The sequence below is a fragment of the Bradyrhizobium sp. Kon10 genome (assembly GCF_055807395.1).
The window spans coordinates 54701-112371 of record NZ_JBVVOZ010000004.1; the positions used below are offsets into that span (position 1 = coordinate 54701).

At 58.2% G+C, this 57671-nt stretch carries 61 protein-coding genes (2 of these 61 running past the window's edge); 52 read left to right on the top strand and 9 right to left on the bottom strand.

The genetic code is table 11. The annotated features are described in order from the left end of the window. Positions 1 to 378, top strand: the 3' portion of a protein-coding gene (locus AC0L2O_RS07755; protein ID WP_473369302.1) for a DNA polymerase III subunit chi. It extends 75 nt beyond the left edge of the window; only the last 378 of its 453 coding nucleotides appear in the window; the start codon falls outside the window, past its left edge; its stop codon occupies positions 376 to 378. A 165-nt stretch (positions 379 to 543) separates the two neighbouring features. Further along, positions 544 to 1038: a hypothetical protein gene (locus AC0L2O_RS07760; protein ID WP_409192900.1), complete on the top strand. Its 495-nt coding sequence runs from the start codon at positions 544 to 546 to the stop codon at positions 1036 to 1038. Positions 1039 to 1189: 151 nt separating this feature from the next. Here the strand turns inward: AC0L2O_RS07760 and AC0L2O_RS07765 are convergent, their stop codons facing one another. The 4 genes from AC0L2O_RS07765 to AC0L2O_RS07780 all read right to left on the bottom strand — a co-directional run bounded on the left by AC0L2O_RS07765 (position 1190) and on the right by AC0L2O_RS07780 (position 4068). Then, complete coding sequence (locus AC0L2O_RS07765) at positions 1190 to 3052, bottom strand: ABC-F family ATP-binding cassette domain-containing protein (RefSeq protein ID WP_473369303.1); 1863 nt, start codon at positions 3050 to 3052, stop codon at positions 1190 to 1192. Positions 3053 to 3102: 50 nt separating this feature from the next. Continuing rightward, positions 3103 to 3285, bottom strand: coding sequence for a hypothetical protein (locus tag AC0L2O_RS07770; RefSeq protein ID WP_369724241.1), 183 nt, complete (start codon positions 3283 to 3285; stop codon positions 3103 to 3105). A 211-nt stretch (positions 3286 to 3496) separates the two neighbouring features. After that, positions 3497 to 3748, bottom strand: coding sequence for a sulfur globule protein precursor (locus AC0L2O_RS07775; protein ID WP_473369304.1), 252 nt, complete (start codon positions 3746 to 3748; stop codon positions 3497 to 3499). Positions 3749 to 3888: 140 nt separating this feature from the next. Further along, a complete protein-coding gene (locus AC0L2O_RS07780; RefSeq protein ID WP_473369305.1) occupies positions 3889 to 4068 on the bottom strand; it encodes a hypothetical protein in 180 nt (59 codons plus the stop codon). Between AC0L2O_RS07780 and ndk the strand changes: the two genes are divergently transcribed. Next, positions 4061 to 4483: a nucleoside-diphosphate kinase gene (gene ndk, locus AC0L2O_RS07785; protein ID WP_018456271.1), complete on the top strand. Its 423-nt coding sequence runs from the start codon at positions 4061 to 4063 to the stop codon at positions 4481 to 4483. The two genes, AC0L2O_RS07780 and ndk, sit on opposite strands and share 8 nt — an antisense overlap. 44 nt (positions 4484 to 4527) lie before the next feature. Then, entirely contained in the window at positions 4528 to 5388 is an 861-nt protein-coding gene (locus AC0L2O_RS07790; RefSeq protein ID WP_369724238.1) for a TerC family protein, read from the top strand. On the opposite strand, the gene ppx is transcribed toward AC0L2O_RS07790, so the two are convergent. The 4 genes from ppx to AC0L2O_RS07810 all read right to left on the bottom strand — a co-directional run bounded on the left by ppx (position 5389) and on the right by AC0L2O_RS07810 (position 10552). Beyond that, positions 5389 to 6891, bottom strand: coding sequence for an exopolyphosphatase (ppx, locus tag AC0L2O_RS07795; protein WP_369724236.1), 1503 nt, complete (start codon positions 6889 to 6891; stop codon positions 5389 to 5391). It abuts the gene before it with no gap. A gap of 15 nt (positions 6892 to 6906) precedes the next feature. Further along, positions 6907 to 9096, bottom strand: coding sequence for an RNA degradosome polyphosphate kinase (locus tag AC0L2O_RS07800; protein ID WP_369726776.1), 2190 nt, complete (start codon positions 9094 to 9096; stop codon positions 6907 to 6909). 144 nt (positions 9097 to 9240) lie between these two features. Continuing rightward, positions 9241 to 9918 carry a P-loop NTPase family protein gene (locus AC0L2O_RS07805; protein WP_473369306.1) on the bottom strand — a complete coding sequence of 226 codons (678 nt, stop codon included), beginning with the start codon at positions 9916 to 9918 and terminating at the stop codon, positions 9241 to 9243. A gap of 91 nt (positions 9919 to 10009) precedes the next feature. Continuing rightward, a complete protein-coding gene (locus AC0L2O_RS07810) occupies positions 10010 to 10552 on the bottom strand; it encodes a CDP-alcohol phosphatidyltransferase family protein (protein ID WP_369724234.1) in 543 nt (180 codons plus the stop codon). Positions 10553 to 10925: 373 nt separating this feature from the next. On the opposite strand from AC0L2O_RS07810, the gene AC0L2O_RS07815 reads away from it, so the two are divergent. From AC0L2O_RS07815 to purN, 47 genes are all read left to right on the top strand, one after another. Then, positions 10926 to 11438: a hypothetical protein gene (locus tag AC0L2O_RS07815; RefSeq protein WP_473369307.1), complete on the top strand. Its 513-nt coding sequence runs from the start codon at positions 10926 to 10928 to the stop codon at positions 11436 to 11438. Positions 11439 to 11584: 146 nt separating this feature from the next. After that, complete coding sequence (locus AC0L2O_RS07820; RefSeq protein ID WP_473369308.1) at positions 11585 to 12067, top strand: hypothetical protein; 483 nt, start codon at positions 11585 to 11587, stop codon at positions 12065 to 12067. A 172-nt stretch (positions 12068 to 12239) separates the two neighbouring features. After that, a complete protein-coding gene (locus AC0L2O_RS07825) occupies positions 12240 to 13076 on the top strand; it encodes a hypothetical protein (protein WP_473369309.1) in 837 nt (278 codons plus the stop codon). Next, positions 13057 to 13437 carry a hypothetical protein gene (locus AC0L2O_RS07830; protein ID WP_473369310.1) on the top strand — a complete coding sequence of 127 codons (381 nt, stop codon included), beginning with the start codon at positions 13057 to 13059 and terminating at the stop codon, positions 13435 to 13437. Before AC0L2O_RS07825 ends, AC0L2O_RS07830 begins: the two co-directional genes overlap by 20 nt. 12 nt (positions 13438 to 13449) lie before the next feature. Next, the gene (locus tag AC0L2O_RS07835) at positions 13450 to 13590 is read left to right on the top strand and encodes a hypothetical protein (RefSeq protein ID WP_473369311.1); all 141 of its coding nucleotides are present in this window, start codon (positions 13450 to 13452) and stop codon (positions 13588 to 13590) included. 74 nt (positions 13591 to 13664) lie between these two features. Beyond that, on the top strand, positions 13665 to 14483 hold the full coding sequence (locus AC0L2O_RS07840) for a toprim domain-containing protein (RefSeq protein ID WP_473369312.1): 819 nt from the start codon (positions 13665 to 13667) through the stop codon (positions 14481 to 14483). A gap of 50 nt (positions 14484 to 14533) precedes the next feature. Beyond that, positions 14534 to 15727, top strand: a complete 1194-nt coding sequence (locus AC0L2O_RS07845; RefSeq protein ID WP_473369313.1) for an AAA family ATPase — start codon at positions 14534 to 14536, stop codon at positions 15725 to 15727. Then, complete coding sequence (locus AC0L2O_RS07850) at positions 15727 to 16836, top strand: hypothetical protein (protein WP_473369314.1); 1110 nt, start codon at positions 15727 to 15729, stop codon at positions 16834 to 16836. The genes AC0L2O_RS07845 and AC0L2O_RS07850 overlap by 1 nt, the downstream gene beginning before the upstream one ends. Continuing rightward, complete coding sequence (locus AC0L2O_RS07855; RefSeq protein WP_473369315.1) at positions 16833 to 17168, top strand: DUF4406 domain-containing protein; 336 nt, start codon at positions 16833 to 16835, stop codon at positions 17166 to 17168. The genes AC0L2O_RS07850 and AC0L2O_RS07855 overlap by 4 nt, the downstream gene beginning before the upstream one ends. Beyond that, positions 17165 to 17797 carry a dATP/dGTP diphosphohydrolase domain-containing protein gene (locus tag AC0L2O_RS07860; protein ID WP_473369316.1) on the top strand — a complete coding sequence of 211 codons (633 nt, stop codon included), beginning with the start codon at positions 17165 to 17167 and terminating at the stop codon, positions 17795 to 17797. Before AC0L2O_RS07855 ends, AC0L2O_RS07860 begins: the two co-directional genes overlap by 4 nt. After that, positions 17787 to 18095, top strand: a complete 309-nt coding sequence (locus tag AC0L2O_RS07865) for a hypothetical protein (RefSeq protein ID WP_473369317.1) — start codon at positions 17787 to 17789, stop codon at positions 18093 to 18095. The genes AC0L2O_RS07860 and AC0L2O_RS07865 overlap by 11 nt, the downstream gene beginning before the upstream one ends. A gap of 132 nt (positions 18096 to 18227) precedes the next feature. Then, positions 18228 to 18506 (top strand): hypothetical protein, encoded by a 279-nt coding sequence (locus tag AC0L2O_RS07870; RefSeq protein ID WP_473369318.1) that lies wholly within the window; start codon positions 18228 to 18230, stop codon positions 18504 to 18506. Continuing rightward, complete coding sequence (locus AC0L2O_RS07875) at positions 18506 to 19093, top strand: hypothetical protein (RefSeq protein WP_473369319.1); 588 nt, start codon at positions 18506 to 18508, stop codon at positions 19091 to 19093. The genes AC0L2O_RS07870 and AC0L2O_RS07875 overlap by 1 nt, the downstream gene beginning before the upstream one ends. After that, the gene (locus tag AC0L2O_RS07880) at positions 19083 to 19334 is read left to right on the top strand and encodes a hypothetical protein (protein WP_473369320.1); all 252 of its coding nucleotides are present in this window, start codon (positions 19083 to 19085) and stop codon (positions 19332 to 19334) included. Before AC0L2O_RS07875 ends, AC0L2O_RS07880 begins: the two co-directional genes overlap by 11 nt. Before the next feature lie 152 nt (positions 19335 to 19486). Beyond that, positions 19487 to 21793, top strand: a complete 2307-nt coding sequence (locus AC0L2O_RS07885) for a DNA polymerase (RefSeq protein ID WP_473369321.1) — start codon at positions 19487 to 19489, stop codon at positions 21791 to 21793. An 11-nt stretch (positions 21794 to 21804) separates the two neighbouring features. Further along, the gene (locus tag AC0L2O_RS07890) at positions 21805 to 22014 is read left to right on the top strand and encodes a hypothetical protein (RefSeq protein ID WP_473369322.1); all 210 of its coding nucleotides are present in this window, start codon (positions 21805 to 21807) and stop codon (positions 22012 to 22014) included. 36 nt (positions 22015 to 22050) lie between these two features. Continuing rightward, the gene (locus tag AC0L2O_RS07895; protein ID WP_473369323.1) at positions 22051 to 22989 is read left to right on the top strand and encodes a hypothetical protein; all 939 of its coding nucleotides are present in this window, start codon (positions 22051 to 22053) and stop codon (positions 22987 to 22989) included. Then, the gene (locus AC0L2O_RS07900) at positions 22990 to 24063 is read left to right on the top strand and encodes a hypothetical protein (RefSeq protein ID WP_473369324.1); all 1074 of its coding nucleotides are present in this window, start codon (positions 22990 to 22992) and stop codon (positions 24061 to 24063) included. Positions 24064 to 24255: 192 nt separating this feature from the next. Then, positions 24256 to 24654 (top strand): endonuclease domain-containing protein, encoded by a 399-nt coding sequence (locus AC0L2O_RS07905; protein ID WP_473369325.1) that lies wholly within the window; start codon positions 24256 to 24258, stop codon positions 24652 to 24654. A 7-nt stretch (positions 24655 to 24661) separates the two neighbouring features. Continuing rightward, a complete protein-coding gene (locus tag AC0L2O_RS07910) occupies positions 24662 to 27106 on the top strand; it encodes a DNA-directed RNA polymerase (RefSeq protein ID WP_473369326.1) in 2445 nt (814 codons plus the stop codon). 432 nt (positions 27107 to 27538) lie between these two features. Further along, on the top strand, positions 27539 to 27982 hold the full coding sequence (locus AC0L2O_RS07915) for a GNAT family N-acetyltransferase (protein WP_473369327.1): 444 nt from the start codon (positions 27539 to 27541) through the stop codon (positions 27980 to 27982). Between the two features lie 19 nt (positions 27983 to 28001). Further along, a complete protein-coding gene (locus tag AC0L2O_RS07920) occupies positions 28002 to 28250 on the top strand; it encodes a hypothetical protein (RefSeq protein ID WP_473369328.1) in 249 nt (82 codons plus the stop codon). Continuing rightward, complete coding sequence (locus AC0L2O_RS07925) at positions 28250 to 29848, top strand: portal protein (protein WP_473369329.1); 1599 nt, start codon at positions 28250 to 28252, stop codon at positions 29846 to 29848. Before AC0L2O_RS07920 ends, AC0L2O_RS07925 begins: the two co-directional genes overlap by 1 nt. After that, positions 29845 to 30747 carry a hypothetical protein gene (locus AC0L2O_RS07930; RefSeq protein ID WP_473369330.1) on the top strand — a complete coding sequence of 301 codons (903 nt, stop codon included), beginning with the start codon at positions 29845 to 29847 and terminating at the stop codon, positions 30745 to 30747. The genes AC0L2O_RS07925 and AC0L2O_RS07930 overlap by 4 nt, the downstream gene beginning before the upstream one ends. 77 nt (positions 30748 to 30824) lie before the next feature. Beyond that, positions 30825 to 31799, top strand: coding sequence for a hypothetical protein (locus tag AC0L2O_RS07935; protein WP_473369331.1), 975 nt, complete (start codon positions 30825 to 30827; stop codon positions 31797 to 31799). Between the two features lie 65 nt (positions 31800 to 31864). Next, positions 31865 to 32494 (top strand): hypothetical protein, encoded by a 630-nt coding sequence (locus AC0L2O_RS07940; protein WP_473369332.1) that lies wholly within the window; start codon positions 31865 to 31867, stop codon positions 32492 to 32494. Then, entirely contained in the window at positions 32491 to 34923 is a 2433-nt protein-coding gene (locus tag AC0L2O_RS07945) for a phage nozzle protein (RefSeq protein WP_473369333.1), read from the top strand. Before AC0L2O_RS07940 ends, AC0L2O_RS07945 begins: the two co-directional genes overlap by 4 nt. Next, positions 34923 to 35435 carry a virion core protein, T7 gp14 family gene (locus tag AC0L2O_RS07950; RefSeq protein WP_473369334.1) on the top strand — a complete coding sequence of 171 codons (513 nt, stop codon included), beginning with the start codon at positions 34923 to 34925 and terminating at the stop codon, positions 35433 to 35435. The genes AC0L2O_RS07945 and AC0L2O_RS07950 overlap by 1 nt, the downstream gene beginning before the upstream one ends. Before the next feature lie 8 nt (positions 35436 to 35443). Next, positions 35444 to 38956 carry a cell wall hydrolase gene (locus AC0L2O_RS07955; RefSeq protein WP_473369335.1) on the top strand — a complete coding sequence of 1171 codons (3513 nt, stop codon included), beginning with the start codon at positions 35444 to 35446 and terminating at the stop codon, positions 38954 to 38956. 51 nt (positions 38957 to 39007) lie between these two features. Beyond that, positions 39008 to 42583, top strand: a complete 3576-nt coding sequence (locus AC0L2O_RS07960; protein ID WP_473369336.1) for a hypothetical protein — start codon at positions 39008 to 39010, stop codon at positions 42581 to 42583. Positions 42584 to 42640: 57 nt separating this feature from the next. Further along, positions 42641 to 44635: a phage tail fiber domain-containing protein gene (locus tag AC0L2O_RS07965; protein ID WP_473369337.1), complete on the top strand. Its 1995-nt coding sequence runs from the start codon at positions 42641 to 42643 to the stop codon at positions 44633 to 44635. Between the two features lie 28 nt (positions 44636 to 44663). Next, positions 44664 to 44843, top strand: a complete 180-nt coding sequence (locus tag AC0L2O_RS07970) for a hypothetical protein (RefSeq protein ID WP_473369338.1) — start codon at positions 44664 to 44666, stop codon at positions 44841 to 44843. Further along, positions 44836 to 45159, top strand: coding sequence for a hypothetical protein (locus tag AC0L2O_RS07975; protein ID WP_473369339.1), 324 nt, complete (start codon positions 44836 to 44838; stop codon positions 45157 to 45159). The genes AC0L2O_RS07970 and AC0L2O_RS07975 overlap by 8 nt, the downstream gene beginning before the upstream one ends. Positions 45160 to 45219: 60 nt before the next feature. Continuing rightward, complete coding sequence (terL, locus tag AC0L2O_RS07980) at positions 45220 to 47034, top strand: phage terminase large subunit (protein WP_473369340.1); 1815 nt, start codon at positions 45220 to 45222, stop codon at positions 47032 to 47034. Between the two features lie 17 nt (positions 47035 to 47051). Further along, the gene (locus AC0L2O_RS07985) at positions 47052 to 47399 is read left to right on the top strand and encodes a hypothetical protein (RefSeq protein ID WP_473369341.1); all 348 of its coding nucleotides are present in this window, start codon (positions 47052 to 47054) and stop codon (positions 47397 to 47399) included. 168 nt (positions 47400 to 47567) lie between these two features. Further along, positions 47568 to 47945, top strand: coding sequence for a hypothetical protein (locus tag AC0L2O_RS07990; protein ID WP_473369342.1), 378 nt, complete (start codon positions 47568 to 47570; stop codon positions 47943 to 47945). A 1975-nt stretch (positions 47946 to 49920) separates the two neighbouring features. After that, positions 49921 to 50127 carry a hypothetical protein gene (locus AC0L2O_RS07995; RefSeq protein WP_473369343.1) on the top strand — a complete coding sequence of 69 codons (207 nt, stop codon included), beginning with the start codon at positions 49921 to 49923 and terminating at the stop codon, positions 50125 to 50127. 215 nt (positions 50128 to 50342) lie between these two features. After that, entirely contained in the window at positions 50343 to 50870 is a 528-nt protein-coding gene (locus AC0L2O_RS08000; protein ID WP_473369344.1) for a hypothetical protein, read from the top strand. A gap of 139 nt (positions 50871 to 51009) precedes the next feature. Then, positions 51010 to 51393 carry a ribosomal protein L7/L12 gene (locus AC0L2O_RS08005; protein WP_473369345.1) on the top strand — a complete coding sequence of 128 codons (384 nt, stop codon included), beginning with the start codon at positions 51010 to 51012 and terminating at the stop codon, positions 51391 to 51393. A 238-nt stretch (positions 51394 to 51631) separates the two neighbouring features. Next, entirely contained in the window at positions 51632 to 51919 is a 288-nt protein-coding gene (locus tag AC0L2O_RS08010; RefSeq protein WP_473369346.1) for a hypothetical protein, read from the top strand. Continuing rightward, positions 51916 to 52425, top strand: coding sequence for an antirestriction protein ArdA (locus AC0L2O_RS08015; protein ID WP_473369347.1), 510 nt, complete (start codon positions 51916 to 51918; stop codon positions 52423 to 52425). The genes AC0L2O_RS08010 and AC0L2O_RS08015 overlap by 4 nt, the downstream gene beginning before the upstream one ends. Positions 52426 to 52437: 12 nt before the next feature. Continuing rightward, a complete protein-coding gene (locus AC0L2O_RS08020; protein ID WP_473369348.1) occupies positions 52438 to 52665 on the top strand; it encodes a hypothetical protein in 228 nt (75 codons plus the stop codon). 30 nt (positions 52666 to 52695) lie between these two features. After that, on the top strand, positions 52696 to 53058 hold the full coding sequence (locus AC0L2O_RS08025) for a hypothetical protein (protein ID WP_473369349.1): 363 nt from the start codon (positions 52696 to 52698) through the stop codon (positions 53056 to 53058). Positions 53059 to 53422: 364 nt separating this feature from the next. Next, positions 53423 to 54409: a tyrosine-type recombinase/integrase gene (locus AC0L2O_RS08030; RefSeq protein WP_473369350.1), complete on the top strand. Its 987-nt coding sequence runs from the start codon at positions 53423 to 53425 to the stop codon at positions 54407 to 54409. 2 nt (positions 54410 to 54411) lie between these two features. Next, the gene (locus tag AC0L2O_RS08035) at positions 54412 to 54666 is read left to right on the top strand and encodes a hypothetical protein (RefSeq protein ID WP_473369351.1); all 255 of its coding nucleotides are present in this window, start codon (positions 54412 to 54414) and stop codon (positions 54664 to 54666) included. Positions 54667 to 54791: 125 nt separating this feature from the next. After that, on the top strand, positions 54792 to 55865 hold the full coding sequence (gene purM, locus AC0L2O_RS08040; RefSeq protein WP_473369352.1) for a phosphoribosylformylglycinamidine cyclo-ligase: 1074 nt from the start codon (positions 54792 to 54794) through the stop codon (positions 55863 to 55865). Next, positions 55865 to 56521, top strand: a complete 657-nt coding sequence (gene purN / locus AC0L2O_RS08045) for a phosphoribosylglycinamide formyltransferase (protein ID WP_409192898.1) — start codon at positions 55865 to 55867, stop codon at positions 56519 to 56521. Before purM ends, purN begins: the two co-directional genes overlap by 1 nt. Positions 56522 to 56620: 99 nt before the next feature. Here purN and AC0L2O_RS08050 read toward each other — a convergent pair whose 3' ends face one another. After that, positions 56621 to 56827, bottom strand: a complete 207-nt coding sequence (locus AC0L2O_RS08050; RefSeq protein WP_007591938.1) for a cold-shock protein — start codon at positions 56825 to 56827, stop codon at positions 56621 to 56623. A gap of 377 nt (positions 56828 to 57204) precedes the next feature. On the opposite strand from AC0L2O_RS08050, the gene AC0L2O_RS08055 reads away from it, so the two are divergent. Continuing rightward, on the top strand, positions 57205 to 57671 hold the start of the coding sequence (locus tag AC0L2O_RS08055; RefSeq protein WP_473369353.1) for an autotransporter outer membrane beta-barrel domain-containing protein. Its footprint extends 715 nt past the window's final position; the window shows 467 of its 1182 coding nt (coding positions 1-467); the start codon lies at positions 57205 to 57207; its stop codon lies off the right edge, out of view.

Sequence of the window (57671 nt, forward strand, 5' to 3'; positions counted from 1 at the left end):
CTGGAGCGGGGCTGGCGGGTCGTGGTGCAATCGACCTCGCCGGAACGCGCCGATGCGCTGGACGCGCATCTGTGGACTTATCGCGACGATTCGTTCCTGCCGCACGCGACGTGGCGCGTGAACGACGCCGCCGACCAGCCGATCGTGCTGGCGATCGACGAAAACAATCCGAACGGCGCCAATGTTCGCTTCCTGATCGACAACGCCGGACTGCCTCAGGATTGCCAGGGGTATGAGCGCATGGTGCTGCTGTTCGACGGCGACGATCCGGACGCGCTCGCCTTCGCCCGCAGCACCTGGACGGATTGCAAGACGCGCGGATTTGAGGTCACCTATTGGCAGGCCGACGAGCGGGGGCGGTGGCAGCGGCGGAATTAGCGCTCGCTGCAATTAATGATAATTTGTACTTTCGGCCGGACACTGGTTTCGGCCACCTTCGTGCCGCAAAGTGATGTTGGGACAATCGCTTAGGACTGGTCCTTCAGGCGGGGAATTTAGCTTATCGTGCGACACCACAAGCTTCCAAAGTCGCTTATCGTTGCGTTGGCCGCTGTCGCGCCGCTGATCGCGGGCTGCTCCGGCGGGACCGATCTGCTGTCGAAGGACGCCGAATGGTTCAACAAGCCGAGCCGCCTGTTCATCAGGAACATCTCGATCGAGTCGCCGCCGCTGACCCCCGACAAGCCGGTCGGGGCTGAGGATCTCGTCAGCGCCGACGGCGCCTGTCCCGGTATGGCGCCGCCCCCGGGGCCCGCGGATGCCAATGCGTCGACGACAGCGCCGGCAGCCATGGGCGGCACGGTCGCGCTCGGCCACACCGAATGCGACGTGGTCCGCGGCATCGGTGCGCCCTCAAGCATCAACCTCTCCAACGACGCCGCCGGCCGGCGCGTTGCGGTGGTCACCTGGAACACGGGTCCGCGGGCGGGCATCTACACGTTCACGGCAGGGCGTCTGTCCTCGATCGAAGGCACGCCGGAGGCGCCGGTTGTTCCGAAGCCGGCCAAGCCGAAAGCGAAGAAGAAAGCGGCGACGTAGAGCCGCGCGTCAAGCCGGCTTTCGGTTCGGGTGACGACACCTGGAATCTCCTCCGAGATACGTTTTTCCGCGGCAAATTCCGAGGCCGAGTTTAAGACCAAGCGCGGGAATCGCACGGGCAATTTGGTTCCACCCGCTTGCCCGCTGGAGCCTATCCCGCCGCCTCGTCAAACTGTGTGCTCGCCTCGAGCCATCGCTCTTCGGCGCGCGCCAGCGCATCCGCCGCATTCGCGCGCGCCTTTGAGAGTTGCGCGGCCTGCTTGGGATCGCGCGTAAAAATATCGGGCAGTGCTAGCGCGGTGTCGATCTTGGCGATGATCTCGCTGACGCGGGCGATCTCGGATTCGGCGTCCGCGATGCGCTTCTTCAGCGGGCCGCGATTGTCCGACCTCGGACGCTGCGGCTTGTCGGCCGTGGCGCTGCGCTCGCGCGGGGCGGGCTCGCCGTTGCGCGAGGACAGCACCAGGCGGCGGTACTCGTCGAGGTCGCCGTCGTAATTGGTCACGGTACGGTCGGCGACGATCCAGAGCTGATCGGCGCAGGCCTCGATCAGATAGCGATCATGCGATACCATGATGATCGCGCCCGGAAACTCGTTGATCGCCTCGGCAAGTGCTGCGCGGCTGTCGATGTCGAGATGGTTGGTCGGCTCGTCCAGGATGATCATGTTGGGGCCGAAGAAGGTCGCAAGCCCGAGCAGCAGCCGTGCCTTCTCGCCACCGGACAGTTTCGCAACCTTGGTGTCAGCCGCCTTGCCGGAAAAGCCGATCGCGCCTGCGCGGGCCCGTACCTTGGCTTCGGGCGCATCGCCCATCAGCTTGCGGACGTGATCATAGGTCGAGGCGTCCTCGTTCAGCTCGTCGAGCTGATGCTGCGCGAAATAGGCGATCGACAGCTTGTCCGCGCGCGTCACCTTGCCCGAGAACGGCGCAAGCCGGCCGGCAAGCAGCTTCACCAAGGTCGACTTGCCGTTGCCGTTGGCGCCGAGAAGCGCGATCCGGTCGTCATTGTCGATCCGCAGCGTCACGCGGTTGAGCACCGGCGTCGCCGGATCGTAGCCGACCGAAACGTTGTCCACGGCGATGATCGGCGGCGACAGCAGCTTCTCGGGCGCCGGGAAGCTGATCTCGCGCACGTCCTCGGTCACCAGCGCATTGATCGGCTTCAGCCGCTCCAGCATCTTGACACGAGATTGCGCCTGGCGCGCCTTCGACGCCTTGGCCTTGAAGCGGTCGACGAAGGCCTGCAGGCGCGCGCGCTCGGCTTGCTGGCGCTTGACCTGCTTGGCGTCGAGCAGCTCGCGCGCGGCGCGCTGCTCTTCGAAGGAGGAGTAGGTGCCGCGATAGAGCGTGAGCTTGCCGCGCTCGAGATGCAGGATCTGGTCGACGGAGCTGTCGAGCAGGTCGCGGTCGTGGCTGATCACGATCACCGTGCGCGGATAGTGCGCGAGGTGATCCTCCAGCCACAGCGTGCCTTCGAGGTCGAGATAGTTGGTGGGCTCATCGAGCAGCAACAGGTCGGGCGCTGCGAACAGCGTCGCGGCCAGTGCGACGCGCATGCGCCAGCCGCCGGAGAATTCGGCACAGGGACGTGCCTGGTCGGCCGCGGAAAAGCCGAGGCCGCTGAGAATTGCCGCGGCACGGCTCGGCGCCGAATGCGCCTCGATGTCGACGAGCCGGGTCTGGATTTCCGCAATCCGGTGCGGGTCGGTGGCGCTTTCGGCCTCGGAGAGCAGGGCGTCGCGTTCAAGGTCGGCCTTGAGCACGACCGAGATCAGGCTTTCGGGGCCGTTCGGCGCTTCCTGCGCAAGGCTGCCGACGCGCCAGCGCGGCGGCAAGGTCACCGTGCCGTGTTCGGCCGCGAGCTCACCGCGGATCACCTTGAACAGCGTCGACTTGCCGGTGCCGTTGCGCCCAACCATGCCGACGCGCGAGCCGGGCGTGATCTGCACGGAGCTCTGATCGATGAGTAGGCGTCCGGCGAGGCGGATGGAGAGGTCGGTGATGGAGAGCATGCGGCCTTGTCACCGCAAGGTGCCGCGAACGCAACCCGTTTTTGCGCCGGTCAGTTGCGCGAACCGCTCTCGCGATCGCGCTTCTGCAACTCGTTCAGGAGCTGTTCGAGATGGGTCGGGAGCCGCGGCTCGGGCCGAAGGCTCTGCTGAAGCCGTTCGCCCACGGCATCGCAAATCGAGCGGCTGGTGCGCCGGTCGATCTGTTCGCTGTCATTGGCGAAAAGCCCAGTCATTGTGAGGTTCCATGCTTGCAATGTAACGACACGGTACCAAGTCATTGGCCCGCAATTGGTTTCGCCGCGCGTCGGGAAAGCCAGTCATTCTAGTAAAAATTGTATGAATTCGCCGCATCTCCCGAATACACGAGGCCCCGGCGGGGGGACGCCGGGGCCTCACTTGGAGGGTACCGTTGGGGGGCGGTACCTCAGGAAGGTGCTGTCGGGCTCAGTAGCAGCGGTTGATCAGCCGCCAGCGGGGTCCCCAGGGGGTCGGGACCAGCCGGCGCACATAGCATCCGCCATAGCCATAAGAGACGGGGGCATAAAAGCGCGGGCCACCCCAGCCGTAGCCGTGATGCCAGCCACCACCGCCGTGCCAGCCCCAGCCGCCATGCCAATGAGCGGAGGCGGAGGTCGGTGCCAGCGCGGCACCCAGCGCGACCGCGGCAACCGCAGCAAGCGAAAGTTTCCTCAACATGGTGATCTCCTCAAAACTGTCGGCGCGGGCCTGTCGCGTCGATGGAAAGGCCGCCGAAACGGTCGGCCTCGGGAGGAGGCTTTGGTTTCGATGGACCAGACATTATCCCGACGAGGCTGAACCAAACCCTGATGGGGCCTTCAGATTGGGTTCATCCGGGTGAAATCGTTGTAATCCATCTTGGAATTGGAGCCCGTGGCGCCGCGGCGAAGTGCCGGTGTGCCCGCTTTGACGGTCGCTTGCCGTAGCGCGACGGCGCCGATATAAGCCCCGCAACTCCGAACCACCGCTTTCTCCTGCAAGGACAAGATCATGGCCATCGAACGCACTTTCTCGATCATCAAGCCCGACGCGACCGCGCGTAACCTGACCGGCGCGGTGAATGCCGTGATCGAGAAGGCGGGCCTGCGCATCGTCGCGCAGAAGCGCATCCGCATGACCAAGGAACAGGCCGAGACCTTCTATGCCGTCCACAAGGCGCGGCCGTTCTTCGGCGAGCTCGTCGAATTCATGACCTCGGGTCCGGTCGTGGTCCAGGTGCTCGAAGGCGAGGGTGCCGTCGCCAAGTATCGCGACGTGATGGGCGCGACCGATCCGTCCAAGGCGGCCGACGGCACCATCCGCAAACTCTATGCGAAGTCGATCGGAGAGAACTCCGCGCACGGCTCGGACGCACCTGAGACCGCGGCGATCGAGATCGCCCAGTTCTTCTCCGGGAACGAGATCGTCGGCTGATCCGTCAGCCCACAGACTAGGTTTTCGGGGCGAAAGGACGCATTTTGAACTGGTTCTGGCAGATCTTCGATCCGGCCACGATCGGGGCATTCGTCACCCAGTTCCGCAATGAGATGGCCGAGCCGACCTTCTGGATTGCGGTCGGCAAGATCATCTGGATCAACATCCTGCTCTCCGGCGACAACGCGCTGGTGATCGCGTTGGCCTGCCGCGGCCTGAAGCCGCGGCACCGGCTATGGGGCATGGTGCTCGGCGCCGGGGCCGCGGTGCTGCTCCGGATCATCTTCACCGGCATCGTCGTGAGCCTGATGGGGTTGCCGTACCTCAAGCTGGTCGGCGGTCTCGCGCTGATCGTGATCGCGGCAAAGCTGCTCGTGCCGGAGAACGAGGACGAGGAGGGCGTCGAGTCCGCCTCGCATCTCTGGCAGGCCGTGCAGATCGTCGTGATCGCCGACATCGTCATGAGTCTCGACAACGTCATCGCGGTTGCCGCCGCCGCCAATGGCAGCGTGCCGTTGTTGGTCCTCGGCCTTGCCATCAGCGTTCCTCTCATTGTCGCGGGCGCGGCGCTGATCATGGCTCTGCTGTCGAAGCTGCCGGTCCTGGTCTGGGCGGGTGCGGCGCTGCTCGGCTGGATCGCCGGCGAAGTGATCGCGACCGATCCCGGCATCGCGCCGAAGCTGCACGCGCTGTTCGACGGCCCGCTCGGCGAGTGGCTGGACAGGATTCTCGCCAGCCTGCATCTCCCGCCGCAATTCGCCCATGGCGTCGGAGGCGGCGAATATCTTTGCGCAGCGCTCGGCGTCATCCTCGTGCTGGTCGTCGGATCGATCTGGCGCCGGCGCAGCCTGAGCCTGGCCGCGCTCGAGGCCTCCGAGCGCCACGCAAAAGTCTCGGCCGAGTAACTAGCGTCGCACGATCGAGCCCGCGCGGCCGATGAGCCGCGCAAGCTGCTTGAACCGGCTGCCGACGCGGTCGGCGACGAGATCACCGAGGCGGTGCTCGAACACCAGCATCAAGTTGCGGCCCTGGCTGCGGAAATGGGTCGCGGGCAGCACCCCCGGGCGCGCCGCCGAGATCAGATGCGCGACGCGGAACGCCGCACCCAGCAAACGGGCGCGTTCGAGCTGCGCCGGTGTCAGCAGCTCCTGCATCGTCAGCGGCGGCTGGTTTTCCTCGCTCAGGCCCGCATAGCGATAGAACACCGACAGTCCGACGAAGGCGCGCTCGATGTGGGTGATCGCGCCGAAATTGCCGTTGACGACGAGGCTCAGCGTCTGCTCGCCGCGGTGGTCGGGATGCACGCGCCAGCCGATGTCGGAGAGCAGGCAGGCGGCGTGGCGCAAGCGGCGCTCCTCCTCGGTCTCCCGCAGCTTCACCACGCGCGCGAGGCGGTCGGTCCAGGAGATGAGCTCGCGGGCGTGGCGGGCCGAGCGCGAGAGCAACTGGTTGAGCTCCTCTGCCGCGCAGATCAGCCCGTCCTTGTTGCGTTCGGTGTCCGACAGCTTCTCGTGCAGCAGCCCCTCGCGCACACCGAAGGTCGAGAATACGATTGTCTTGGGCTTCGCCACGCGGATGATGTGCTCGAGCACCAGCGCGGCATAGGTCAGGAGAGGGCGCCTCGCATCCGCGACGGTCTCGATGTCGGCCAGCATGTCGGCAGCCGCAAGACGACGCAGACGACGCGAGAAGTCGAGAGCTTCGGCCGCAGAAATGGAATAGCCGTGCATTACCTGGAGCGGATAGCCGCTCTGGATGATGTGGATGCGCGCAAGCGCACGCCAGGTGCCGCCGACCGCATAAAAGCTGCGGCCGCTGCCCGCCTTGAGCTGCGCCACCTCGTCGAGCTCCTCGCGCACGATGCGGTCGGCGCGCTTGAGCGATTTATGCGCAAGGTCCTGGAGCGCGAGGCCGCCGAGCGGCAACGTGACGCCGCTGCGCACGCTGTTTTTGCGCACGTCGATCAATTCGAGCGAGCCGCCGCCGAGGTCGCCGACGATGCCATCCGGATGATGAATCCCCGAGATCACGCCCAGCGCCGACAGCCGCGCCTCGCGCGGGCCGGACAATATCTCGATTTTGACGGCGCAGATGCGCTCGGCCCTGGCGATGAAGTCGGGGCCGTTGGAGGCGTCGCGGCACGCCGCGGTCGCGATCGCAAACACGCGGCCGACCTGCATCACCCGGCACAGCGCGCGAAAGCGCTTGAGCGAGGTCAGCGCCTTGGCGACCGCGTCCGGCGCAAGCAGGCCGGTGCTCTGCACCTCGCGCCCGAGGCCGCACAGCGTCTTCTCGTTGAAGATCGGAATGAGGCTGCGTGTCAGCCCCTCGTAGACGACGAGACGGACCGAGTTGGAGCCGATGTCGATGACCGCGACGCTCGAGCCGCGCTTGCGCGGTCGTTTCACGTCGGCGATCCCCGATCAGGATTGATGACGTTCATTACGGCGCGTGAGACGACGCGGAGACGATTCCTTGAGCGACTTTCCACGGCCAGACAGACTCGGATTTGTCATGAAGTAGTTGTGGACGTTGAAAGGCTCCTCGCCCTTCGCGGTCTTCATACGCGTTGAGGACCCGTCGGGCAACAATTGCCAGCTCTGCTCATTGTCCTTCAGGTTCGCGACCATGATCTGCTCAAGAACCTGCTGATGCACCGTGGGATTCTGCAACGGACACAGCACCTCGACGCGGCGGTCGAGGTTGCGCGGCATCATGTCCGCGGACGAGATATACACAGCCGCTTTTGCGCTCGGCAGCCCCTGGCCCATGCCGAAGCAGTAGATTCGGCCATGTTCCAGGAAGCGTCCGATGATCGACTTGACACGGATGTTCTCCGACAGGCCGGGAATGCCGGGCCGCAGGCAGCAGATGCCGCGCACCACCAGCTCGACCTGGACGCCGGCCTGTGACGCCTCGTAGAGCGCGTCGATGATGTCGGGGTCGACCAGCGCATTCATCTTCATCCAGACCGCGCCCGGCTTGCCGTGACGGGCGTGCTCGGTCTCGCCCTGGATGTGCTGGATGATGCGCTTGCGCAAGGTCAGCGGCGACACCGCCATCTTCTCGAGATCGCTCGGCGCGGCGTAGCCGGTGATGAAGTTGAACACGCGCGCGGCATCGCGGCCGATGGTCGGTTCCGAGGTGAAGTAGGAGAGGTCGGTGTAGATGCGCGCGGTGACCGGATGATAATTGCCGGTGCCGGTGTGGACGTAAGTGGTGAGGCTGCCGCCCTCGCGGCGCACCACCATCGAGAGCTTCGCGTGGGTCTTCAGTTCGAGGAAGCCGTAGACGACCTGCACGCCGGCGCGTTCGAGGTCGCGCGCCCAGCGGATATTGGCCTCTTCGTCGAAGCGCGCCTTCAATTCGATCAGCGCGGTGACGGATTTGCCGGCTTCGGCCGCCTCCGCGAGTGCGCGCACGATCGGCGAGTTGTTGGAGGTGCGGTACAGCGTTTGCTTGATCGCGACGACATCAGGATCGCGCGTGGCCTGCTGGAGGAACTGCACCACCACGTCGAAGGATTCATAGGGATGGTGAACGACGAGATCCTTCTGCCGGATGGCGGCAAAGATGTCGCCGCCATGCTCGCGCACGCGCTCGGGATGACGCGGCACGTAGGGTGTGAACTCCAGATCGGGCCGGTCGAGCCGCGTCAGCTGCGAGAGCTCGTTCATGGCGAGCACGCCGTCGACCAGGAACACCTCGTCGTCGGCGGCCGAGAGCGCATGCTGCACGAAGTTGCGCAGCTGCTCCGGCATCTTGGCGTCGATCTCGAGGCGGATCACCGAGCCGCGGCGGCGGCGCTTCAGCGCGGTCTCGAACAGGCGGACGAGATCCTCGGCCTCTTCCTCGATTTCGAGCTCGGAGTCGCGGAGGATGCGGAAAGCGCCCTGGCCGTGGAGATTGTAGCCGGGGAACAGGCGGTTGATGAACAACGCGGTGGCCTGTTCCAGCGTAATCAGCCGCATCGTGCCGTCGGATGGCAGTCGGATGAAGCGGTCGATCTTGCCGGGCATGCGGATCAGCGCGTTCATCTGCTTGCCATCGGCAGCACGCGTCAGCTGGAGCGCGATGGTGAAGCCGAGGCTCGGAATGAACGGGAAGGGATGGGCCGGGTCGATCGCCAGCGGCGTCAGCAGCGGAAAGACATTGGCGAGGAAGTAATCCTCGATCCAGGCGCGCTGCGCCTTGGTGACGTCCTTGCCGTCGACCAGCACGATGCCGACATCGGCGAGGGTGCCGCGCAGGTTGGCCCAGATGGCCTGCTGGTCGGAGGCAAGATGGGAGACGGTGCGGTTGATCAGGGCGAGCTGCTCGGACGGCGTCAGGCCGTCGGGGCTGCGCTCGGCGATGCCCTCGCGGACCTGGGCCTTGATGCCGGCAACGCGGACCATGAAGAACTCGTCGAGGTTATTCGCCGAAATCGACAGGAATCGCACCCGCTCCAGCACGGGGTGGCTGGGATTGACCGATTCCTCCAGGACGCGCCGGTTGAAATGCAGCCAGGACAGCTCGCGATTGATGAACCGCTCGGGGCTCGAGGCGATCGCCGGCAGGCCCTCGGCTTCTGAGGCTTTATCTTTGATTTCAGCAGCTTGCGCAGAGTCCATCAGAAGTCGGTCCATCCTGTCTCGCCTTAACTTGCGACTTGTGCGCAAAACCGGGGAGAGCATGTGTGAGTGCGATGACGTTTCGATGACATTGATGTTCCGCCGCCCCGCCGCGTCAAGCGGCGTGGGCGCCGGTCGTCTGTATCAGGCGTCGCGCAGCAGTTCAGCGGCCAGTGCACGCGTTACCGGTCGGCCCAGCCTGAGGGCCTCGCTGTCGAGCAGTTCCACCGCCTGTCGGGCGGCCGCCGAGGACCGCTCCAGACGGGTGGCGAGGTAGCTGACGATGCTCTCGTCCACCGTGAGCTGGCGGTCGGCGCAGAATTTGACGATCAGGCCGCGGAACAACTGGTCGTCCGGTGGCAGGAGCGAAACCACAGGGATCGTGCGAAGCCGAGAGCGCAGGTCGCGGAGCTCGATATCCAGCGCCGTCGGCACCTCGCGACCGGTGAAGAGCACGTAGGCGCCGTCCTCGCGTGCGAGGTTCATCAGGTGGAAGAGCGCGCGCTCGTCAAATTCCTTGGCCTTGAGATCCTCGACCACCAGCGCGCCGGTGGCGAGCGCGACCGGGACGGCGGCGGCGGTCAACGCATTGGCTGTGGTGGAACGGGCGCCGGCGTCCTCGGCCCAGATCGCGGCGAGATGGCTTTTGCCGCTCCCTTCGGGGCCGGCGAGCCACATGATGCGGTTCGGCCATTCCGGCCAGCCATCGATCAGGGCGAGGCCCGCTGCGTTGGCGGGCCCCTCGAGGAAATTGTCCCGGCTCAGGCTCTCCGCATGCGGAAGCGAAAACGCCAACTGTCGGGGATGAACGCGGCCTGCCACGCTTGCTTTGCTCCATGCCGGACCGCCGGCCTCGGTTGAAAGTGTAGACGTATCGAATGCGAGTTCGCCTTTTGCGGGGCCTTGTCCCGGTTCAGTTGGCCTCGATCGTGCTCATGTGCCGCAGCCACTCGACCAGATAGAGCGACACGGAGGAGAGCGTGAACACCGTGACGAGGCCCATCAGGATTATATCATAGGGCTGCGCATTGAAGCCGAAGGCAAGCGCGGCCAACACCAGCGCCGCGAACCCCACCTGGGCCACAGTGTTGAGTTTGGACACCTTCGAGGGCTTCATCTCGACCGGCTTGTCGAACAGCCACGAGACGATCACGGCCGCCACGATCATGATGTCGCGCGACACCACCAGGATCACGATCCAGCGCGGGATCGCGCCCCAGATCCCGAGGGCCATGTAGATCGAGACCAGCAACGCCTTGTCGGCAAGTGGGTCGAGCAGGGCGCCGAGCTCACTCGTCATGTTGAAGCGCTTGGCCAGGAAGCCGTCCACGGCATCGCTGATGCCCGCGATCAGGAAGACGGCGAACGCGACCTCCATTTGGCTCGACACGATGGCCCAGACGATGATCGGGACCAGCAGGATGCGGCCCAAGGTAATGATGTTCGGTATACTCACGCGGCGCTTCCCGGCACCCGGCCTGACCTCGAATCCGGCCCGTCTGAAGGCTGAACCGGTTGATATCTACATAGTATCTCTACGGATAAACGTCATCCTAGAATACGTACAGTAATTTCAATCACTTAATCATTTACCTACCTCGCTCGCTACTCCGCGTTGCGGCATATTTTGGCAGGGTTTCGTACCCTGATCCGGGGAAAATCCGGGGAGTTAATTCCCTCCCTATTTGGACATCCCGTATCGAAACCTAACGTACATAGTATAGTAGTATGTTCCGTAGATGGTTATATACTGAACCATGTACAGAGCATACGCTCTCTGTAGGCATGAGCCTATTGGTATCCATCTTAGCCCTAGGAGACAAAACGCAGTGTCAGCAAAGAAAGCCACTACCGCTAAGCCTTCTAAGGCTAAGCAGAGTGGCAAGGACAAAGCACAAGTGAACAACGACCCGCTGGCCGACCTCGGCCTTGACGACACCACGACCGAGACCACTGATACGACTGCAACCGAAGTCGAGGCATCCGCACCGGAAGCCGAAGCAGAGACCAGCAGCGTCGAGCGTGAAGAGGTTGAAGTCGGAGAGATCGAGTTCGGCTTCATCACCGATCTGCCCGTCACCAAGCGGAAGACCGAAGGCTCGAAGTACAAGTTCGACAAGCTGCCCGCTCCGAAGAAGGACGGCGACAAGACGCAGTACGCGAACTTCACTGTCAAGCTTCAGCCGGGCGTCGATGCAGACAAGCTGCGTCGTTCGGTGCAGAGCGCAACCACGCAGGCCAATAAGGCGGACAAGGGCAAGTACTTTGTCTCGCGTACGATCAGCGAGGACGGCAAGTTCATCGGCATGATGGTCATTCGTACGGACCAGCGGCCGAAGTAAGACGACACAGGGACTAAAACAAAAAACATTACTTCAGTAGTGAGAGGGCGGTCCAGAACGGGCCGCCCTTTTTTATGGCGTGTATCAGAGTGGAGTTATCCCAATGAATGCCTACGACCAGCATCACACAACGAAAGAGCAAAGCAATGCACGGTACGTTCACATGTCTAACTGCCCGACCCGCATTCGACATCGAAGACTTTAACAAGTTCATCGCTTCGCTCTACGACAGCGGAGTGATCCCGCAACTGCATGTCTTGCACGACTACGACATGCCCGACGAAGAATACGTCAGACGTACAGGTTGCGTACCAGTCTTGTCAGAAGACGAGAGCGCGTACTGTCCCTTGTTCGGTGATTGGGGCGCGTATTACGCGTTTGAAGGCTGGCTCACTTACAGGGCCATGCACAAGACCGGGAACGAATTTCAACTGATGGTGACTGACTTGCTGAACAGCAAGCCGTGGTCGCCCGAGATTTCACAGTGGATCACCATGATCCACGCACTTGTCACGGTACAGGAACTGTACGCCGACAAGTTCAAGAATTATCCGATGGACCTCGAACAGTTCGTCAATGCGTGCATCCGCTACGGTGATGACACCGTGCTGAACGCAGACATCTACTGATGCGCATACACATAGGAAGACCTCTGGACACCACGAAGTGGAGCAGATGGTACGCATGGTATCCCGTCTTCATCGACGAGTACATCGTGTGGCTCGACTATGTTGAATGGCGCTGTGACGGTGGAGACAACTCGTTCAACGAGTATCGTCTTCCACAAACATAAGGAGCTACATGGTTTGGACTTACGAGGCTACCCAAAACGGGTACGCCAAACTTTGGGGTAGCATTGCAGTGAAGTCCGGCAAGGACGACACCAATGCTACCTACTTCGCTAAGCTCATTATCAAGGGCGAGGCACAGTACCGCGCCGTCGAGGCTGCTACGGGCGTTCCGTGGTTCTTCGTCGGTGCTCTGCACATGCGAGAGAGCGGCTGCGATTTCAAGGGCGTGCTGCACAATGGCGAGAAAATCATTGGCACGCAGCGCAAGACGAAGCTCGTACCGAAGGGCCGTGGTCCGTTCAAGACATGGGCCGCCGCTGCTATCGACGCGCTCGACCTGAAGAACCTGCGTGGCATCACATGGTCCCCAGCACGTATTGGTTTCGAGAGCGAACGCTTCAACGGTCTCGGCTACGTCGGCAAGGGCGTGAACTCGCCGTACTGTTGGGCTGGCTCGAACCACGAGCAGACCGGCAAGTACGTTGCCGATCATGTGTGGGACAAGAACTTCGACGATCCGCAGATCGGTACCATGACTGTGCTCAAGCGGCTCAGCGAGCTTCGTCATGACGTGGCTGCGGAGCTTGCGAAGAACCACAAGGCACCATCAGCGATCTTCACCAAGAAGAACGCAACGATTGCCGGTACGGTTGTTGCGGGCGGTGGCGCTGCTGCGTCAACCGACCCGACGAGCACGCTGGATCAACTCGCTCCTATCCTGACCGTCTTCCAGAACTACGGCACGACTATCGCAACCACGTTCTCTATCGCGTTGGTCGTCGGCATCGTCGGCTGGCACTACTACGAGAAGTACAAGGCCGGTCCTAATGTGGAAGCTGGCGTTTAACTGGCTCACAGGCGGCGGCTTCGGGCTGCTGCTCGACCTGTACAATCGAAACAAGGACAGCAAGGACAAGGACGCACAGCTTCAAGCGCAATGGGCCAAGGCTCAGCTTGACGCGATGACTGAGAACCGACGCAACACGTCGGGCTTTTGGGAAATGCGACTGCTGACGTTCCTGATCGCGTTCCCGTTCGTGGTGCATGTGAACCTTGTCGGTCTCGATACGAACTTCAAGCTCGGACTATCCGTCAACAAATTCCCCGCCCCATTTAACGAGTGGGAGGGCTCTATCCTGCTGTCATTCTTCGGACTGACAGCGGGCGTCATCGGCATCAAAGCCATAGCCAGCGCATTACGTCGCTAACAGGAGAACACCATGACTACTGCCGCAGACTTCGTACGGTACGCACCACGACTGCAACAGCAGCAGCAGGAGCGGAAGCCGAGTGAAGACGTGATGGATCAACCGGACACGATCAGCCTGCAAGAGTTGCAGCGGCGTGAGCGTGGCCGTTGAGCATACACGAGATACTGTCTCTCTGGCTCGTCGCTATGATTGCGCTTGCAGTCATACTAAGCATACGCAGATAGATGACCAACGATCCTGTGTGGCTTGCGACGGCCAAGACGTTAGCAGCCGGTAGGCGCATCAGGATCGAGTGCTGCGCGCACGACAAGTCACTCATGGTGAGCAACGAAGAACGTGGATACCGGGCGTACTGTTTCCGGTGCGGTCCTCGTGGCTTCGTTGTTCACGGTGACTTCAGCATAGATCAACTGCGCCGTCGTCGAGAAGAGTTCGCCTTGTTGCAAGAGGCGCACGTTCGACTGCCGCGTGACTTCACAACGGAGATACCTACAAGTGCTGCCACTTGGCTTTATCGTGCGAGCGTATCGACAGCACTCGCAAAACACTACGGCTTCGGATACAGCCCTTCGCTCCGCAGAGTTGTCCTTCCAGTCTATGCAGCGGGAGAGCTTGTCGGCTTCACTGCACGAAGCACGACAGGCGAGAAGCCGAAGTACATTGAGCGCATGGCGTCGGCAGCTTCTGCTATCTTTACTGCCGATCCCGCGATGCGTCTTCCGTTTGATGACGAATGGACTGCGGAGAGCGGCCCTGATCTTGTCATCACTGAAGACATTCTATCTGCTGTTCGTGTTGCTCGTCTGGCGCGACGAGCAGTGGCCCTACTGGGGACGAGCGCGAACGAGTACCAGCTTACAGCGGCGGAAGGATGCAGAACTATCGCGATCTGGCTTGACCCGGATAGAGCAGGAAAGACTGCGCATCGTAAACTCAAGCGCAGACTGGCGCTACAGGGATACGAGACCTTCTCCATCCGCACCGAACAAGACCCGAAGTACTACAGCAATCGGGAGATAAGGAGACTGCTATCATCGACGTAATTCTTCTGCGGATCATGCGCAGGAGATCGGACTTCTTTAAGCTGAAGGATATGATACCGGGTGCCAATCTGGACCCGCAGGCAGTAGCCATCATCGAAGACTTCGGGAAGTACTTCGAGAAGTTTCCGACGCATGACGCCGTGGACATGACGACGTTCCTACCGCGCTTCAAAGCGTGGCATCCTAAAATGAGCGACGAGAAGTTCAACGGCTACAAGGCAATGCTGTTGAACACGGTAGCTGAGCCGGATGACGATCAGCGCAAGAACATTCTAGCGGAGTTGTCAGAGCTTGAACTGATGACGAAGCTAGCGAACCTCGCATCGCAATTCGAGCAGGGCGATCTAGCCGACGCGTACGATGCAGTGAACCGCACTATGGACGACTTCCGTAACAGGACAGGTCGCCGGGCGATCAGCTACATTGACATACCAATCGGTGAGCTACTGCAAGACGAGTTCGACGACAGCGGCGTAGCGTGGCGTCTCGATTGCCTGAACGGCTCGATGCGCAAGCTACGACCGGGCGACTTCGGCATCATTGCCGGGCGACCGGACAAGGGCAAGACCTCGTTCATATCTAGCGAGATCACGTACTTCGCTCAGCAGCTACCGCCAGATCGGAACGTGGTCTGGCTAAATAACGAAGGGCCGGGCAAGCGCATCATTCCGCGCCTGTACCAGTCGGCACTAAATCTGACCATGACCGAACTGAAAGAGCGACACACCGAAGGTGTGCTCGTGGATCAGTACCGTGAAGCAATCGGCGGGCGCATCAACAAGATACGCATCATAGACGTGCACGGCTTCGCGACTGGACAGATCGAAAGCATACTTGAAGAAAGCAACCCCGGTATCATCGTGTACGACATGATCGATAACATCAGGGGCTTCGGCGATATGGCACGTACCGACCTCATGCTTGAGGAAATGTACAAGTGGGCTCGTGAGCGCAGCGTCAAGTACGACTGCATCGGCCTAGCGACAAGCCAGATCAGCAACGATGGCGATGGGATGCAATTCCCTACACTCGGTATGCTCAAAGACAGCAAGACAGGCAAACAAGGTGCCTGCGACTTCCAACTCATGATCGGCGCATCCAATGACCCTGGACTAGCCGGTTCACGCTTCATCAGCCTACCCAAGAACAAGCTCAGGCGACCGGACGGCGGGAGTGATCCTCGCGCTGAAGTCGTCTTCGATGCTGTGCGGGCACGCTACAGAGACATTCCAGTAGGAGCATAGTGACTGCAAAGAAGAGTGTCCGCCCGGTTAAGGTGGACGAAGCTAAGCGCATCATCGCGTTGCAGGATCAGGTTAACAGCCTGACGAAGCAACTGCGCAATGCACTGCGCGAGAGCAACAAGAACGACATCATCAGTGACGTGCTCGGTGGTGCAGTGAACACTCCGATCCGTGCCCCGGCTTGGGTACGTACAGCCGACAAGCGCGAACGCTTCAAGGAGACCCCGGAAGTCCCCGTTACCATGTGGGCCGACTGGCATCTTGGTGAAGTGGTCGAACGCAAAGCGGTGAACGGTGTGAACCAGTACGACATGCACACTGCGCGAGAGCGTGTCGAGCGTCTGTTCTCTGTCACAGAGAAGCTGTGCTTCGACAATCATACCGGAGTGTATCCCGGTATCGTCATCAACCTTACAGGAGATATGGTCAGTGGCGGACTACATCCAGAACTGGTGGCTACCGACGAGTTGGAAGCAATTCCGGCTGCGCTCGAAGCCGTCAAATGGATTGCTGGTGGCATTGCGCGAGCGGCAGATCGTTTCGGGCATGTGTACGTCCCGTCTGTCCCCGGCAACCACGGACGCAACACTCACAAGCCTGAGTTCAAACGGTACTACCGAAAGAACTACGACTGGCTGATCTATCAGATGCTCATTCGCCACTTCGCGGATGATCCTCGTGTGCAGTTCGATGTGCGACCGTCGAACGAAGTTCTGTACCGCGTGTTCAATCAACGCTACGTGCTGCTTCATGGCGACATGATCGGAGCGCAGGGCGGTGACGGTATCATTGGTTCAATCGGACCAATCATGCGCGGTGAAGTAAAGAAGTCCGGTGCGTACAGTGTGCTTGGCACGCCGTTCGATAAGATGCTGTGCGGTCATTACCACCAGCAACTGTGGCTTCCTCGTGTGACGTGCTCGAACACCGTCAAGGGGTTCTGTGAGTACGCAAAGAACAAGCTGAACGCGAAACCCACTCGTCCATCACAGCCGCTCTGGTTCGTGCATCCGAAGCACGGAGAGACAGCGCATTGGGATGTGTACGTAGACAACCCGCCGAAGAAGTCTGGTCTGTGGATCAGTTCGTTCGGCTCAGAGGTAGCATGAAGATTTATCTAGCCGGTCCTATGGCCGGTTTGCCGGAGCACAACTTCCCGGCATTCCATGCCAAGGCGCGAACACTGCGGGCGAAGGGACACGAAGTCTACAACCCGGCAGAGCTTGAGCCGGAGAGCTATCGCAACATCTGCGAAGAGGAAGCTACGAAGCACCACAACGGCAGCTATCGTAATGCGCTGAAGCAGGAGCTTAAGTGGATTTGCGAGGAAGCCAATGCGATCTACCTTCTCGAAGGGTGGGAGCATAGCAAGGGCGCTAACTCAGAGTTCGCTACCGCATTCGCAGTCGGGTGCAAGTTCTACTATGAGGCAACGCTGTGAGCTTGGACCCGAACCCGAAGAAGCTCATGGGCGACAAGAAGCCGCCGCTGCATCTGCTGCCGCTGGCAGGCTTGATCCATCAGTCGCTCGCTCACATGGACGGCGATCTGAAGTACGGCTTTGAGAACTGGAACGACAAGCCGGTTGAGAAGCTGACGTACATCGGCGCTGCGCTCCGTCACATCGAACTGTACAAGTACGGCGAGACGCACACTCGCGATACTGGCGTGCACAATCTCGGTGCTGTCATGGCGTGCTGCGCGATCCTGCTGGACGCGGAGTTGAACGGCAACCTGATCGACAACACGAAGCACAGCAAGGCGACGTGCGATCTTCTGCACCATGCAGAGGCTATCGTGGAGCGGCTGAAGGACATGCAGCGCGACCGCGAAGCTGCGAAGTCTAAGCCATCATACGAGCGGCTACTGGCGGACGCCAAGGCGCGGACGCTTGGTCTCAATCTGGATGGCTCGGCACGACGCGAGACGTTCCTTATCGACGATGCTGGCGGCGATGCTCCGTCAGATCATACTACGGTGCTTCCTACGTCGCAAACGTGGCGCTCATGCCGTGACTGCGAGAGTTGGAGTTGCTGCGGTAAAGAGAAGCGTTGTCGCCGTGGACTATGAGCCGGTCTGCATTCGCATCATCGGCGCGCAGTTGAAGGACAACAATCAAGTCGAGCATCTGAAGGGCGAGATCACAACGCTCGGTCCAGACTTGAAGCCGACCACGATCAACATCGATGTTCATCCTGGCGCTCTTACGTCGAACCAGCAGTGGGCGATCCACGGCTTGTACAAGATGAAGCGGTTCAAGGTGTACGTCGCTGAGTGCATCGTACAGTACAGCAAAGACGGCGTGCGCGGCCAGACGATCTTCAAGCGGTGGCGCACCATGAAGCAAGTTGCGAACTGCGAAGCATAAGCCACGCAGACGAACACAGAGGCTACGGAGTAGGAGGCTCATTCCTGAAATGTGGCCTGAAGAGTTCGAGTGGCCTGAGTACGAAGTTGAAGACTGGATCGTGAGCGGTCCTACAGAAGGAACAACAACAGAATGAACTTTGCTACCATCAAGGCGTGGATCAGCGATCACAAGAAGTGGGTTGTCGCTGGTGTGTTGCTCGTCGCGATCTGGCTACCAATTACGGCGTGCAGCCATAAGGCCGCGCCGAAGGTTCAGCCGGTCCAGAAGATCGAGGCACCGTACACTGTGACGAAGACGGACCAGAAGCTCGCGCCTATCGTCAAGGCGAAGCCGAAGCATCGGCATGTGCAGAAAGCGCCGGCTCCGAAGCCGAAGTGCACGTTCCTGTTCACCGAATACGACTGCTGATGGATCAAGCGCGAGTAACCTCCGCGCTGCATCTGCTCGGTAAGATCAACAAGGAAGGCTACAAGGCGGTGATCTGCGGAGGCTATGTGCGCGATACAATCTGCGACAAGCCAATCCGCGACATCGACTTGTATGTCTCCGAAGGTGACTACAGAGCCGTGGCGGACTTCCTCACTGCTGATGGCATTATCGCTCAGCAGTTCTTCGGGGAAGACAGCAAAGAGTACATCCACCAGAACATCACGCGACAGGAAGAGTTCTTCCTTAAGCCTGAGCTACAGGCTGACTTGCCAACAACCCAAGTCAACCTGATCGGCCTTCGGCACCACGAGGACAAGACGCTCAACGTGGAGAACGTAGTGCGCAAGTTCAACCTCGGTATCTGCCAAGCAGGCATCGAGCTTAGCAAGGGCCGCTGTTTCATCACAGACGAGTTCAGGCGCGACTACAAGGACAAGCAGATCACTCTGTACCGAACTGATTGGGGATACGAGGCCAGCCTCAAGCAGTTCATCAAGCTGCAAGCGAAGTACCCGTGGCCGCTACGAGTGCATCAACAACCGGAGAATCCTTTCGATGCTGTTTAGCGCAATCGACGACAAGCAGACCGTGATCCGCAACACGAAGACTGGCGTGTACAAGCAGGCGAAGCTGTACGAGCGCAAGGGGGAAATCTATGCGGGCTTCTCTGGTGGCTTCATCCGTCTCATGAAGGATGGGCGATCATCGAACCCGAACATCCTGTGGGATGACATCGAAGTGAAGTACGAGGTTGCTACCGGCATCCACGGTAGCCTGAAGTACATCGAACAGCGGGCGGTGCAGTAATGTCGGCTCGCGACGAACGCGAAGTCGGCGAGTTTGAGTTCGCCGTGGAGTGCATCCGTTGCGAAGAAGTTGTGCCTGAGAGCCACACTGACGGCGGAATGTGTTCTAGCTGCATGGACATTGTGCACGAACAGCAGGAGCGTTATCGCTAGGTGTACAAGGTATTTGATCTGGAAACGGAGACGCACAGTAGCTTCAAGCGAAAAGCGTCTCCGTTCGACGAGCGCAACTGGATTGTCGCTCGTGGATGGAAGAACCAAGGCGACGTACGAGCGACCTGGACGTACCATCCGACGCACGACCGGACGACGACGTTGGAGATCGAGCCGCACATTACGATGCTTGTCGGCTTCAACATCAAGTTCGACTTGCTGTGGGAAATGGCGCAGGGCAACGAGAGCCTGCGCGCGTTCTACAAGCGAGGGGGTAGAGTATGGTGCTGCCAGTACGCAGAGTATCTACTGCGTGCTCAGCATCCCGACGCGCACATGGCGTCACTGAATGACACTGCGCCGAAGTACGGCGGCACCACCAAGATCGATGAAGTGAAGGCGCTGTGGGAAGCGGGCGTGCTTACGTCAGCGATCCCCGAAGACCTACTGATCGACTACTTGGTGGGCACGCCGGAAGAGGACCGCAACGGCGGCGACATCCGCAACACTGAGCTTGTGTTCCTCGGCCAGATCAAGAAGGCCGTGGCGCAGGGTCAACTGAAGATGATCCAAGACCGCATGGACGGTCTGTGCTGCACCACTGAAATGGAGTTCAACGGGCTCAAGGTTGACGTGCAGGAAGCAGGGCGCAGGCTCAAGATACTGCAAGCCGATCTGGCCGCGCAGGATGCTGAGCTTAACACGTACGTTCCTGCGGACTGCCCGTTCGAGTTCAACTGGTCGAGCCGCGTGCACGCTAGCTGCCTGATCTTCGGCGGCACCGTGAAGTACCAGAAGCAGGCTCCGTACATTGACGAGGCGACCGGAGAGTTCGCTCGCAAGAAGGCTACGGCACGTTGCCCGCTGTTTGACGGTGATACTTGGGACACTGAGGGTTTGGAGTTCGATGAAGCCAAAGGGCTGTACTACATCGACGGACACGAAACGGTGTATCAGGATACGTACCTGTCAGGAAAAAAGAAGGGTGAGGGCAAGTTCAAGAACGTAGAAGTCGAAGGTGAGATCAAGACCAAGTACCAAGACTTCTTCTACACGTTCCCCCGGCTGACCGAACCAAAGGAAGCATGGGCGACCAAGAACGAGGACGGTCTCGGCGCTCCGATCTACAGCACGAGCGGTGACATCATCGTTGAGCTAGCTCTGCGCAACGTGGCCTTCATCAAGGCGCTGCGCAGCAAGCAGAAGCTCGACAAGGAGATCGGCACCTACTACGCACGGTACGACGAGAAGAAGAAAGAGTGGACCGGGATGCTGACGTGCGTTCAGACGCACGATCACATGATCCACCACAAGCTGAACCACACGAGCACGGTAACGTCTCGCCTGTCATCCTCCGATCCCAACGGACAGAACCTTCCACGCGGCGACAAGTCCGAAGTGAAGGCGATGTTCGTTAGCCGGTTCGGTGACGACGGCGAAATGATCGAGGCTGACTACAGCCAGCTTGAAGTCGTTGTGCAAGGCGTACTCACGGAAGACGAACAGCTATGCGAAGACCTACGGAACAAGGTGGACTTCCACTGCAAGCGTGTGGCAGCCAAATTGTGTTCCACCCGTCCAGAAGTGACATACGAGTATGCACTCGATTGGTGCAAGAACGAAGACCATCCGGACTACAAGGCGGGGAAGAAGGAACGGACGAAGTGCAAAATCTTCAGCTTCCAGCGAGCGTACGGAGCAGGCGCTGCGACTATTGCGGAAGAGACTGGTATGAGCCTTGAGGAAACTCAGGCACTCATGCAGGCAGAGGATGAACTTTATCCCGGCGTTGTTACGTTCAACGCAGCAGTCGAAACCGCAGTCATCAAATCAGCAGAACCTTTCCAAGCTCTTGGCGACGATGGCAAGTGGAAGACTTACCGACGCGGATATTGGAAAGCTCCAACAGGAACTCTGTACACATGGCGCAGCTATGATGCGCCTGAGTACGCACGCAAGCGAGGTAAGCTCGATACGTTCAATCCTCCTGAAATGAAGAACTACCCTGTGCAAGGCACAGGCGGTGAGTTCGTGCAGGGGACACTCGGACGGCTCTGGCGACACTACGTCGCGAACGACAACTACGGTGGCCTCGCGCTACTCGTGAACACTGTGCATGACTGCGTGTGGTCCGACAGCCACAAGTCAGTACGCGATGCAGTCGCTGCTGACATGAAGCGCATCATGGAAGACATCCCCGACTTCTACAACAACAGGTACGGCATGAACATCACTGTGCCGTTCCCGGTCGAAGTCGAGTACGGGCCGAACATGAACAAGCTGCATCACTGGCATCAGGCAGCATAACAAGGATCAATATGAGCAACGCGGTTAAGCCGGAAGGCGTCATCGAGACGAAGCGCAAGATTGTGTTTCAGGGCGGTCAGCATCTGAACCTGCGCAACGTCACCAGCTTCGACGGGCAGGGTACGTATCTGCGTATCAAGTCCGACGAAGGCTACATCCTCGTGAACCCTGAGAAGGTTCTCTATCACATCGTCACCGTCAGGGGCGACATCGTTTCCTAATCCACGACTGGCATTGAGCCAACACACGGAGACTACATGACCAAAGCATTGAGCATTGCAGAACTCGCAGCGATGGCTGCGGAGCAGGAAGACCAGACCGTCGAACAGACTACCACGTTCGACAACGAACCGCCGCCTGCCGGTGTAACAGTCGGCCGCTTCATCGAGTACATTGAACTCGGCAAGCACGACGGCGGATCGTATCAGGGCAAGCCCAAGCCTCCTGCGGATTATCTGCGGCTCACGTTCGAGCTTCTGCATCCGACGAAGAACATCAAGGAGTACGAGGTTGAAGGCGAGAAGCGTGTGCGCGCTGATCGCGTCTCGATCCGTATCAGCAAGAAGCTCTCGGACAAAGCGAAGTTCAAGAAGCTGTTCAACGCTATGACCTACGGTCGCGACATCAAGCACATGGCGCAGATGCTCGGGGAAGCGTTCATCATCAACATCTATCACAACGTTGTCGAGAAGGAAGGCACGAAGCGTACGTACGTGAACCTCGACGACGACGGCGTGTACGGCATCAAGGCTCCGTTCGTCGAAGACCCGTTGGAAGGCACTCGCAAGGACGTTCCGGTTCGTGAGGCGATCAGCCCGCTGCGGCTGTTCCTGTTCAACAACCCGACCAAGGAAACCTGGGACAGCCTGTACATCGACGGCACCCGCACCGTGAAGAAGGACGGCGGCGCTGAAGAGGAAGTCAGCAAGAATTGGCTTCAGGAGCAAATCCTGTCCGCGCTGAACTACACCGGCTCGGCGCTGGAAGCTCTGCTCGGTGGCGTTGGCGATCTGCCTACCGACGAACAGCCGGAAGAGAAGACCGAAGAGAAGCCGGTCGAGAAGCCCGCTGAGAAGGCGGCTCCCAAAGCTGCTGCGAAGCCCGCTGATAAGCCCAAGGCCGCTGCGGCTACCAAGCCCGCCGCGAAGTCGGAAGGCTCTGCGAACGACGCGCTGGCCGCTCTCGGTCTCGTCTAAGTGCAGGTCAACGGTATCGAACTGGCGGACCTCGACGGCCTAGCTCACGAAGCTGAAGCCATCGAGTTTCCGCCGACCGTTGCCGGACGCACGGTCCATATCGATGCAGACTTCCTTGCATACCAAGTCACCGCTGAGAGCACAGACGGCACCAGCGACAAGACGTACGAAGACATGCAACACAACGCAGAAGTGGCTGTTGCTAACCTTCGTGCTCTTGCTGGCGCTGAGTGCGTGCATCTCCATCTTACGCCGTCAACCTCGAACAAGGGAGGACGCTACGAACTCGCTGCGGTCAAGGAGTACCAAGGCAACCGCGTAGACAAGCCTAAGCCTCGCTACCTCGGTATCATGCGCGAGTGGTTGGTCAAGCGTTTCCCCGGCACGCTGCATCAGTTCTGCGAAGCTGACGACGGAATGTCGTCATCGCAGTACGCAGCGATTGCACGTGGCGAACGCCACCTGAGTATCATTGCGTCGAAGGACAAAGACCTCTGCATGGTGCCCGGGTTGCATCTGGACTGGAACACAGGACAGATCATCGACACCGGCGAGGACGACTTCGGCTACGTGAAGCTCGTCGAGCGCAAGATGCCTAGCGGCACGGTGAAGCAACTCAAAGGATACGGACAGAAGTTCTTTTGGGCGCAGATGCTGATCGGTGACACAGCCGACAACATCAGCGGACTGCCAGCGATCCCCGGTCACGTGATGAACTTCATCCAGCCAACGAAGGCTACAGAGAAGGCGGCGCAGGTTCTCGCTGACGAAGAGTCAACGCCTAAGCAGATCGAGAAGGCACGCGCTGTACTTGCTGAACGCAAGGACGGTAAGTGCGGTCCCGTGACTGCTGCGCTGATCCTCGACTTGTTCGAGAATGAGGCACAAGCGTTCGCTACGGTCAAAGGACTGTACAAGCGGTACGGCGAGAGCGTCGGCTTCACACACTACAAGACAGGCGATCCACTGCCTTGGGGTAAAGCGTTCGCATCAGAAGGACAACTACTTTGGATGCGACAACATGCCACTGATCCAAACTGCGTATTGAACTACTGGCGCAGGTGCGCGAGCTAATGCGGTATCGTAATGGCTTAGTTGTGTTCGTTCCGTGGAACGACGCGGACAACAACAGGAACCATTCCCGGTTCACGTTCAACGGCGACGTTGATCGACGACGAGTGCGGCGTCAGTTGCGCCGAGCGCTGAAGACTATCGGCATCCGCGCGCCTGCGTGGTGGCTGAACCACTACATCAAGCATCGATCCTATGAGCCCGGTCGCACCGAGACGTAGGATCAAAGCGGCCGAACTACCAGTCGTCAAAGCGGCTCTGCTCAAGAGACAGGAAAACAAATGCTGTCTCTGTCCAGAACCGCTGACGATGGCGACTGCCTGCGTCGATCACAACCACCGCACCGGACTAATACGGGGCGCGCTATGTAGAAATTGCAACGGAATCGAAGGGAAGATATTCAACCTCGCGAATCGCGCGAAGCGCACGATGACAACCAAGGACTTCCTTGGACGAGTGATCCTGTACTGGATCAAACACGAGACCGATCAAACAGGTCTCTACCATCATCTGCATAAGACGGCGGACGAAAAACGAGAGCGCACAAACAAGAAGGCGCGCAATAGACGCGCGCTTCTAAAGGCTAAGGCATAATAAGAAAATGCAGACGATAGATGCTCAGCTTGAACTCGAACGTAACATGGTCGTCAAAGGTGCTGAGACCTACGAAAGGACCGTCAAGGAAGCTGAAGACAAGGGACGCGGCGCGGAGACTTCGTATGCGCAGCGGCTGTTGCAAGAGTTCATGTTGCCTCTAATCGAGGCGCTGACCTCTTTCGTTGAAACCAACAAGCCCGGTAAGCACGGTAAGGCGCGCACGTTGTTGAAGCGCGCAGCGCCCGACAAGGCGATGTACCTTGCCATGCAGGCAGTGTTCAATTCGTTCACGCACGAGGCACCGCTTGCGGGCCTCGCTACGCGTATCGGAAGGATGATCGAGGACGAGGTACGGTTCTCTCGCTTCCAAGAGATACACGGAGACTACTACGCAGCGATCAAGAAGGACTTCGCCCGCAAGGGTACGAAGGACTACCGCTACATGCACCGCGTACTGACGCACAAGGCGAACGAGCTAGCGGACGAGTGGATCGAATGGACCGTGGCTGAGCGCGCTGAAGTCGGTATGAAGCTCGTGGACATCGTTCTAGAGAACACTGATCTGATGGAGAAGCGCCAGTTCAATCAGCACGGCAAGACGCGCACGTTGCTGGTGCCAACCGAGAGCGCGAAGAAGTGGATCGAGGATCACAAGGAGTTCTCCAAGTTCCTGTTCCCAGACAAGATGCCATGCATCATCCAACCGGATGATTGGACGGGCTTGAACCAAGGCGGCTACTACAGTCCTGAGCTTCGGCAGTCTACGCCGATGATTAAGACGAGCGGTAAGCGGCACCGTCAGCATGTACAGGCCGGAGACCTGGCGCTGACTATGGAAGCTCTGAACGCTCTGCAAGCCGTGCAGTGGGAAGTGAACCGGGACGTGCTCGCAGTTGTCGTGCAGTGCTGGAACGCAAACATGCGGATAGGTATGCCGCAGAAAGACCCACTGGAAATTCCTCCAAGCCCGGTAGCGAAGCGCGAGACTGAACTCACGCCTGAAGAACAGGAGAAGCTTACTGACTGGAAACACGAGGCTGCGGAAATTCATACGCAGGAGAAGGAGAGGCGCAGCAAGTCGTTCCAGACGGCGCGCATCATTCGGCTTGCCAGTGAGTACACTAAGTACAATTGCTTCTGGTACGTCTGGTACGCAGACAGCCGTGGCCGCTTCTATCCCACGACGGCTGGCTTCAACCCGCAGAGTTCTGACCTTGCAAAGGGTCTGCTGCGCTCGCATGTAGGTAAGTCACTAGGCAAGGGCGGGTGGCGAGCATTCCGCATCACCGGAGCTAACCGCTTCGGTAACGACAAGATCAGCTACGCTGACCGCGTGAAGTGGGTTGACGAGAACAAAGAGTTCTTCGTCAGGGCCGCTAACGATCCCATGTCTCATACAGACGTGTGGGGCAATGCCGACAAGCCGTGGCAATTCCTGGCGTGGTTGTTCGAGTACAGAGACGCTTGCGCGCTCGATGCACTCGGCATTGGAGCAGAGCAGTTCGTATCGCATAGCGCCAACGGTCTCGACGGAACATGCAACGGACTACAGCACTTCAGCGCCATGCTGCGTGACGCAACTGGCGGTGCTGCGACGAACCTTGTTCCTGCCTCCTTACCTGCCGACATCTATTCGGCAGTAGCGAAGGTCTGTACCGACAAACTTGCGGCGTCGGATGCGGCTACCGAAGACATCAACTGGTTAGAGCTTTGGCTGAGCTTCATTGCGAAGCACAGCGAAGGCACGATAGCGCGCAAATGCGCTAAGCGTCCAGTGATGACGCTGCCCTACGGATCGACGCGACAGTCCTGCACGAAGTACATTTTCGAGTACATCATGGAGACCGACCGCGAGCACTTCCCCGGCAACTTCAAGGCCGCTTGCTGGCTGACGCCGCATATGTGGTCCTCCATTGGAGAGGTTGTTGTTGCGGCTAGGGACGCGATGGGATGGCTTCAGAAGTGCGCAGGAGTTCTTGCCAAGGCGAACGAGCCTATCTCGTGGAAGGCTCCTGACGGCTTCCCGGTGTATCAGGGAACGCGGGTCATCACGTCGTCGAAGATCGAGACGCAACTCGGCGGGCGCTTCCAACTTCGCATCGGTTCGTTCACCGAAGAGATCGACAAGAACCGACAGCGCAATGGCGTATCGCCAAACTTCGTTCACAGCCAAGACGCCGCGCACATGCGCGCCGTTGTTAGAAAGTGCAAGGCCGAAGGGATTGTTCCACTGGCTTTCATCCACGATGACTTCGGAACACATGCCGCCGACACTGCGCGGCTGCACGAGATCATTCGTGAGACCTTCGTGGACCTTTACGAGAGCCACGATCCGCTGCGCGCGTTAGCTGCACAGTACGAGGATACGGAGTACGAGCTACCTGAACTGCCTGCTTATGGCACGCTCGCCATTCAGAGCGTCAAGCAGTCCGCGTATTTCTTCGGGTAAGTTCCTCCCTATTAGATAAAAGACCATTACCAAGGAAATCATACTTGAGCTACCACGAGTTGTCCGACGAGGACAAACTTGAGGAAGCGATCAGGTTCGTAGCTGTAGGCCAGCCTCTGCCGGAAACACTAGAAACGTTTCTGCGCGAGGCTGGTCTATACGAAGCGATCACTGAGCCGCAATGCCCTCATTCGTAACATCAGTCGCAGTACCGCCTGTCTCTCAGGAGTTCATCAAGGCGCTACGTGACGCATTCCGCCCCTATGAAGTTGAGCCTGGATTTGAACGCGACGAACTCATGCAGTCCGTTGGCGAGCAGAAAGTCATTGCTTGGATCGAGCATCACGCTCTGCAAGGGCGCACCGTCACAGGTGATCCTATGGCTGTGCGTTCCGTTCATCCTACAGGAGCAATCGTCAAGATAGGAGAGTAATGCTCCGACCAATCACGCCCGTTGATGTCGGGCTGATAATTGAAATGCTTCTCGCGCTACACGTCGAGAGCCCGCACTACAACAAGGTGCAGCCCGACGTAGACTACGTTAGTACGACACTCGCCTCTATGATTGAGCAGCCCAATTTCATCGGGCTCATAGACTGCGATCTTCGTGGCTTCATGTTCGGCACTTCAAGCCGGACTTGGTTCGATCCAGAACTCAACGCCTACGAACTCTTGCTCTACATCCTCCCCGAATACAGAGGCGGTCTGTTGGCCGCGCGACTAATCAAGCAGTTCGAGCACGACGCTATGCGCCTCGGTTGCGTGCATGTACGCGCGGGCACGAGCACGCGCGTCAACACGGAGGAAGTTCTGAGACTGTACGAGCGGCTGGGCTACACGCGCGAAGGCCATACCGTAACTAAAAGGATAAAGTAATTTGTGTGACCCGGTTACAATGACGATGGCTGCGCTCGGTGGCGCTGCCGCGTTGTTCGGTGGATCGAGTAAGGCTGCACCTCCGCCGCCGCCTCCTGTCATCACTCCGCAACCAATGACCTCGCGTGATCCGAATGCGGACGTGAAGGTTGGCGACGGCGTGAAGAAGCAGGACAACTCTGCAACTCCGCAGTACGAAGGCTTCACTGAGAAGCGCATCACCGGAACGCCGCTAGGCGGTCTCGGTCGTAGCGGGCTCGGTCTGTAATGACCGCGCCCTCTGCGCCGAAGGGAACGCTTCAGCACAGGTGGGACAGGCTAGACGGTAAGAAGAGTGGCTTCAAGTTTCGCAGTGAGCAGTACGCTCGCTGGACGCTTCCATTCTTGTTTCCTATCGACACGCTAGCGACGGAGACTACTGAGCGACAGCTTAGCAATGACAGCATCGGCGCACGCGCCGTGAACCATCTGTCAAACAAAGTTGTCTCGACACTGTTCAGGCCGCAAGGCCCGTTCTTCCGATTGAGCCTCAGTCAGGATCAGAAGAAGAAGGTCCAGGTACTGACAGACGGTACGAACGCTGATCCGGCTGAAGTCGCAAAGCTTCTCGCCAAGATCGAGAACGAACTCAACAGCACTGAGCGTCAGGCAATCGAGTACCTCGATATGGTTGCCTACCGACCGCAGGCTACGTTCGCTGCTCAGTTGCTTGTCGCGACAGGCAACGCGCTTGTGTATCATCCCGAAGGACGGCCAGTACAGGTATTCAATCTGCGCGACTACTGCGTTGTGCGAGACCTTAGCGGCGCTGTCATCGAGATCATGACGCGCGAGACCAAGGCGTTCGAGACGTTCCATCCTGACGTGCAGATACAACTGCGCACCCACAAACAGTCTAACGCGCCTGAGTACGACGACAGCACTGACGTTACTGTCTACACTCAGATCAAGCTCCAAGACGACGGCAAGTTTCACGCGAAGCAGGAAGCTGGTTGTATCGAGCTTGATACGACAGAGGCTAGTTGGCCCGTCAAGACGCTGCCGTGGATTCCTCTGACATGGACGCTTGTACGTGGTGAAGACTACGGGCGCGGTCTTGTCGAAGACTACGCTGGCGCATTCCACGCTATCGAGGTTCTGACGCAGGCGCTGATTAACCTCGCCGGTATCATGGGCGACATCAAGTTCCTCGTAAACCCTACATCGCTGATCGATGTTGATGCTCTGAACAAGTCAGAAGCTGGCTCGTATCATAGTGGCAAGGACGGTGACGTTACAACGATCAAGCTCGACAAGTTCAACGACGCGAACTTCATCGTCACCATGATCGAGAGATACGAGAAGCAGATCGCGCAAGCGTTCCTGCTGAACTCGACACTCACTCGTAACGCTGAGCGTGTCACTGCCGAAGAGATCAGGCTACAAGCCAATGAGCTTGAAATGTCTGTCGGCGGTATCTACTCACGTCTCGCCCTACAGTGGCAGCTACCGACTGCGTACGTTACTCTAGACCATATCAAGTTCAATGGTGTTCACAACGGCATCACGCCGCAGATCATCACAGGTATGGATAGTCTCTCTCGTCAGGGAGAGCTTGAGAACGTGGCACAGTGGGTCTCTGCACTCGGCTTGCTGAATGGTGTGCCTGATGACGTGCGCGGTGTCATCGACCCGCTGAAGTTCGCTGCGTACATCGGTATGCAGTTGCAAGTGGACTACAACAAGTTCCTGTTCACGCAATCGGAGCTTCAACAGAGGCAACAGCAGCAGCAGGACGCGCTTGCAAAACAAGAACAAATGAAAGCTGCCGGGACCGTTGCCGCAGAGGCCGGTAAGGCAGCAGTACAAGGATCACAGAACGGATGACGACTGAAGCTACCGCTACAGACAAGGCTCTCGCTGCGCAGGGCGCTACGTTGGATAACCTCGATCCCGGCGCGACCGGGACAGATGGTGTCCCGAAGCCGCCGCCTGCGCCGTCTAATGAGCCGCCGCCGAAGCCCGAAAAGAAGGAAGGTCTCGACGAAGATCATAGCGGCAATGACGACCCTGCTGCGAAGGCCGCTGCTGAAGCGGAAGCTAAAGCCACGGCTGACAAGGAAGCTGCCGATAAGGCGGCTGCTGACAAGGAAGCTGCTGGACCGCTGAAGTCCTATACGGCCTTCCCCGAAAGTCCGGCCGCTCAGGCTGCGGTTAACCTGCTGAAGGAAGCGGGCCTCGGGCCGAACGCTGCGAACGAGTTCTTCGCCAAGGCTATCAAGTCTGGCGACTTGAACGACGTTGACGTTGCTGGACTTGAAGCCAAGCTCGGTAAGGACAAGGCCACGCTAGTTATGGCTGGCGTACGAGACCACTACACGAAGCTGGCTGCTGCGTCTGAAGCTACCGTCAAACAGACGCACGAAATCTTCGGCGGCGAAGCGAACTGGACGACCGTGAAGACCTGGGCACAGACGGCTGAGAAGGCTGACCCTGCACTCAAGGCACAGATCGATGACATCCGTTCGTTGCTGGACGAAGGCGGTGGTCGCGCAGCGGCTGGCGCTCGTGAGCTTCTTCGGCTGTACAATGCTGCACCGCAGACCAAAGGCATCGGTACGTCCAAGCTCGTGTCCGGTGATAGCACTGGCACAGTCATTGGTACGGCGCTTAGCCGGGCCGACTACATCAACGAACTGAAGGCCGCGCACGGTCGCGGAGCGAAGCCCGCAGAGATCGCCGCCATCGACGCTCGGCGTCGGGCAGGCAAGGCCGCAGGCATCTAACATACGGACTAACCGCTGTACCTCCCTATTAGGAGATACAGCGGACTAGTCTGCATTCATTCCCTATAGGAGATATATTGTCTTTCACAATTCCCGGTCCCGACCTTTCTGATGTCGGCGTAGACCTCCTGCTCGAACAGTACGGCGGTGAGGTTGAGAGCCAGTTCAAGAAGTCGGCCACCATGCGACAGTACGCGAAGGTTCGCCCTGTCCGTGGTACTGATACCATTACGAACAACCGTGTCGGTCGTACCACGCTGAAGGCACTCGTGCCCGGCGTTCGTCCGCAGGCTGAGACCACGCCGTTCGGTAAGGTCTCGCTGACCGTCGATACGGTCGTGCTGGCCCGCGACAACCGTTCGATGCTGAACGATCTTCAGACGCACTTCGATGCGCGCATGGAGCTTGCTCAGGATCACGGTAAGGAGCTTGGCTACTTCTTCGATCAGGCTTTCATCATCATGGCGATCAAGGGCTCGACTGCCTCTGCGCCTGTGCTTGGTGACGGTACTCCGTCGAAGCAGTCCATCGGCGCTGGCAAGAACAAGACCCTGACCTCTGCTGGTGACGAACTCGATCCCGACAAGCTGTACAATGCTATCGCTGATATCATTGTGCGGATGGAAGAGGAAGAAATCCCGGTTGAAGAACTGGTGATCTTCGTTCGTCCGACGCAGTTCAAGGTGCTGCTCGACCACAACAAGCTCGTCAACGAACTGTACTCGACTGGCAACGGTGACTTCGCTCGCGCGAACATCTGGACCCTGTTGGGCGCGCGTATCGTCAAGACCGCCCGCATCCCGACTGCCGCGATCACTGGACACTTCCTGTCCAACTCGGGCAACAGCGCCGCGTACGATGTCTCGGCTTCGCAGGCGAAGTCCGTCGCGGTCATCCTGCATCCGAAGTCGCTGCTCGCTGGCGAGACCATTCCGCTCACGAGCGACATCTGGTTCAACCGCGAAGAGAAGCAGTGGTTCATCGATAGCTTCCTCGCGTTCGGTGTGACGGTCAACCGTCCCGACGTGTGCGGAGCCGTCTTCAAGGCGTAAGCCTAACTACCCCATTACGCCCGGTCGCTCGCAAGAGTGGCCGGGCTTTTTGCATTGGATATAAAGTGGACCGTGCTACCATTATCAACTCTATGCTCTCTGTGGTTGGAGAGAGCGGTGTCAGTGCTGTAACGACGACGCATCCGTCAGTGCACGCTGCATCACGTATCCTCGACACAGAGGATATCGACTTCCAGCAGATCGGCTGGTGGTTCAACCGCGAGTACGAGCTTACGCTGGTCCCAAATTCACAGGGGCGCGTTGCCGTGCCCGCCGCTGCGCTCGACATGCGTATCTCGGATGTCAGGAGCAAGTCCGATCCCAAAGAGAAAGCTCGCTACGCGCGTCGTGGGAACTTCGTATACGACACATTCAAACACACTGACGTTATCAACGTCGGTGTTGTCGTGGACATCGTAACCCGCATTGCTATCGAAGATATGCCGTCAGTTGCATCGAGCTATCTGAGACACATCGCGCGTCAGAAGATGTACCAAGACGACGACGGCGATACCTACAAGAGCGAGAAGCTTGAACGCGAGACCATGCTTGCATGGCAGCGCCTGAAGGCAAAGGAACTCGCAACGCTGGCTACGAACGCGTTGGACAATCCGACTGCGCGGCGTCTGCAATCCGGTATCCGTGGCTCTGGCTTCGCACGCAATCCTAATCTCATTGGTGGTCTTATCCGATGAAGGTCGATGGATCATTAGGCTCGCTGCTACAGGGCGTATCGCAGCAGCCTCCGCGTGATCGCCTTGATGGTCAATGCACTCTTCAAGAGAACATGACATCGAACCCTGTGCATGGATTGATGCGCAGACCGCCTACTGATCTTGTTGGCTATCTTACGAGTGCTTCAAGCGTTCTTGGATGGCACAACTTTCAGACGCGTGATGGAAACAAGTTCCTGGCGATGTTTAAGCCCGGTGGCGTTTCCGTGTTCGATCTGAACGCTGCCGCACAACCAGTCACTATAACCGGGCCTGCTGCTACGTACCTTGCTAGCTCCGGTGCAATCAAGTGCAGCACTGACGATAGGGATAAGACAATCGTTGCGAACACTGCTGTCGCCGTTGCAATGACTGCATCGCCTACAGGGTATTTCAACACTGAAGGAACTGGCGCTGCTATATTTCAAGTGCTTGGCGGCTCTTTTGGAACCAAGTACGCGATCCTCATCAATGGTGTCGAGGTGTCGTACTACATCGCGCCAAACGGCAGTGAAGCCGATACACGTTGGTCCGAAACGTCTACTGTAGCATCTGCACTCTTGGATGGTTTGCTACACAACACTGGTGTGCAGCCGCTTGGATCGACGTTAAGCGGGTCAAAGTACGGCAGTGGTTACTGCGCTGGATGGTCGGCTGGCATCGTGGGTGATCTGTTCTGGATCAAGGCTCCTGTCGGCACGACGTTCACTGCAACCGTCGCTGATGGTGCAGGCGGTATAAACTTCAAGTCGTGTACAGACACTGTAACGAAGCTCTCTGATCTTCCGCGTCTTGCTCCGCACTATTATGCAGTGCGCGTAGCTGAGCACTCAGACAAGGACAAAGACCTTTGGTTCAAGTTCGTAGTGTCAACACTTGAGGGAACAAGTACGCCAAGCGCAGCGAGCTTCGGTATCGCTGGCTACTGGCAAGAATGCGTAGCTCCAAACACGAACACCGTTATCGATGCGGCGACCATGCCACACAAGCTCACGTACAACGCACCAGGGTTTACGTTCGCTCGCGAGACATACGATCCACGCGGTGTGGGAACTACAGTGTCTAATCCGGACCCGTCGTTCGTCGGTAACAAGATCAACGATGTGACGACGTTCCAAGGACGTACTGTGTTCCTGTCAGGGTCGAACGTCATCATGTCACGTACTAACCGCCCAACGCACTTCTGGCGTGGATCGGCGTCTGCGCTTGTTGACACTGATCCTATCGACGTGAACTCGACGGTGGAAAGTTCTCAGATGCTGGCTGCTGTGCAATTCAACAAAGACTTGGTGATGTTCACGCGCAAGGCACAGCATGTGATCTTCGGACGCACTGCGCTTACGCCAATGAACGCGGCCCTTGTGTTGACCACGAAGTTCGAGAGCGAGCCAGCGGCGCATCCGGTCTCTGCCGGGCGCAACGTGTTCTTCTCGTCTAACTTCGGTAGGTTCACTGGCATCCGCGAGTTCTTCGCTGAGAGCACGGCAGACAGAAATGATAGTCGGCCAATCACGCAGCACGCAAATGAATACCTTGTCGGCAAGGCGAGGAAGCTGACGGTCTCAGCGAACTATGAGACGCTGCTTGTGCATACTGACGCGAACCAGACTGACGTGTACCTCTACCAGTACATTTGGGCCGACGACAAGAAGATACAATCTGCGCTCTCAACATGGAGGTTCGAGCATGACATCGTGTACAGCTTCTTCGACGAGCATATGCTGTACCTCGTGCAGCGGATCGGCACAGATTATTACCTGCTTCGACTTCCGCTAGACGTGCAGGACAGCGACGATGTTGGATACCCGGTGTATCTCGACCAACGCTTCGACGTAAAGAACTGCTACAACTCATTTGTGTTGCCGTACAGTTACCTGAACTCGGCGAAGCTGGTCTGTGTGCAGGGTAGAAACTGTGAAGCGCCTGGACTAACCGTTGCCATCAAGAGCATCGCGAATGTACCCGGTACTGGATACGTGGTGACACTCAAGAAGAACATGCTTGGTGGTGACATCATTGTCGGTACGCGGTTCAAGTCTCGGTATATGCCGACGATGCAGCGTGTGAAGGATCAGAACGGTATCGTAATGGGTACAGCGAAGTTGCGTGCAAAGCACTTCATCGCCTCCCTGTCTGACACCGGCTACATCGCTGGATGCGCTCGGTCGAAGTACGGAGACGGACCTGAAGTCTCATTCAACGCGCATATCGTCGGTGACATCGATAACGTTGTTGGAGAACAACCGCTCAGCAATGAGAAGTTCGTTCTCCCGTTCAGGGAGGACGTGACACATGCTGAGATCGAGTTCTACTCCGACAGCCATCTGCCTATGACGCTCATCGATATCGAGTACGTAGGCCAATACTACAAGCGCGGTCGTCGCATCGCGAACCAACGTGGAGGTAACTAATGTGGGCTGACTTAGCCCTAAGCGGCGGACTGTCGGCTCTGCGTACAGGTCTCTCGTATAAGCAAGCCAAGGAAGACGCGGAAGCGAAGCGTGCTTGGCAGAGCTACAAGAATACCATGACCAAGATGGCTGATGCAGCGAACCAGAACATTCTCACGACCAATGAGAACATGGCTCGCAGCAACAGCGCAGAGCAGGCGTTCCAGATTGAGCGCAGCGAGTACGTCACGGAAGCGCAGGCGGAAGCGTCTGCTGCTGCCGCTGGCGTAGCTGGTCGCTCCGTCAACGCGGTGTTGTTCGATGTCGAGAGCAACGCCGCAGTAGCGCAGAGCAGAAGGAAGGCCGACCTGCAAGCGCAGTACATCGGTATCGACAATCAGAGGGTACAGAGTTCGTTCCAAGCTGCGATGCAGATGGACTACAGCCCGATACCCAATCCAAACCCTGCAACATACATGCTCAACTTCGCATCCGACATGACGAAGCTGTATCAGAGCAGCAAGCCTAAGTAAGGAATACAATGGCGAATAATGATGGGCGTCGCGAGGTCGTACAAGACCCGCTCGCTCAGAACCCGCGTGAGCAGCGCCCTGATCGTTCGCTGCAAGTATCTAACATCCATGCACCGCATACGCCTAGCGCGCAGAGCCTGACTAGGCAGGATGGTCTCAGTGAGGCGATGTCCGGTGTTGAAGGTATTCTCGCTAAAGAGTTCGAGAAGAAGAAAGACGACTGGATCACTGAAGGCAAGGTCGCGTATCAGAGCGGCGTGACGGAACAGCAGATGCTCGAAACGGGCAACGCGTTCACTGCACAAGGCTACCGTACGCTTCAGGCTCGCGACACTGTGAACAAGTGGTTCACTAACCAGACTATCGCTCTCGACGAGAGCGACAAGCAGTTGGACCCTGCGCAGTATCAGGAGAAGCTGCGCAAGGGACGTGCGGAAATTCTCTCAGGCTTTACTGACGAGACTTCACGCAAGGTTGCGAGCGCGGCGTTCGAGGATATGTCGCCACGCCTTGCGTCTGCACATGCCATCAAGAACAGCGAGTACAATCGCGGTGAGCGTATCAACGCGTTCACGACTACGCTGGCTTCTACGGCACCTACCAGTGCAACGGCATCTAGGCGAGAGCCCGGTCAGCCGTTGGCACTGTCGCCTATCCCTGTTGCTCCGGTCCTGTCGATCAGCGCGAAGGATCGCGACGTTGGTATCCGCACCATGCTTGGCGAGGCCGCCAATGAGGGCGCTGACGGGCTGGCCGCAGTAGCGCACGTCATGCGTAACCGCGCCAGTGATGGCCGCTGGCCGTCTACAATCGAAGGCGTTGCGCTTCAGCCGAAACAGTTCTCGGCTTGGAATGCCGGGCCGGGCGGGAACAACATCCCGTACAATTATGGACCCGGCAACCCGATCTATGAACGGGCAGGGCAGGTGTTCGATGCTGTCATGAGTGGTCGGCATGTCGATCCGACTGGCGGCGCTACGCACTACTACAGCCCGGCTGGAATGTCCAAGCTCGTCGCTGACGGCGATCAGTCTAACGTCGTCCCTAGATGGCTCGAAGAAGAGACAGCGCGGGCCGGTGGGCGCATCAAGATCGGTGGGCATATCTTTGTCGGCAAGGCTGGCGCGGCAACTGGTGCCGCTCCTGCCGGGCTTGTTGAGCAAGGCAACATCGACCTGAATGCTCGACCGACTGTGAACAACGCAGACGGTACGATCAGCACTGTGCGCTCTATCTCCATTGAAGAGGACGGCAAGCAGGTACTGATCCCTACCGTTGTCGGTGACAAGGTTGTCTCTAACGCAGACGCTATTGCGGAGTACCGGAAGACCGGGCAGCACCTTGGCAAGTTCAAGTCCGTCAAGGATGCGAACGCGTACGCAGAGAACCTGCATCAAGATCAGGCCAAGCAGTACGGCAAGCCTGCTCAGCAGGTTACGGCTACGTCTATTGCTGCCGGTACTCCCGGCGACCTTAATGCGGTGCCTGCGCAGGAAGGCACTGCGCAAGTCGGTACGGCTCAGAGGGCTGGCGCTAACGAAGTACAACAGCTTATCAACGGCTACAACGGCCTGAACAAGCAGGACAAGGCTACGGCTGTTGCTGATGCGATGCGTCGTAGTCTCGATGCTGGTGACGACACGTTGTTCCGTGATGCTGGTGGACTGGCTATGCTGCACTCGCTCGGCGCTAAGCCGAATGAGATCGACGAAGTTATCAAGGCGCATAAGCGTCACGGCGACAAGCAGCAGACTGAGTTCAACGTCGGACGTGAGAAGTTCCGCGACGATATCATGAAGCGTGCTGAGAGCGGAGAGAGCAGGGATACGATCCTTGCGGACATCGACAAGGCTCACAACGAAAATATCCTGAACGATGCTAACGCGCGTGCCCTAGCGCAGTCCGCTCTTGACAAGATCAGGGCGGAAGGCAAGGACACTTCCAAGCTGGGCAACATCGACATGCTCAATGAGCTTGGTGGATTGTACCAGCAGATCGCTACAGGCGGGGACTTCAAGACGTTGGCTGCGCAAGGCAAGGCCATCGCTGAGAAGTACGGCGCTACCGAGAAGGACGTGCAGCACGTTGTCGGCAAGATGTTCTCCGACAGCCAGCAGTACCAGAACTCCATGCGCTCCGAGGCCAAGACGCTGTTAAAGACTAAGGCTGAGCAGGACGGCATCAAGGCTGGTGTTGCCCGTGCAATATCGCAGGGCTACGGCCTGAGCACTGTTACTGGAAGCGTCAAGAGCACGAACGATAACGGTCAGCCCGTAACTGTGACTGCCGAAGAATACGGCGTGCAGCAAATCAAGGACAAGTGGGCGAAGCAGTATTCCGATGCTGTGAGCGCAGGCAAGATGACGGCTGAGCAGGCGAAGCCTGAGCTTGAGCGCAAGGTCATGCTTGAGCTTCAGAACCACAACGTCGTTGATAAGCAGACGCAATCACAGTTGGTCGGCGCGCTCAGCGGGAACATCGTTGACAAGGGCGGCACTCTCAAGAAGGGAGCAGTGCAGGCTTACGACACATGGCTCACGCTGAAGACGACGCCCGGCATCACGCCAGCGTACCTGTCGAAGGTCGTTGGTGACGACCAGACGCGCACGCTCTTGGAGCACGCGTTCTTGCTCGACGCTGGCGACCTGTCCAAAGAACAGGCGCTGCTCAAGGCGCACGAGTTGCTGAATGATCCGAACCGCGATCCGCAGGACAAGATCAACAAGGATGTTATCTGGCGTCAGAAGATGGACGTGGATATGAAGAAGACTTTGTTGGAGCGAACTGATCCTGGCTTCCTGAGCCGATTGTTAAACACTGCTGACCGGAGCGAGCGAGAGCGCATCCTGACGAACAACAGGACAGCGGAGAACTACGTGAATGCTCGTGCGGACGCGTACCACTTCCAGAACCCGAACGAGCGCGCGGAAGTGTCGCTTGAGAAGGCGCTTCAGGATTTGCAGGCGCACTCGACGCCAGTTATGGGCAACCTCATTATCACCAAGCCCGGTAAGGAGCTTGACAAGACGATGGGCGTACAGGGCTTCGGTCCTAACGCATCGCAAGATGCTATCTCGTCTTTCCTGCGTAAGAACGGCCCGGCTCTGTGGGGCAAGCTGTACACCGACCAACAGTCCGGTGCAGTCGCCAGCACGATCAAAGCCGCTGGCGATCTGGAACGCGGACTGAGCCCGCAGGGCATCGCTCGCGCGGTTGCGCCGGGCACGTTCGATAGTCCAGACAACTACAAGAACGAGAGGCCGCACGATCCTCCGATGTACATCACGTACAACGCGGAACTAGGTGTGCTCACTGTTGACCTGTACAAGGACAAGGACATGAAGCAGACGCTCGGTGCGCCGAAGCACTTCAATGTCAAGAGCATTGGTGCGGAGTACACGAAGGAGCAGACCCAACCCGGATCATGGGCAAAGGTCTGGAACTCCATGTTCAAAGGTACAGCGAAGGCTGTGAAGGATGCCAACGACTTTGTTGGTAGGACGAACGCATTCGATAACTAGAAATCAACCGGCTGGCCTGCGCTTCACGCGTGGGCCAGCACAAGGAGTACTATGGCTGGATTTGAAGACCCGGTAGAAGACCCGCAAGGTCTATTACCGGCTGCTGGTGGGATGCAGATCACGGCGTCGGAAGATGACCTGATCGGGCGTGAGCCTACCTCTAAGACTGTTCGTCTTGAGAACGAAGCGAACATCGTAACGATTGGCGACCACACTACCGATGACAGCCTTGCTGTCTTCAACGACAGTGTGATGAAGTCGTTCACTAGCGGCGGCAATTGGGCGTACCAACTGTACAAGCGCGGTGAGCGCGAAATGCTTTCCCCTGCGCCTGATCCGGCCTTCAACGCTGACAGTTTCATTCAACGGCATCGCGCGGTTATTCCGCAGCATCTTGAAAGCCAGTTCAGACTGGCCACGTCAGACATTGAAGCCAACCTGATCCTGTCTGACATGCAGGACGAGATCAGCAAGCAGGAGATACTGGCTCGACGCGGAGGCTTTAGCACCTTCGTTGCCGCTGGCCTGTCTGGCATCGTTGACCTTGATACGCCGCTGGCGGTTCTTTCCGGTGGTGCATCTGCTGGCTTCAAGGGCGGCATCCTCGCAACGAAGTGGGGACGCCTCGCTAGCTCTGCTGCATCAGGCGCGTTGACGCAGGCCGCTGCGCAGACGATTGCGTTCGAGGCCGGGACCACTGGCGACTGGACTAGCATCCCTGCTGCCGGGCTCGGCGGCATGGCATTCGGGCTGGCTGGCGGTGCGTTGAAGAAGAACCGTACTGAGGTTCATGCGAACGCGAGCGTGGAGAAGGTAGCTAAGGAGTTCGACGAGTACGTTGCTGACGGCGCACCGCTGGCGCAGCGCGACATCCGCTCCGAGACGCACATGCACGATGACGTGTACGGCACACGTGCTATGCAGCAGGCCGAAGAAGAGTTTCCGCAGGAGACCATCGTGCTACCTTCTGACAAAGAAGGCGGTGTGGGCACTGTCATCAAGCTCTCTGATCTTGAAGCTGCTCCTGCAAGTCCTGGCGATAACGTTGCGACCGCTGGCGCTACCATGCGCGACGTGCAGGGTGAGAACGGCGGCTCAATCGGCGCTCGGCAGCTTCAGGCGCAAGGCTCCCTCGCGACCATTCAGAGCAAGCGCATCACTGACATGATTACCAAGGCGCGGCGCTGGCTGTCTAGCTCTGGCGTCGAGCAAGAGTACAATGAGAAGTACAGCGGGTTGAGCACGAAGGGGCAGGCTGGCGATACCGTCGCCAAGGCTGGCGCTCGCTTCCATGACGCGCTGGCATCATCGCCGCTGGCTAATGACTTCGACCGCATGTGGCGCTCCGGTTCGTCGGTCGCGAAGCGACTGGCGTATGACATCTTTGAGAACGCGAGCGGCGTTGTTCGCAACAACCGATCCGCTGCGATGCTGAAGGATCACTACGAGAAGCAGTTGCTTGGCTCCTTCATGCCTGCGTACGAAGACGCAGTGAAGCTGTACGCCAAAGAGAACGGCCTGTCGTGGTACGAGCGCGTGACGAACAGTGCGAAGCGTGAAGAGTTCAACAGGCAAGTCATCACCGAACTGAACGCACGTAAGTCTGATCCTCCCGGAACACAGCGACAGCTACCGGAGAGCGTGCGAGTTGCGGCTGACGCGGTTGATCGTTGGTCCGCTCTCGACATCGAGATCGGCAAGGGTCGCCCCGGCGAAGGTAGCATCAAGGGCTATGAGAACCTAACGGCGTACTCCGGGTACTATCCTCAGAAGTGGAGCGGATCAAACATCGAGAAGCTTATTCGCACTGGCCGCAAGTCGGTAGACGATATCACCAAGGCTGTGTCAGAGGCGTACGTGCACATGCACGGTATGTCGAAGGATAACGCTGACACGTACGCAGCAGCGATGGTGCGGCGTGCTCGCGCAGGAGAGCGCGGCACGGACACGAACCTGATCGGTATCCTACAGCAGGATGGTCGGGAGTTTCTGCGCGAGACCTTGTTGTCGAACGGTGTGTCTGATCATGAGGCGAACAAGCTGATCGATACGCTTACTGGCGAAGCCGCGAAGCGCGGACAAGCCGGTCACACGAAGGGACGTATCGACCTTGACCTTCGCTTCACTGCATCAAACGGTATCAACCTGCTCGACCTCGTTGACACTGACGTAGCGCGGCTAATCTCGCGACGTGCTCGCGGTACAGCGGGTAGCTCTGCACTGGCTCGTAAGGGCATTGCATCACGGACTGATCGTGCTGACATCAAGCAGGCTATCTTGGAAGAACAGTACGCTCGCGGTCACAGCAAGCAGACTGGTGCTAGCGCACTCGACAAGTTCAACTACGCGATAGACAGAGACAAGCATCTGACTGGCGACGACATCGATAACATGTTCTCGTACTTCGATGCAGGCCCTGTCGCTGGCGGCATCAGTCCGCTGTACTCGAACATCAAGAAGGCAACGAACCTCGCCCTGCTGAACCAACTAGGTCTGACGCAGATGGCTGAGACCGGAGCGCAGATCGCGAGTGTTGGTTTGCGTCGATGGTTCGATCATGCAGGCCACGCTATTCGCGGTGACGCTGTGAACCCGACCTCAGAGTTGGTCAAAGAGCTAAAGCACATGCACGTGCTCGTGCCCGAAGAGAAGCTGTTCCGAGACGACTTCAATCTTGAAATGGATCGGGCAGGGCCAGCGCAATCGGAGTTGATGCAGAAGCTGTCATCGGTTCTGAACCACGGTCAGCGTCTGCAAGGGTACACGTCTGGCTTCTACGCGGTGCGCAACTTCCAACAGCGTGTCGCTGTTACATCCGCTGCTGACAAGATCATGCAGAACATGGCAGGGCTTGCGCATGACCTCAGTGCTGAACGTGCTGCGGACATCGGACTTGATCCTGCATTGTACTCTCGCATTCAGCGTAAGTACGCGAACCCGGTTGCTGTCAATCAGCACGCCACGCGTCCGCCAATTGTTGAGTTCAAGGACGGTACGCTGCACAAGCTGAACCTCGATAAGTGGGACGCTAAAGACGTTGAGGACTTCTCGCTCGCGTTGAACAGGCATGTGAACCAAGTCGTACAGAAGGCGATGGCAGGCGAGAGCAGCATCCTGTTCCACAAGGACGGTATCTCGTCTCTGTTCTTTCATCTGAAGGCATTCCCAATGCTCGCTCTGGAAAAGCAGGCAGGCCGCAACTTCAAGTTCGCGGATGGTGAGGCTGCGTACACGTTCCTTGCAGGGCTCGCGACTGCGGCTGCTGCGTACGGTGTGAAGCAGGCCATCAACGGCAGAACGGAGAACCTATCTGTTGACAAGCTCGCGCGCGGTGCAATCGGTCTGAGCAACATGACGGGCTGGCTTCCAATGTGGAGCGATCCAGTTGCGACCATGCTCGGCATGGATGCGCTGAAGTTCAACACGTACAATCAAGGCATCGACGGTAACGTGTTCAGCACTCCTGCTGCGCTCACGACGCTGAACAGAATGTCCAACATCGCCGCGATACCGGGGCACGCAGTTACGGGCAATCTCTCGAACAACGATGTACGCGCGCTGCAAGCAACGCCGATCATCGGCAACGCGTACGGCTTTACAGCCATCTTCAACGCACTGAAACAATAGACGTTCTCAGATAGTGACCCTTGTACCTCCCTATTAGGAGATACAAGGAGTTACTATATGTCCTATTCAAGGGTCATAGCTACAGGTGACGGCGTGACCACGCAGTTCGCTGTGAACTTCGCACTGGACTTCCTAAACGAATCGGACGTTACGTGCAGGGTTGGCAACGAGGTTGATGGCAGCAACAATCCGCTGTACCGGCCGATCACCTTCCTTTCTACTAATCTAATTAAAGTGTCTGGCGCCCCTGCTGGTAACGGCGTCAAAATCGTATTCAGTCGTACCGTAGACAAAGGGATACTGCGAGTAGACTACCACGACGGCGATCAGCTTGATGAAGACAATCTTATGATTGCTCAGAAGCAAGCTATGATGGCCGTGCATGAAGTGCTGGACGGTCGCTTAACAGCGTTCACCCAGGACTTAGATGCAGGTGGCTTCAGCATCGTAAATCTACGAGAGCCTGTAGAGGCGTCTGATGCTGCTACTAGGAACTTCGTTCTTACACAGAGCGGCCCGGCCGCTGCTGCCGCTGCTGCTGCCTCTGCCGCAGATGCGGCTACCTCTGCATCTGACGCGTCGTCAGACGCGACTGCTACTGCCGCACTGTACGCCGCATTCGGTGCACTGTACCTCGGTACTAAAACTGCTGACCCGGCTCTGGATAACAGCGGAGACGCACTAGCTATAGGCGCTCTCTACTGGAATAGAACAGCAGGATCGCTGCGCGTTTATGACGGTGCCGGATGGAAGGCGTACTCGCCTAGTGCAGCAGCGTCAGATTTTGCGACCGTCGCAGATGCGAAGGCCGCACCGTCGTCACTCGACATCATACGCACCAACGGTAATCTTGCTTTGGCAGATCGTGGCGGCGCTACGTACTTGCAGGTTGCGACTGATCCTGCTGAGCCTGGATCGTTCGCACTGACTAACGGACGCTACGCGAAAATCCTAGAGCGTTATATTACGCCGCAGATGTTCAAGACGGCAGCGGACGCCGGTAACGATGCACTCATGATGCAACGCTTCATGCAGTACGCTATTGAAAAGGGCGGTGAAGCTATCATCCCGTACAATGGTACAGGAGGCTATAACTTCTCCACTACATGTTCTGTTACTGCGCCTACGTTTACACGAAAGAAGTTCGTGGCGGATGGTGCAACCATCAAGACGGCAGGAGGCATCTACGCCTTTCAAGTTACTGGCGGTGGATACTCTGGCGGATTGACGTTCGAGGACTTCTGCCTCGATCAGCAGGGTAATGCAGCAGCACTTGGCGGATGGCGTGTACAGCAGTCTGGCAACATCGTATTTCTACGTCCGACAATTCGTGCAGGTGGTGCTAACCCTGGAGTGTACAAGGGCTTCTATCTGAAGCAGTCCGTAAATTCTAATCCTGATACAGGAGCATTCTGGACTACAATCGAGCAGCCGGAAATCTATTCGGTTACGACGGACAGTGTAGCATTCCCGATCTATATAGAGGGCGATGCCAATAGGACGCGCATCATTGGTGGTGAGTTCAGCACGTTCGACTACGGAGTTTACTTCGATGGGACGGTATCACCGCCCGGTAGTGCTAACGGCGTTGTTATTGACGGACTTGACTTTGAAGTTGGTGTAGAGGCGATACATTATCGCGGCGTCATCGGAGCATCCGACACTAGGCCGCTCGGGTTGCGCATCGTTAATTGTACCGCTGAAGGTACAGTTGGAACATTTCTTAGACTTCAGAACGTCGATCAGAACAGTATCGCACCTATTCACTTGTCTGGAAACTACGTCGAGTGCGCAACGTACATCGACAATCCGAACAACGTGCGCATCAGTTCTACAGACTTCCCGCAGACGTTGGTTGGAACAGTGTTCGTATCTGGTACAAGTGCTTCTGTCGTATTCAGCAAGCCGCAGCCGAGTGCTAAGTACAAGGTTGACGTAGAGGTAACAGGTAGTTTCACTTGGTACGTCGATAACAAGACAGCGAATGGATTTACTCTGCATACGTCAGTCGGTCTTTCCGAGACGTTGATGTGGTCTGTAATTCGTCTGTAAACAAATCCACACTTCAACGGAGGCTGCTGTGCAGACCAACGACTACTTGGCCGCAGCAGCCTCATACGTTGCCGCGATGCTGGCTCTGTTCGTAGAGCACTCTAATACGATCATTCAGATTATGGGCTTCATCCTTCTCGTTGCACGACTGGTGCATGAAGTCCCGCGTGCGTATTCAACAGTGAAGAAATGGTGCGGTCTTGTCTAAGGGACCGGCTACAGAAGGACGACTCGGCGACCTGCATAACAGGGTAGCTGAAGTCATGATTAGCGCACTCGACAATATCGACAAGGCGCAAGAAGCGTACTCACTCATGGACGCTGAAGTCATCGCGGACAAGGGCATCAAGGAGCCGGAGCTTAATCCGGCGTTGCTCTCGGTCATGGTGCGCTTCCTCGACGCGAACAAGGTTACTTGCGCGCCGGAAGCTGGCAACGGCATGAGCGACCTTGAACAGCGATTGGCTGACAAGGCGAAGAAGCGGCGCTCCGTTGGGAACGTCGTGCATCTTACTGACGAATGAATTTATAGGGCTCGCGCGTTAGCGCGGGCCTCAGTAAATCCATAACGTGAAGGGACAGCATTGGCTGTAAGAGAGACTGCTGAGCAAGCTCTCGAACGTTGGCATCAACTAGAACTGCTTCAAAAGCACTATGCTGAGTTCGATGACTTCCTAGTCGATGTTATCGAAGACCTCATGGGCTTCGTCTGTACGGAAGTGCAGATCGACATCGGCAAATACATCGCGCACGGTCCTAAGTACCGCATGGTACAGGCACAGCGCGGACAGGCCAAGACCACTATCACCGCTGCGTACGCAGTGTGGAGCTTCATCCACGATCCAACTACCCGCGTGCTGATCCTATCGGCCGGTGACACTCAGGCTACTGAGATCGCCAATTGGGTAATTCAGATCATCAATGGAATGCCGGAGCTTGAATGTCTCAGGCCGGATAGATCGAACGGCGACCGTTCGTCGGTCGAAGCGTTCGACATCCACTACACTCTCAAAGGACCGGAGAAGTCTCCGTCGCTTGCGTGCGTCGGTATCACATCGAACATGCAGGGCAAGCGCGCAGACATCCTGATCGCTGACGACATCGAGAGCCAGAAGAACAGTCAGACGCAACATCAGCGTGCACGCCTCGTGCATCTTACGCTCGACTTCGCGTCGATCTGTTCTAACGGGCATATCATTTATCTCGGTACGCCGCAGAGCATCGACAGCCTGTACAACGGTCTGCCGGGACGAGGCTACGACATTCGCATCTGGCCGGGCAGGTATCCTACCGACGAAGAGTTAAAGGGCTATGGTCCGTACCTCGCGCCGTTCGTGCTGTCTCGCCTGAAGGCCGATCCGTCATTGCAGACGGGCGGCGGGCCGACAGGAGATCGCGGCAAGGCGATTGATCCGGTGTTGCTCGGGGAAGACATTCTTGTGAAGAAGGAGATCGACCAAGGCTCGGCGTACTTCCAGCTTCAGCACATGCTGAGCACTACGCTGTCCGATGCTGCACGCTTCCCGCTGAAGCTCGGCGCGCTACGCGTGCTCGCTTACGACCGCGAGAACATGCGTGCACCCATGACGATCAACTTCGCCCGCACTGATGACGCGCAGATCATTCTGCCGTCCGGTCTGCCGATCAAGGATCGCCTGTACCGCGTGAAGTCCGCAGAGGACTTCGGTGAGATCACTGGACTGCATATGTATGTGGACCCTGCTGGTGGAGGTCAGAACGGCGACGAGCTAGCTTACGCAATGACCGGCTTCTGTGCCGGGCGTGTGTTGCTGTTCGACGTGAGCGGCATCCACGGCGGCTACGACGACCTTCAGCTTGATTGGCTGACGGCTGCTGCTGTTAAGTGGAAGCCGAAGACGATCAGCATCGAAGAGAACTTCGGCAAGGGCGCGCTGTCTAAGGCGTGGCAACCTCGGCTGCTCAAAGCACTCCGCGACGTGAACCATTCGGTTGGTATTGAGGACGTGTGGGAGAGCGGACAGAAGGAGCTACGGATCATCGACGTGCTTGAGCCTATGATTGGCGCAGGCAAGTTCGTTGTGCACGAAGACCTGATCCAAGCGGATTGGGATGCGTGCCAGAAGTACAGCGCCGACAGACGCTCGACGTACAGTTGGCTGTGGCAGATGTCGCGCATCACTCGTGATCGTGGCGCACTGATCCACGATGACCGTCTTGATGCCATCGCAGGCTCTGCCCGCTATTGGGTTGAACTAGTTGCAATGGACGAGGACAAGTCCAAGGCTCAGGCCAAGAACGAAGCGTACCGGAAGCTCATGTCTAACCCACTAGGGGACGGACGGAAGTTGCCTGGACTGTTCGGTAAACAATTCCGCGCAGCTAACGCGCTAGACAAATTCAATCGCGGTCGCTTCTGACCGCACTAGGAGAACATATGACTGCAAAGAAGGAAGCTCCGGCTGTTGCTACGAAGGTCTCTGCGAACCCGGCACTTGTCGAGTTCCCGAATGATCCGTGGGGCATGACCGCAGAGCTTCGCAAAGCCGGACTGCGCGCCGCTAGCTCGGTGCGTGGTAACGACGAGAAGCACGCTCTGCTGCTCGCCACGCTGCGCGTGCTCGCTCAGCATTCTCTCGCGCGCCTTGAAGGCGATGCGGCTGAACTGCGGAAGACCTTGGAAGAGATCGCTGAGCGCGATGCTTCGGCATTCCACCGGGTTGTGAGCCACGGCGTTCCTGATCCGGCTGAGCCCGCTGCGCCGGTTGAACCGGCCGCTGAATAAATGAACGGGCTGCATCCGGTGAAGGAGTGCAGCCCGTCCGACGCGCCCCGGTAAGGCCCGAAAGCCAGTACAGGCGCTGTCTACCCGAAAGGTCCGATCTGAGAATTATAACAGACCGCCGACCTAAACAATCAAATTCTACTTATACATTCAAAAAGGATTACCCCAATGGGTCGCCCCGTAGTTCCCCAAACGTACGACATTTTCCTCGCCGGTGCTCGGCCTGTGCAGGGCATCGCACGTAAGCTTGCTGTCGGCGTTGCCAGCACCATCGTCATCCCGAAGGGCACGGTCGTATTCTCGATCAGTGTCAGGAATAAGACCGCGAATGCCGTCACTGGCGGTATCAAGATCGGTACCACTCTCGGTGGTACTGACGTGCTCGCTGCCGGTGCAGTTGGCGCGAACGCTGTCACGCAGTTCCTGCCTGTCTCCGGTCAGGTCGCGAACACCGCTGCTGACCGCACTCTGTACATCGACGCTGTGACCGCGTGGAACTCCGCCTCGGTGGATGTCGTGGTCGAGTTCGAGTACCTCGCCTCGTAAGCGAGTTCGTATCTAAGCTGTACTCCGATAGCTGACAAGGCCGGAGCCTCTGCACCATCAGGTGTACGCTCCGGTCCTCTATCCGCGTTTGAGCCGTGCGAACTCTTTAGCAGCAGCGAGAGCCTGCTCTTGTGTCATCGCCTCGGGCCGTAGCCTTCGGCTAGGCTCATCATCGTAGTAGAAATACTTCTCGCCGCCCGTCCACGTCACCTTGAAGCTGCCGGTCCTGGCTACCGCCTCGGGTGTCTTCGTTAGTTTCACTGTCATACGCTTCAGGTAGTTCCCTCCGGTCAGGATCGCCAGAGAAGCCGCAGGAGAGGCTGTCCGTCTCCCGGCTACGCGACAACGGGCGGCAGGATTTAACGCACAGGTGATTCCGGCTGTTGATCGACGGCGGATGGAAAGGTCTTACCCGATTATGGAAAGGACTTTCCTCGGGATGCGCCAGTTCAGATCGCAGATTTGACGGAATTTTTCGTGGGGGTATCCGACAGAAGACGCGCGGCCTGATCCCCCGTACGCCCGTTCATAAAATCGGTATAATGAGTTCGTATTAGGATTGCATTCGGTTTCATAGCCGGAAAGCAACACGCTAATACTTTGCCTTAGCCGGTAGGGTACCGGGTATGCATCATTGCATTGAACATAGTTATAGCATGTAGCTTAGCCGGATACAAGCTTGGTGATTAGCAAGCGTAGGCATGGGCATCTGTCTTTGTCTGTCTTTGTCCTATCCTGCATATCCTCTCGTATCCAAATCATAGTTATAACCTAGCTACTACCTAGGCCAAGCCTAAGCCGAACATGGCCTAGCTAATTCCCTCCCTATTTGAAGATACCAGAACGATACGGCTTAGCTGTATCGGTCTAACAGATATTATATAATATAATCAGATAGATAGTACATACTAGCTACTAGATAGCCGAATAAGAACAACTAGTATGTATAATCCCAGCTACTGAATTGATGTACAGAAACAAGCTACTAGACTATCTACTGTACTAGATAAGCCATTGATATATATACAATAGTTCTGCGCAGTTGTTGTCTGCAATAGTCCAATACGAGCTATAAATCAGATAGCTATACAGACTGCGACAATAGCAGCAATCATCAGCAAAATCATCAGCTTACATCACAGTTTCTGTACCAAGCTAAAATACTAGCTTTTAGTACAGATGATTGGTGCTATTGTTTGGTTGTCGCAACGGCGCGGCGGACTGAACCGAACGGCTAACCGCTCCGGCAACTTGCCAAGGTTCTCTCTGCTTCGTTTGTCAGCAACATCCTACGGAATTGCCTACTAGCTCACTGTATCGGGCTAGATACTAGGCAGATGATACAGACGACACTAGGCGTATACCTAGTCTCAGGCCGAACCTTGAACCTTGGATGGAGCGGGCAGGGCTATTGAGTATCTGCGGATACGGGCAAGTCAGCCTTTAAGCCGTGGTACGTGCGAGTGACGCTCGCAGTGTAAGCCGAATAGGCGTTGCATCTTGGATGCTACACACAGAGCGTTGAATGCTCGCACGTAGTCCATCGCACTAGGTCAGGTTCCTGATGTTTTGCGGGATGCTTCACAGTGTCCATCGCAAACCGTTCGCAGGGTAATCACAAGCGCACTAGCTATCGCAACAGCCAAGCTTGCTAGTGGTGATTACCAGTTAGTTACAGCCATCGCAGCGTCATGAATGCGGGCTTGCAGCGCGGACCCACGCAATCGTTTAGTGCGGGTTTCATTGCAGGCAATACGCACGATTAGAGCGGGCTTTGTAACTGCATCTAACTTCATAAAACGCAAACAACGCATACAGCCAGCTAGGCCGCACAGCGAACGTCGTGAGACGCGAACGCCATACGTGCGCCTAGTTGGTTATGCGAGCGCAGAGAGTAAATCGTGCATCTGCTACGGACGTAATAGCATTGTCTGCACGTTGCTGCGCTCACACAACCAACTAGTGAGCAACGGTTATGTTAACACTGAAAGAAGCGCATCAGCGCATGTCTATCAATCGCATGTCGCTACGGAATACCGGACACGGTGACTACAAGGTCAACTTCCTTGAAGCACGCGACGACAAGGCCGCGTATTTCACTGATGACCTTGAGGACGCTGTTCTGACGGGCGCTGCTATGCGCCGTCGTCGCGAGGCTAAGCTACGCTTGGTGTTCGCATGAGCTATCGCGGCAGACTGCTACAGGCAACGGGCTTCATGTTCGTCCTGTTATCGATCACGCATCTAGTCATCACGTGGAACGGTGCAACCACGATTATCGGGACCGCAATAGCTGCGTTCCTGACTGCATTCTGCTGCGTTCGCAAACCCCGCTCCTAGACGGTATCTAGGATCAACAGCCCGCGCCATTGAGGCGTTCAACCGGAGACCATGCACATGACTGCCAAGACCAAGACCGCTACTGCTGCGCCCGCTCTGCCCGTTGTGAAGGCCGCTGGCCCGATCAAGCTCCTTGTGGGCGTCAAGGCAATCGAGGATGCGCTCATGAGCATTCATCGGCGCGGGCAGACGCTGCAACAGGACATGCACATTGCTGCCTGCTCGGTGCTCTCGCATATCGGCCAGCACTCCGACATCCGCATGGCTGCGAAGCTCTTGAACGCGATGCCTGAAGCGGCGCGCAAGAATGCGATGCGCGATTGGCTCAGCGAGTTCGGCCCTGTCACGTTCGACGGCGACAATCCGATCTTCGTGCCCGGTGGCAAGGTTCGGCTCGGTGACGCTATGGCGAACCCGTTCTGGAAGTTCAGCCCTGAGAAGCCGTATCAGGCGATTGACGTGGCTGCGCTCATTGCGAGCACGATCAAGAAGCTCGAAAAGGACGCGAAGGAAACCAAGGCGAACCACGGCGCGCTGATCGCGGGCTTGGAGAAGCTGATCCCGGCTGCGCCTACCGCGCACTAACGCTACCGGCCTAATGCCCTAGGCCAACCTCCGATCAACTAAGCCGCGCTCAGCAATGGGCGCGGCCTTTTTGTGTTTGTGAGAACGCTCATAGCGAGCGTTGCCACAAGCGCATTGTGCGCTGTCATAGGGGAACACCATGTTGGACTACGCAGTTAATCACGGCGACAAGATGCGCGACATCGTTGACGTAATGCGCGCTGGTCGCAAGATCGAAGCAATCAAGCAGTGGCGCACTCTGTACGGCGTCGGGCTCAAGGAAGCCAAGGATGCTGTTGAGGCTCTGTGCTCTGCGTTCGTGCCGAACGTGGCGTTCTCTTCTGCGCCTGCTGCGGCTCCGGCTCAGTACATGGTGTTCAGCAAGCAGTACGAGCACGACTACGATTGGTCGCGCTATTGGGCTGATGACCGCGCTGATGCTGATCGTTGGGCCGAAGGCCGGATCAACAGCAACTGCGAAGATGTTGTTGTGGTCAAGGTCGTTGCGCAGTCTGTCATCACTCGCGCGATGAAGTCCGTCTAACCAATTCACCTACGCATAGGGCGCAGGCTGTTCACTCAGTCTGCGCCCTTTTTGCGTTCTGATGGAGGAACGTCATGTCGTTAGAGGCTCTGCTCGTGCTGCTGTTCACAGTGTTCGCTGTACCCGGCGCATGTTTTCTCGTCTGTCTCGGTATGGTCATTCGCGGCTTGGTGCGTGGCTACCGCATTCGCAGCGTGCATCGACACTACCGCCCTGAGAAGTCGGGGAGGTACGCGTGATGCACAAGTACGACGTGGAATACACGGACACGTTCGGCGGCGAAGCTAACTACTGTTGGGTTAAGCGCGCTGTTGTGTCTGTTCCTGAGTGGCCGCACTTCAAAGGTTGGGACGGCAACGGGCGTATCGAGCCGAAAGGCTACAAGCCGTACCTAATGCGCGAAGCTAAACGCGCTGTTGGCTTAACCGGCGTGCGCGGCACGGTAGTTGAGCACGGAGACATGATCGAGTTCAGACCGTATCGCAGCGCGACTGTGATGTTCATTACATGGAAGGACGAGCAATGAGCACGACGCCACGGCTCTACGTCGGCACGTACGCCAAGTACAACAACGGCTCTATCGGTGGTGCGTGGCTCAACCTAGACGACTACAGCGACAAGGATGCGTTCCTTGAAGCGTGCAAAGAACTGCACAAGGACGAGCCTGATCCTGAGCTTATGTTTCAGGACTACGAAGGCTTTCCGCGTGCGTACTACAGCGAAAGCTCGGTTGACGAGAAGCTGTGGGACTGGATTGAACTCGATGAAGACGACCAAACCATGCTTGAGGCGTACGTCGAGCACGTCAATCAGGACGGCGACATAGAGCAAGCTCGTGAAGCCTTCATGGGCAAGGCCGACACGAAAGCCGAGTTCGCTGCGCAGTGGCTGTCAGATACTGGCGGTCTCGAACGAGTGCCTGAGCACATACAGAACTACATCGATTACGAAGCGTACGCTCGTGACATGGAGCATGACGGCATCACGTTCGTCAGGCTCAACGGCGAGCTTTGGGTATTCGGCAACAACTAAGGGGAAAACAATATGCGAACTGTCAACGTGAACGAGATCAACTCCGCGATCATCAAAGCTGATCGTATGGAGGCACAGCGCGAGCACGGCGAACGCTACGAGCATCGCCAGCGCGTGAACGGTCAGCCGTTGCGCGAGGAACCGTCAGCGATGCCGCCGACGAACTACGGTAGCGAAGCGAGTGCGTACAAGCCTGCGCACGGCGGGTACTGCGGTTTGCGCGCTGGCCGCGCTGAGTAATCCACGAACACTTCAACGGAGAACACTACAATGGCTAAGCCAACTCGTAACCGTCGCGTCAGCATCCTCGGCGCAATCGCTGTGCACGCTGAAGCGAACAAGTCTGATCCGTTCGCCGCGAAGCGTGCAGCTATGACGCTGCGTCGGCATCCTGGCGATAAGGTGCACATGGCCGAAACGGCTGAGCGGCTGAACGCTGCTGGTGCGTCTCGCATGAAGCGCAATGGCGCTGCTGACTGGCTCAGTGACGCACAACACTACGCTCTGTCTACGCTGCGCAATGGTCTCGTCGTTGCGCTCAAGAAGCGTGCGCCGCGCAAGCGCAAGCCTGCGCTGAGCATGAGCCAGTTCGCCACCAAGGCTGATCTGGAAGCGGCGAGGGCGGCAGCGTGAGGATGCCCGGCAAGAGCGTCTTCGCGTCGGCCATGCAGATGCTGACTGATGCTGAGATCATGCAACGGTTCGCCCTACAGGCTCGCCGTCCGCATGTGTCGAAGCATCGGCAAGATCGGCGCGGCAAGTGTCGCATCGCTGATAACTCGGGCATCAAGAAGCGAATGCGTGCTTGGCGTCGGGAGTGCGCTGCGTAATTGCCTGCACTGACATTCAACGAAGCCGCCGCAGAGCTACGCGTTAGCGTGCGGCGGTTTCAGGACATCGTTAAGCGGCATCCGTTCTACTATCCGAACGGGTGTCGCAAGCTTTTCACGAACGAGCACATCGCTCAGATACGCGAGGCATTAACAGAGGAAGCGCGATGCTCAAGCTCAAAGAGAGACACGGTTCGCCGTACTGGTACTTGCGCGGCACCGTCAGGGGCATCAGCGTTGACGAAAGCACTGGCATTGCTGTCAGCAACGTCAAGTCAGCAAACGAATACAGGATCAGGCGCGAAGCGGAAGTTCTTGAAGAGAGCATCCACGGTAAGCGCGTAACAGCGACATTCGCTCAGGCCGCACTGAGCTACTTGGAAAAAGGCGGACGACAGACACACAGGCTAGCCGACATCATCAAGCACTTCGGTACAACGAAGCTCAGCATGATCGGACAAGCCGAGATCGATGACGGCGCGATAGCCGTGTTTCCGAACATGCAGAACTCTTCTCGTCGCACGTTCTACTACGCTCGTGTGTCGGCCATACTGAAGCACGCTCACAAGCGCGGTATGTGCGACGAGATAACTTTCGATTGGCCACCATTAGGCAACGGAGTGATCCGTTGGCTGACGAAGGATGAAGCGAACCGGCTGATAGACGAAGGCAGGCACATCAAGCCGCTGCTGATCTTCCTGTTCTACACCGGGGCGCGCATCAAGGAAGCGATGAACCTTCAGCTTCAAGACCTGGACCTTGAGCGCAGGCACGTGCAGTTCATTGACACGAAGAACGGAACAGATCGCGGCGTGCCGCTGCATCCGCGTGTCGTTGATGCTCTGCGTGAAATGCTCTCGGTGCACAGGCCGAACGGTGGAGACGTGTTCCGCCGCGTAGACGGTACTGAGTACGACCACGGCGCAAAGCCTAGTGATCGTGTCAGGAACGTCTTCAAGGAAGCCTGCAAGCGAGCAGGCATCACGAAGTTCAGGATACACGACACGCGACACACATGGGCAACGTGGCACTACCAGATGAACCGCGATCTTGGTGCGCTACAGAAGCTCGGTGGATGGAAGACACTAGCGATGGTGATGAGATACGCACACACGAACGTCGCAGAGTTAGGCGACACAATAGACAGGCTGTAGCAATGCAACTGAACAATGACGAGTACCATGCACGACGCTTTGCGCATCAGATACTCGGACTGATGAACAGATACATACCTGATGCGTGTCACCGGGAAGTGTCGCAGCACCTGTATCAGTGGGCGCTCGATCAGGGCCTTGAGCTTACGAACAAGGCGATGCGCCAGCAGTACGAGGCGTGGAAGCTGTGCACCTTGGAAATGTCGCCTATCTTTATCGGGGAAATTCCGGGGAGTGGGAACGAGCAGGGTGGATAACCCTGCATTCTCAATTGCTTGGCTGGCGCTCAGTTATATACATAGTATAGGGCGAGGCGCCTTGCGAGCCATTGCGTGTCCCCGGAATTCGACGTAACCAGCCGCAAACCCACTGGAAATCGGGCATGACCGACCGCAAAAACGGCCTCACATACGCCGATTCAGGCGTCGATATCGACGCGGGCAACCGTCTCGTCGACCTGATCAAGCCGATGGTGCGCGCCACCGCCCGCGCCGGCGCCGATGCCGAGATCGGCGGCTTCGGCGGCCTGTTCGACCTCAAGGCGGCCGGTTTCAAGGATCCCATCCTGGTCGCCGCGACCGACGGCGTCGGCACCAAGGTCAAGATCGCGATCGAGACCGGCCTGCATGGCGGGATCGGCATCGACCTCGTCGCCATGAGCGTCAATGACCTCGTCGTGCAGGGCGCGGAACCGCTGTTCTTCCTCGACTATTTTGCCTGCGGCAAGCTCGATCCGGAGGCGACGGCTGCGATCGTCGCGGGGGTTGCCGAAGGCTGCCGTGAATCCGGTTGTGCGCTGATCGGCGGCGAGACCGCCGAGATGCCTGGGCTCTACAAGGATGGTGATTATGACCTCGGCGGCTTTGCCGTCGGCGCCGCCGAGCGGGGCACGCTGCTGCCGCGCAAGGATATCGCCCCCGGCGATGCCGTGATCGGCCTGGCCTCGTCCGGCGTGCATTCCAACGGTTTCTCCCTGGTGCGCAAGATCGTCGAGCAGTCCGGCCTCGGCTTTGCCGCGCAAGCGCCGTTCGCGCCGGTCATGACGCTCGGCGGCGCGCTGCTGGCGCCGACCCGGCTCTACGTCAAATCCTGCCTGCGCGCGATCCGCGAGACGGGCGCGGTGAAGGGCCTCGCGCACATCACCGGCGGCGGTTTTACCGACAATATTCCGCGCGTGCTGCCGAGCCATTTGGGCGTCGGCATCAATCTCGCGCGCCTGCCGGTGCTGCCGGTCTTCAAATGGCTGGCCGCGCAAGCCGGAATCGCCGAGCTCGAAATGCTCCGCACCTTCAACTGCGGCATCGGCATGATCGCAATCGTCGAGCCGGACAAGGTCGACAAGGTTATCGAGATCTTCACCGACGCGGGCGAGACCGTGGCGCAGCTCGGGACCGTGATCCCGGCCGACGGCGAGCACCGCGTCGTCTATAACGGTCACCTCGATTTGGCACTATGATGAAGCGCCGCGTCGTCATCCTGATCTCCGGCCGCGGCTCCAACATGGCCGCGCTGATCAAGGGCGCCGCTGCCGCGGATTTTCCGGCGGAGATTTCGCTGGTGATCTCGAACAAGCCCGATGCGCTCGGGCTCGAGCGCGCCAAGGCGGCCGGCGTGAAGACGCTGGTGATCGAGAGCAAGCCGTTTGGAAAGGACCGCGCAGGATTCGAGAGGGTGCTCCAAGCGGCGCTCGACCAGCACGGCATCGAGCTGATTTGCCTCGGCGGCTTCATGCGTCTGTTCACCGCCGAATTCACAAAAGCCTGGTACGGGCGGATGCTCAACATCCATCCCTCGCTGCTGCCCTCGTTCCCCGGCCTGGACCCGCACGGGCAGGCCTTGCGCGCCGGCGTGAAACTGTCTGGCGCGACGGTGCACTTCGTGATCCCCGAGACCGATGCGGGTCCGATCGTAATGCAGGGGGCGGTGCCGGTCAGCGATAACGACACGGCGGACACGCTCTCGGAGCGCATCCTCGAAGTCGAGCACCGCATCTATCCGGAGGCGCTGCGGCTGCTCGCCAGCGGCAAGGTCCGGATCGAAGGCGACGTCTGCAAGACGGCGGGAAGCGGGCCGTCCGAAAATTTTCTGGTTTCGCCCATCGTGGCGAGCTGAACCGCCGTCGCGCAGGCCTTGCATTGTTGTCGCAAACAAAATCCCCCGGCGGAGCCGGGGGCAACGTCATGGTCTCTCGCTTGTCAGGCTCGAGAGAAATCAGGAGACCTTGAGGTTTTCCGCGGATGCTTTGCCGCGGTTTTCCACGAGGTCGTATTCAACCACCTGGTTTTCGTTGAGGGTGGAAAGTCCGGCACGCTCGACGGCGGAGATGTGGACGAACACGTCCTTGTCACTGCCGTTCGGCTTGATGAACCCATAGCCCTTGGTCGGGTTGAACCATTTGACGGTGCCCTTTTGTGGCATCGTAGTCTCCTCCGCTAGATACAAAAAAGACGCGGCCGCTTTTCGCGTGCCACGCCACAAACGGGCTTCCGGTAGTCTGTTCGAGTCTTGAGTCTCAAGGTCGCGAAACGCACAGCCGAGCGCCAATTCCGATTGTGTCCGATATTGCAACATGAAAATCGCGCGTTAGCAAGCCGCGCGCGAATTTCAAGACCGGTTCGGGGACGGCCTTCTGCAATTTGCGAGCTGTGGCCGCGGAACCACAATCGAGGGTAATCGCCTCGGCCACAGCCCGCCAACCGGTTGACCCTCCGTGGCAGTTCAGCACAAATCACCGCAGGTGCGTGCCGTTCGTGTTGCATTTTTGCGCGCAGTCATTCGCTTCAGGATTGGTCATTATGAGCTGCCCATTGCAGCCCTCCGGGACATTGCAGACGATTGGGCTGGATCGCGTTCGCCGGATTGTGATGGCGATCGCCATGACCTTTGTGCTCGTCGTCATGATCTCGGCGGCGACGCCCGCTTTGGCGCAGAGCCCAACACCGACGCCGACGCCTACTCCGACACCTTCTCCGACACCGACCCCCACGCCGTCTCCGAGCCCGATCCCGATCCCGACGTCGATCAATTACGACCAGTCGGCCGGAAACAGCACGCTCAATCTCGGTTCAGGCTTCCTGGAGCGGCTGGGAAACCAGGCGTCCGGCGGTTTCAATCGGGCGTTCCGCAACAATCCCGGCGGCGGCGGGGCGTCCGAGGGCACGGAGGATCCGCGCTTCCGCACCTGGTTCGAGGGCTACGGCGTCGCGGTCCGGACCGATGCGCAGGGCGATTTCGTCGGCGACAAGCGCAAGACATTTGGCGG

Bases quoted from the DNA above. Each gene is read 5' to 3' on its own strand.
- AC0L2O_RS07765 (WP_473369303.1), bottom strand. From the start codon at position 3,052: ATGCTCTCCATCACCGACCTCTCCATCCGCCTCGCCGGACGCCTACTC.
- AC0L2O_RS07770 (WP_369724241.1), bottom strand. From the start codon at position 3,285: ATGACTGGGCTTTTCGCCAATGACAGCGAACAGATCGACCGGCGCACC.
- AC0L2O_RS07775 (WP_473369304.1), bottom strand. From the start codon at position 3,748: ATGTTGAGGAAACTTTCGCTTGCTGCGGTTGCCGCGGTCGCGCTGGGT.
- ndk (WP_018456271.1), top strand. From the start codon at position 4,061: ATGGCCATCGAACGCACTTTCTCGATCATCAAGCCCGACGCGACCGCG.
- AC0L2O_RS07780 (WP_473369305.1), bottom strand. From the start codon at position 4,068: ATGGCCATGATCTTGTCCTTGCAGGAGAAAGCGGTGGTTCGGAGTTGC.
- AC0L2O_RS07800 (WP_369726776.1), bottom strand. From the start codon at position 9,096: ATGGACTCTGCGCAAGCTGCTGAAATCAAAGATAAAGCCTCAGAAGCC.
- AC0L2O_RS07820 (WP_473369308.1), top strand. From the start codon at position 11,585: ATGCACGGTACGTTCACATGTCTAACTGCCCGACCCGCATTCGACATC.
- AC0L2O_RS07825 (WP_473369309.1), top strand. From the start codon at position 12,240: ATGGTTTGGACTTACGAGGCTACCCAAAACGGGTACGCCAAACTTTGG.
- AC0L2O_RS07830 (WP_473369310.1), top strand. From the start codon at position 13,057: ATGTGGAAGCTGGCGTTTAACTGGCTCACAGGCGGCGGCTTCGGGCTG.
- AC0L2O_RS07835 (WP_473369311.1), top strand. From the start codon at position 13,450: ATGACTACTGCCGCAGACTTCGTACGGTACGCACCACGACTGCAACAG.
- AC0L2O_RS07840 (WP_473369312.1), top strand. From the start codon at position 13,665: ATGACCAACGATCCTGTGTGGCTTGCGACGGCCAAGACGTTAGCAGCC.
- AC0L2O_RS07845 (WP_473369313.1), top strand. From the start codon at position 14,534: ATGATACCGGGTGCCAATCTGGACCCGCAGGCAGTAGCCATCATCGAA.
- AC0L2O_RS07855 (WP_473369315.1), top strand. From the start codon at position 16,833: ATGAAGATTTATCTAGCCGGTCCTATGGCCGGTTTGCCGGAGCACAAC.
- AC0L2O_RS07870 (WP_473369318.1), top strand. From the start codon at position 18,228: ATGAACTTTGCTACCATCAAGGCGTGGATCAGCGATCACAAGAAGTGG.
- AC0L2O_RS07875 (WP_473369319.1), top strand. From the start codon at position 18,506: ATGGATCAAGCGCGAGTAACCTCCGCGCTGCATCTGCTCGGTAAGATC.
- AC0L2O_RS07880 (WP_473369320.1), top strand. From the start codon at position 19,083: ATGCTGTTTAGCGCAATCGACGACAAGCAGACCGTGATCCGCAACACG.
- AC0L2O_RS07890 (WP_473369322.1), top strand. From the start codon at position 21,805: ATGAGCAACGCGGTTAAGCCGGAAGGCGTCATCGAGACGAAGCGCAAG.
- AC0L2O_RS07895 (WP_473369323.1), top strand. From the start codon at position 22,051: ATGACCAAAGCATTGAGCATTGCAGAACTCGCAGCGATGGCTGCGGAG.
- AC0L2O_RS07905 (WP_473369325.1), top strand. From the start codon at position 24,256: ATGAGCCCGGTCGCACCGAGACGTAGGATCAAAGCGGCCGAACTACCA.
- AC0L2O_RS07910 (WP_473369326.1), top strand. From the start codon at position 24,662: ATGCAGACGATAGATGCTCAGCTTGAACTCGAACGTAACATGGTCGTC.
- AC0L2O_RS07915 (WP_473369327.1), top strand. From the start codon at position 27,539: ATGCTCCGACCAATCACGCCCGTTGATGTCGGGCTGATAATTGAAATG.
- AC0L2O_RS07920 (WP_473369328.1), top strand. From the start codon at position 28,002: ATGACGATGGCTGCGCTCGGTGGCGCTGCCGCGTTGTTCGGTGGATCG.
- AC0L2O_RS07925 (WP_473369329.1), top strand. From the start codon at position 28,250: ATGACCGCGCCCTCTGCGCCGAAGGGAACGCTTCAGCACAGGTGGGAC.
- AC0L2O_RS07930 (WP_473369330.1), top strand. From the start codon at position 29,845: ATGACGACTGAAGCTACCGCTACAGACAAGGCTCTCGCTGCGCAGGGC.
- AC0L2O_RS07945 (WP_473369333.1), top strand. From the start codon at position 32,491: ATGAAGGTCGATGGATCATTAGGCTCGCTGCTACAGGGCGTATCGCAG.
- AC0L2O_RS07950 (WP_473369334.1), top strand. From the start codon at position 34,923: ATGTGGGCTGACTTAGCCCTAAGCGGCGGACTGTCGGCTCTGCGTACA.
- AC0L2O_RS07955 (WP_473369335.1), top strand. From the start codon at position 35,444: ATGGCGAATAATGATGGGCGTCGCGAGGTCGTACAAGACCCGCTCGCT.
- AC0L2O_RS07960 (WP_473369336.1), top strand. From the start codon at position 39,008: ATGGCTGGATTTGAAGACCCGGTAGAAGACCCGCAAGGTCTATTACCG.
- AC0L2O_RS07965 (WP_473369337.1), top strand. From the start codon at position 42,641: ATGTCCTATTCAAGGGTCATAGCTACAGGTGACGGCGTGACCACGCAG.
- AC0L2O_RS07985 (WP_473369341.1), top strand. From the start codon at position 47,052: ATGACTGCAAAGAAGGAAGCTCCGGCTGTTGCTACGAAGGTCTCTGCG.
- AC0L2O_RS07990 (WP_473369342.1), top strand. From the start codon at position 47,568: ATGGGTCGCCCCGTAGTTCCCCAAACGTACGACATTTTCCTCGCCGGT.
- AC0L2O_RS07995 (WP_473369343.1), top strand. From the start codon at position 49,921: ATGTTAACACTGAAAGAAGCGCATCAGCGCATGTCTATCAATCGCATG.
- AC0L2O_RS08000 (WP_473369344.1), top strand. From the start codon at position 50,343: ATGACTGCCAAGACCAAGACCGCTACTGCTGCGCCCGCTCTGCCCGTT.
- AC0L2O_RS08005 (WP_473369345.1), top strand. From the start codon at position 51,010: ATGTTGGACTACGCAGTTAATCACGGCGACAAGATGCGCGACATCGTT.
- AC0L2O_RS08010 (WP_473369346.1), top strand. From the start codon at position 51,632: ATGCACAAGTACGACGTGGAATACACGGACACGTTCGGCGGCGAAGCT.
- AC0L2O_RS08015 (WP_473369347.1), top strand. From the start codon at position 51,916: ATGAGCACGACGCCACGGCTCTACGTCGGCACGTACGCCAAGTACAAC.
- AC0L2O_RS08020 (WP_473369348.1), top strand. From the start codon at position 52,438: ATGCGAACTGTCAACGTGAACGAGATCAACTCCGCGATCATCAAAGCT.
- AC0L2O_RS08025 (WP_473369349.1), top strand. From the start codon at position 52,696: ATGGCTAAGCCAACTCGTAACCGTCGCGTCAGCATCCTCGGCGCAATC.
- AC0L2O_RS08030 (WP_473369350.1), top strand. From the start codon at position 53,423: ATGCTCAAGCTCAAAGAGAGACACGGTTCGCCGTACTGGTACTTGCGC.
- AC0L2O_RS08035 (WP_473369351.1), top strand. From the start codon at position 54,412: ATGCAACTGAACAATGACGAGTACCATGCACGACGCTTTGCGCATCAG.
- purM (WP_473369352.1), top strand. From the start codon at position 54,792: ATGACCGACCGCAAAAACGGCCTCACATACGCCGATTCAGGCGTCGAT.
- purN (WP_409192898.1), top strand. From the start codon at position 55,865: ATGAAGCGCCGCGTCGTCATCCTGATCTCCGGCCGCGGCTCCAACATG.
- AC0L2O_RS08050 (WP_007591938.1), bottom strand. From the start codon at position 56,827: ATGCCACAAAAGGGCACCGTCAAATGGTTCAACCCGACCAAGGGCTAT.